49 protein-coding genes, 2 pseudogenes and 1 riboswitch (2 of these 52 cut by a window edge) are annotated in these 57,671 nt (G+C 36.2%); of the genes and pseudogenes, 1 reads left to right on the forward strand and 50 read right to left on the reverse strand.

Annotated features, from left to right (window positions below; all coding sequences use genetic code 11):
• The 5 genes in view from ACUXEY_RS09355 to ACUXEY_RS09375 are tightly spaced (at most 41 nt apart) and all read right to left on the reverse strand, a layout consistent with a single transcriptional unit that may run on beyond the window.
• Positions 1-1,232, reverse strand: the 5' portion of a protein-coding gene (locus ACUXEY_RS09355; RefSeq protein WP_461300557.1) for an ATP-binding protein. The gene continues 130 nt to the left of window position 1, outside the view; the window shows 1,232 of its 1,362 coding nt (coding positions 1-1,232); its start codon is at positions 1,230-1,232; its stop codon lies beyond the left edge, outside the window.
• Positions 1,220-1,882 (reverse strand): response regulator transcription factor, encoded by a 663-nt coding sequence (locus ACUXEY_RS09360; protein ID WP_461300558.1) that lies wholly within the window; start codon positions 1,880-1,882, stop codon positions 1,220-1,222. Before ACUXEY_RS09360 ends, ACUXEY_RS09355 begins: the two co-directional genes overlap by 13 nt.
• A 41-nt stretch (positions 1,883-1,923) precedes the next feature.
• Positions 1,924-2,682 carry a lantibiotic immunity ABC transporter MutG family permease subunit gene (locus ACUXEY_RS09365; protein WP_461300559.1) on the reverse strand — a complete coding sequence of 253 codons (759 nt, stop codon included), beginning with the start codon at positions 2,680-2,682 and terminating at the stop codon, positions 1,924-1,926.
• A 1-nt stretch (position 2,683) separates the two neighbouring features.
• Positions 2,684-3,436 (reverse strand): lantibiotic immunity ABC transporter MutE/EpiE family permease subunit, encoded by a 753-nt coding sequence (locus ACUXEY_RS09370; RefSeq protein ID WP_166702060.1) that lies wholly within the window; start codon positions 3,434-3,436, stop codon positions 2,684-2,686.
• A 3-nt stretch (positions 3,437-3,439) separates the two neighbouring features.
• Positions 3,440-4,144 (reverse strand): lantibiotic protection ABC transporter ATP-binding protein, encoded by a 705-nt coding sequence (locus ACUXEY_RS09375; protein WP_461300560.1) that lies wholly within the window; start codon positions 4,142-4,144, stop codon positions 3,440-3,442.
• Between the two features lie 887 nt (positions 4,145-5,031).
• Here ACUXEY_RS09375 and ACUXEY_RS09380 point away from each other — a divergent pair.
• A complete protein-coding gene (locus tag ACUXEY_RS09380) occupies positions 5,032-5,997 on the forward strand; it encodes an SHOCT domain-containing protein (protein WP_461300561.1) in 966 nt (321 codons plus the stop codon).
• 59 nt (positions 5,998-6,056) lie between these two features.
• On the opposite strand, the gene mutL is transcribed toward ACUXEY_RS09380, so the two are convergent.
• The 45 genes and pseudogenes from mutL to infB all read right to left on the reverse strand — a co-directional run.
• Positions 6,057-8,000 (reverse strand): DNA mismatch repair endonuclease MutL, encoded by a 1,944-nt coding sequence (gene mutL, locus ACUXEY_RS09385; protein WP_144614457.1) that lies wholly within the window; start codon positions 7,998-8,000, stop codon positions 6,057-6,059.
• 8 nt (positions 8,001-8,008) lie between these two features.
• Positions 8,009-10,687 carry a DNA mismatch repair protein MutS gene (gene mutS, locus ACUXEY_RS09390; protein ID WP_429599375.1) on the reverse strand — a complete coding sequence of 893 codons (2,679 nt, stop codon included), beginning with the start codon at positions 10,685-10,687 and terminating at the stop codon, positions 8,009-8,011.
• Positions 10,688-10,868: 181 nt separating this feature from the next.
• Positions 10,869-11,411 (reverse strand): outer spore coat protein CotE, encoded by a 543-nt coding sequence (gene cotE / locus ACUXEY_RS09395; RefSeq protein ID WP_001288800.1) that lies wholly within the window; start codon positions 11,409-11,411, stop codon positions 10,869-10,871.
• 125 nt (positions 11,412-11,536) lie between these two features.
• The gene (locus tag ACUXEY_RS09400) at positions 11,537-11,968 is read right to left on the reverse strand and encodes a YlbF/YmcA family competence regulator (protein ID WP_060631942.1); all 432 of its coding nucleotides are present in this window, start codon (positions 11,966-11,968) and stop codon (positions 11,537-11,539) included.
• 3 nt (positions 11,969-11,971) lie between these two features.
• Entirely contained in the window at positions 11,972-13,501 is a 1,530-nt protein-coding gene (miaB, locus tag ACUXEY_RS09405) for a tRNA (N6-isopentenyl adenosine(37)-C2)-methylthiotransferase MiaB (protein WP_166702056.1), read from the reverse strand.
• Positions 13,502-13,920: 419 nt separating this feature from the next.
• Positions 13,921-14,787: a 2-oxoacid:ferredoxin oxidoreductase subunit beta gene (locus ACUXEY_RS09410; protein WP_000190154.1), complete on the reverse strand. Its 867-nt coding sequence runs from the start codon at positions 14,785-14,787 to the stop codon at positions 13,921-13,923.
• The gene (locus ACUXEY_RS09415) at positions 14,774-16,531 is read right to left on the reverse strand and encodes a 2-oxoacid:acceptor oxidoreductase subunit alpha (protein WP_000625421.1); all 1,758 of its coding nucleotides are present in this window, start codon (positions 16,529-16,531) and stop codon (positions 14,774-14,776) included. Before ACUXEY_RS09415 ends, ACUXEY_RS09410 begins: the two co-directional genes overlap by 14 nt.
• 227 nt (positions 16,532-16,758) lie before the next feature.
• Positions 16,759-17,682, reverse strand: coding sequence for a dipeptidase (locus ACUXEY_RS09420; protein WP_461300562.1), 924 nt, complete (start codon positions 17,680-17,682; stop codon positions 16,759-16,761).
• Positions 17,683-17,740: 58 nt separating this feature from the next.
• On the reverse strand, positions 17,741-18,001 hold the full coding sequence (gene spoVS, locus ACUXEY_RS09425) for a stage V sporulation protein SpoVS (protein WP_000404341.1): 261 nt from the start codon (positions 17,999-18,001) through the stop codon (positions 17,741-17,743).
• A 149-nt stretch (positions 18,002-18,150) separates the two neighbouring features.
• Positions 18,151-18,945, reverse strand: coding sequence for a TIGR00282 family metallophosphoesterase (locus ACUXEY_RS09430; RefSeq protein ID WP_048530450.1), 795 nt, complete (start codon positions 18,943-18,945; stop codon positions 18,151-18,153).
• A gap of 164 nt (positions 18,946-19,109) precedes the next feature.
• Positions 19,110-20,675: a ribonuclease Y gene (rny, locus tag ACUXEY_RS09435; RefSeq protein ID WP_000099355.1), complete on the reverse strand. Its 1,566-nt coding sequence runs from the start codon at positions 20,673-20,675 to the stop codon at positions 19,110-19,112.
• Between the two features lie 480 nt (positions 20,676-21,155).
• Positions 21,156-21,578: pseudogene (locus ACUXEY_RS09440) on the reverse strand (recombinase RecA family protein); the annotation flags it as partial.
• 327 nt (positions 21,579-21,905) lie between these two features.
• Positions 21,906-22,514: pseudogene (gene recA / locus ACUXEY_RS09445) on the reverse strand (recombinase RecA); the annotation flags it as partial.
• 145 nt (positions 22,515-22,659) lie between these two features.
• Complete coding sequence (gene cinA / locus ACUXEY_RS09450; RefSeq protein WP_429599390.1) at positions 22,660-23,898, reverse strand: competence/damage-inducible protein CinA; 1,239 nt, start codon at positions 23,896-23,898, stop codon at positions 22,660-22,662.
• A 20-nt stretch (positions 23,899-23,918) separates the two neighbouring features.
• Entirely contained in the window at positions 23,919-24,497 is a 579-nt protein-coding gene (pgsA, locus tag ACUXEY_RS09455) for a CDP-diacylglycerol--glycerol-3-phosphate 3-phosphatidyltransferase (protein WP_001052973.1), read from the reverse strand.
• Between the two features lie 63 nt (positions 24,498-24,560).
• Complete coding sequence (locus tag ACUXEY_RS09460) at positions 24,561-25,472, reverse strand: helix-turn-helix domain-containing protein (RefSeq protein ID WP_461300563.1); 912 nt, start codon at positions 25,470-25,472, stop codon at positions 24,561-24,563.
• 21 nt (positions 25,473-25,493) lie between these two features.
• Positions 25,494-26,279, reverse strand: coding sequence for a DUF3388 domain-containing protein (locus ACUXEY_RS09465; protein ID WP_000574107.1), 786 nt, complete (start codon positions 26,277-26,279; stop codon positions 25,494-25,496).
• 139 nt (positions 26,280-26,418) lie between these two features.
• Entirely contained in the window at positions 26,419-26,667 is a 249-nt protein-coding gene (locus ACUXEY_RS09470; RefSeq protein WP_048530457.1) for a DUF3243 domain-containing protein, read from the reverse strand.
• Positions 26,668-26,742: 75 nt separating this feature from the next.
• Positions 26,743-27,456, reverse strand: a complete 714-nt coding sequence (gene ymfI, locus ACUXEY_RS09475; protein WP_098345292.1) for an elongation factor P 5-aminopentanone reductase — start codon at positions 27,454-27,456, stop codon at positions 26,743-26,745.
• A gap of 103 nt (positions 27,457-27,559) precedes the next feature.
• Positions 27,560-28,846 (reverse strand): EF-P 5-aminopentanol modification-associated protein YfmH, encoded by a 1,287-nt coding sequence (yfmH, locus tag ACUXEY_RS09480; protein WP_048530459.1) that lies wholly within the window; start codon positions 28,844-28,846, stop codon positions 27,560-27,562.
• Complete coding sequence (gene yfmF / locus ACUXEY_RS09485) at positions 28,847-30,121, reverse strand: EF-P 5-aminopentanol modification-associated protein YfmF (protein ID WP_071758851.1); 1,275 nt, start codon at positions 30,119-30,121, stop codon at positions 28,847-28,849. It abuts the gene before it with no gap.
• Positions 30,122-30,319: 198 nt separating this feature from the next.
• The gene (locus ACUXEY_RS09490) at positions 30,320-31,279 is read right to left on the reverse strand and encodes an ABC transporter permease (protein ID WP_166702048.1); all 960 of its coding nucleotides are present in this window, start codon (positions 31,277-31,279) and stop codon (positions 30,320-30,322) included.
• On the reverse strand, positions 31,280-32,338 hold the full coding sequence (locus tag ACUXEY_RS09495; RefSeq protein ID WP_210625266.1) for an ABC transporter permease: 1,059 nt from the start codon (positions 32,336-32,338) through the stop codon (positions 31,280-31,282).
• On the reverse strand, positions 32,331-33,863 hold the full coding sequence (locus tag ACUXEY_RS09500; RefSeq protein ID WP_429599407.1) for an ABC transporter ATP-binding protein: 1,533 nt from the start codon (positions 33,861-33,863) through the stop codon (positions 32,331-32,333). Before ACUXEY_RS09500 ends, ACUXEY_RS09495 begins: the two co-directional genes overlap by 8 nt.
• 108 nt (positions 33,864-33,971) lie before the next feature.
• Positions 33,972-35,039 carry a BMP family lipoprotein gene (locus ACUXEY_RS09505; RefSeq protein ID WP_461300564.1) on the reverse strand — a complete coding sequence of 356 codons (1,068 nt, stop codon included), beginning with the start codon at positions 35,037-35,039 and terminating at the stop codon, positions 33,972-33,974.
• 90 nt (positions 35,040-35,129) lie between these two features.
• The gene (locus tag ACUXEY_RS09510) at positions 35,130-35,855 is read right to left on the reverse strand and encodes a GntR family transcriptional regulator (RefSeq protein ID WP_000114176.1); all 726 of its coding nucleotides are present in this window, start codon (positions 35,853-35,855) and stop codon (positions 35,130-35,132) included.
• Positions 35,856-36,088: 233 nt separating this feature from the next.
• A riboswitch (purine riboswitch) is annotated at positions 36,089-36,190 on the reverse strand.
• A gap of 203 nt (positions 36,191-36,393) precedes the next feature.
• The gene (locus tag ACUXEY_RS09515) at positions 36,394-38,775 is read right to left on the reverse strand and encodes a DNA translocase FtsK (RefSeq protein WP_166702044.1); all 2,382 of its coding nucleotides are present in this window, start codon (positions 38,773-38,775) and stop codon (positions 36,394-36,396) included.
• A 210-nt stretch (positions 38,776-38,985) separates the two neighbouring features.
• Positions 38,986-39,189, reverse strand: coding sequence for a YlzJ-like family protein (locus tag ACUXEY_RS09520; protein WP_461300565.1), 204 nt, complete (start codon positions 39,187-39,189; stop codon positions 38,986-38,988).
• On the reverse strand, positions 39,186-39,935 hold the full coding sequence (gene tepA, locus ACUXEY_RS09525) for a translocation-enhancing protein TepA (protein WP_166702043.1): 750 nt from the start codon (positions 39,933-39,935) through the stop codon (positions 39,186-39,188). The genes ACUXEY_RS09520 and tepA overlap by 4 nt, the downstream gene beginning before the upstream one ends.
• A gap of 104 nt (positions 39,936-40,039) precedes the next feature.
• Positions 40,040-41,710 carry a ribonuclease J gene (locus ACUXEY_RS09530; protein WP_000823086.1) on the reverse strand — a complete coding sequence of 557 codons (1,671 nt, stop codon included), beginning with the start codon at positions 41,708-41,710 and terminating at the stop codon, positions 40,040-40,042.
• A gap of 763 nt (positions 41,711-42,473) precedes the next feature.
• Positions 42,474-43,352 (reverse strand): 4-hydroxy-tetrahydrodipicolinate synthase, encoded by an 879-nt coding sequence (gene dapA, locus ACUXEY_RS09535; RefSeq protein ID WP_210625270.1) that lies wholly within the window; start codon positions 43,350-43,352, stop codon positions 42,474-42,476.
• Positions 43,353-43,363: 11 nt separating this feature from the next.
• Entirely contained in the window at positions 43,364-44,596 is a 1,233-nt protein-coding gene (dapG, locus tag ACUXEY_RS09540; protein ID WP_166702041.1) for an aspartate kinase, read from the reverse strand.
• A 23-nt stretch (positions 44,597-44,619) separates the two neighbouring features.
• Entirely contained in the window at positions 44,620-45,666 is a 1,047-nt protein-coding gene (gene asd, locus ACUXEY_RS09545) for an aspartate-semialdehyde dehydrogenase (RefSeq protein ID WP_210625271.1), read from the reverse strand.
• A 150-nt stretch (positions 45,667-45,816) separates the two neighbouring features.
• Positions 45,817-46,416: a dipicolinate synthase subunit B gene (gene dpaB, locus ACUXEY_RS09550; protein WP_076539667.1), complete on the reverse strand. Its 600-nt coding sequence runs from the start codon at positions 46,414-46,416 to the stop codon at positions 45,817-45,819.
• Positions 46,413-47,315 (reverse strand): dipicolinic acid synthetase subunit A, encoded by a 903-nt coding sequence (gene dpaA / locus ACUXEY_RS09555; protein ID WP_048530477.1) that lies wholly within the window; start codon positions 47,313-47,315, stop codon positions 46,413-46,415. Before dpaA ends, dpaB begins: the two co-directional genes overlap by 4 nt.
• Positions 47,316-47,541: 226 nt before the next feature.
• Positions 47,542-47,793 carry a YlmC/YmxH family sporulation protein gene (locus tag ACUXEY_RS09560; protein ID WP_166702039.1) on the reverse strand — a complete coding sequence of 84 codons (252 nt, stop codon included), beginning with the start codon at positions 47,791-47,793 and terminating at the stop codon, positions 47,542-47,544.
• Positions 47,794-47,923: 130 nt separating this feature from the next.
• Positions 47,924-49,165, reverse strand: a complete 1,242-nt coding sequence (locus tag ACUXEY_RS09565; RefSeq protein WP_000592989.1) for a M16 family metallopeptidase — start codon at positions 49,163-49,165, stop codon at positions 47,924-47,926.
• 86 nt (positions 49,166-49,251) lie between these two features.
• A complete protein-coding gene (locus ACUXEY_RS09570) occupies positions 49,252-50,151 on the reverse strand; it encodes a polysaccharide deacetylase family protein (RefSeq protein ID WP_166702038.1) in 900 nt (299 codons plus the stop codon).
• A gap of 151 nt (positions 50,152-50,302) precedes the next feature.
• Positions 50,303-52,441 carry a polyribonucleotide nucleotidyltransferase gene (pnp, locus tag ACUXEY_RS09575; protein ID WP_048530482.1) on the reverse strand — a complete coding sequence of 713 codons (2,139 nt, stop codon included), beginning with the start codon at positions 52,439-52,441 and terminating at the stop codon, positions 50,303-50,305.
• A 160-nt stretch (positions 52,442-52,601) separates the two neighbouring features.
• Positions 52,602-52,871, reverse strand: a complete 270-nt coding sequence (gene rpsO / locus ACUXEY_RS09580) for a 30S ribosomal protein S15 (RefSeq protein ID WP_001229392.1) — start codon at positions 52,869-52,871, stop codon at positions 52,602-52,604.
• Positions 52,872-52,971: 100 nt separating this feature from the next.
• On the reverse strand, positions 52,972-53,943 hold the full coding sequence (gene ribF, locus ACUXEY_RS09585) for a bifunctional riboflavin kinase/FAD synthetase (RefSeq protein WP_429599426.1): 972 nt from the start codon (positions 53,941-53,943) through the stop codon (positions 52,972-52,974).
• Between the two features lie 43 nt (positions 53,944-53,986).
• Positions 53,987-54,910, reverse strand: a complete 924-nt coding sequence (gene truB, locus ACUXEY_RS09590) for a tRNA pseudouridine(55) synthase TruB (RefSeq protein WP_166702035.1) — start codon at positions 54,908-54,910, stop codon at positions 53,987-53,989.
• A gap of 86 nt (positions 54,911-54,996) precedes the next feature.
• A complete protein-coding gene (rbfA, locus tag ACUXEY_RS09595; RefSeq protein WP_000776445.1) occupies positions 54,997-55,353 on the reverse strand; it encodes a 30S ribosome-binding factor RbfA in 357 nt (118 codons plus the stop codon).
• A 15-nt stretch (positions 55,354-55,368) separates the two neighbouring features.
• A complete protein-coding gene (locus ACUXEY_RS09600; RefSeq protein ID WP_166702034.1) occupies positions 55,369-55,650 on the reverse strand; it encodes a DUF503 domain-containing protein in 282 nt (93 codons plus the stop codon).
• Positions 55,647-57,671, reverse strand: the 3' portion of a protein-coding gene (infB, locus tag ACUXEY_RS09605) for a translation initiation factor IF-2 (RefSeq protein WP_048530488.1). It continues 36 nt past the right edge of the window; only the last 2,025 of its 2,061 coding nucleotides appear in the window; the start codon falls outside the window, past its right edge — the gene reads right to left on this strand; the stop codon is at positions 55,647-55,649. Before infB ends, ACUXEY_RS09600 begins: the two co-directional genes overlap by 4 nt.

The following is a 57,671-nucleotide window of genomic DNA, read 5'->3' on the forward strand; positions in this document are numbered from 1 at the left end:
TTTCTACTTTTATCTCCTCTATAAAACTGCTCTGTAGCTGAATTTATTTCCTCTTCTGTAAACCCTCTTCCCGAGTCCTCGACAATAAATTGTAGTTTTTCACTAAGCATTTCCACTGAAAACATCAAGTCACCATTTGTTGGAGAATATTCAATTGCATTCATCATTATATTCATAATGGCTCTTTTCAAAGCAGTCTCATCACCATGAATCAAATTTGGTATATCCTGAACATTTTTAATTAAATTTAACTGTTTGCCCAAAACACAAATTGTACTTTCTTCTATAATATTACGAATAAATTTATGTAGATCTATTTGCTTAAATTGAAGTGAAGTGCCTTCCTCACATTTCGTAATATCGAGTAAAGTTTTCATATACATTTCCATCTCATCAACACTTTTCAAAATATGCTCATTACATTTCTTCTGATTTAAATCTAGCGTTGATTCATTTAATAGCTCTGCATTCCCTCTCAATATCGTTAATGGCGTCTTAATGTCATGTGCCAAAGCAGCAATCTGCTCTCTTCTATTCGTTTCCATATCCCATTGTGTACGTAAGGAACTATTCAACTCATCTTTCATTTTCACTAAAGAATTTAATACTTCATTCACTTCTATTATTTTAGATTGTTCTACTTGAAAATCTAAATCTTCTTTTTGAATTTTATCCGTTATATTTTTTAAAATCAGCATTTCCTTTGACAATGTTTTGCCAAAATAGCGAGATAGAATTATCACTTCTGCAACAAATAATAGAATAAAAAGGACAATTTCACAAACTTCCGGATTCGGTAAATACTTCTGCAAAAAAAGATTTTTAAAATTAGCATGTAAAGTATATAGAATGACACAAACATCTTTATCGCGTTCTATAATTGCATAATAATACTTACTATCGCCTTTTTCATCATTCTGCATGTTATTCCATATTTGCCCCGCGTATTCTTTATTAATACTCCCTTGAATAACGTTCCCTGAAAAATCATACACAGCATATTTATATTGTTTTAAAATTTGATCATCGTCCTGTTCGGCTTTAACTATGGCGTCTCTTTGTGATTCAATCTGCTTTTCATAATAATTCGCTGGAAGGATTATCTCTGCGTTAACTCCAATTTGGAATAGAACCATAAAAAAAGTAACTAATGCAATCGTCCCTATTGAAAATGCAAAGATATACTGGATTAATATTTTGCTAAGGTTGACTTGTTTTTTTACTTTCTCCATTTATAACCAATTCCCCATACTGTTTCTATTGGATTGATGTCATGCTTACATAATTTTTGACGGATATTTTTAATATGTTCTACAATTACTTGGTTATCACTTTCTCCCTCATATCCGAAAACATTTTCGTAAATCTTTTCTCTTGAAAATACTTGTCCATGATTCAAAGCTAAATATTCACAAATTCCGTACTCACTTTTCGTAAATGCGATAGATGTATCGTCATGCCATATTTCTTTACATGATAGATGAAATGTAAGACCTGACAAAAAAAATGCATTTTGCTTTTCTCTATGCTCACGCCTTACATGTGCAGACACCCTCGCACGCAGTTCTCCAATTCCAAAAGGTTTTGTAATATAGTCATCTCCGCCGAGGCTAAGCCCTGTAATCAGATCCTTCTCCATTGTTTTGGCAGTTAGAAACACAATTGGACTATCGACCAAATCTCGTATTTCCTTACACAGTGTAAATCCATCTATTTCTGGCATCATGACATCCAATAGAATTAAATCATAATGACAAAATTTATCCTTTGATATTGCAAGAGGATTACTAACGGCTGTTACCTCATGACCTTCTTTCTCTAAAGCACTTTTAATAATATAAAGGATACCGTCCTCATCATCAATTGCTAATATTCTTGCCATATAGAATCTCCCCCCTCGTTTCCATTATAATACAAATACATTTACATTTCTTTGCGCCCTTCATAAAAGGAAAACCACATAAGGGAAATAACAAATGCAATGATCGTGAAACAAACGCAAATCACTGCTCCTATTTTTGCCTCTACTTGTAAGACATGAATAGAATCGGGACTCAATTTGTGTTCCAAAAAATAATTGCATAATCTCACACTCCACGCACATGGTGTGTATTTCCAAATCACATCTCCCATCCCTGTAAGCATTAAAGCTGCCAGCAAGATTTCTATAATTCCAATCCCAATGGAAGTACCTTTACTAAAACGAAGATTTAAGAACAGATGCCATATATACATAAAGATTTGACAACCAAAAAGAATGAAGGAAATTTCAACATACAAAGCAAATGGAAAGTCACTTTGCCCTAACAGAAAATGAAACCCTGCCGCAAACCCAACGACTGCCAACATAGTTGAACAAAACCCACATATTAAAAGTAAACATACTTTACTAATAAATACTTTACGCCTTCCGTATTCCGTTGATAAAAGTTCTTTAAAATTCCCTGCCACAGCCTCTTGTTCCACAACAGAAGAACACACAATGCTAATTAGCAACGGAAAAGATATCGATAATACTTGGATATATCCTGAAACCTTATTTATAGAATCAACTTTTGAAATGGAATAATAACTTAAAAAAAGAGCAATACCGATGATTGGCATCGCTATATGTATCCAGAAAAAAATCGTATGTTTCATTTTTATAAAATCAGCTCTTAATATCCTCGACAAAACCGCCATATTATTTTGCCTCCTGCTTTTCAAACCATTTTGCCGTCATATAAGTGAACAAAAGGAACAACACGACAGAAATTGCCACGCCTGGCAGAATTGCATCGTAGGAAAGGAGTTCTGGTTTGAACGTTACACTTCCGGTTTCTGCATATAGACCATTTGGTAGTATTTTTAAAATAGGAATCATAAGTCTACTTGGATATGTGTATGGACTAATCATCCAAATATTTTCTGTTGCTAATATAACCCCAAAAAGTCCATTTGCCCCTATATTCAATAGAATTGTCGGAAATAGACCTATTTTATTACCTAAAAACAAGCATATCGGAATTTGCCACATAAAAGTAACGATTAAAAGAACACTTCCTAATAGCGCATTTACGGTAGGAATGATTCGGAAATTCTCCTTATTTAATAGTAAACTAGATAACTGGATTCCACAGAAAAAAAGTATGCATGAAAAGCTCAAAATCCCTACAATTAGTAATACTTTAGAAATCCATACTCGTTTTAATGAAACTGGTAACGATAAGATAGATCGATTATTCATTTTCTTATCTTTCTCCGCAAGAAGTACACAACTTAAAGAAATCATTCCTGGAAGCATCGTAATGTACCACCAATTGTAACTAGATAATTGAAAATAATCCGCCGATAATAAAAAAGCAATTAGTATTGTAGCAAAGGGAACTAGCCATATAAGTTTGTTCAAAAAAGTATGTTTAATTTTAATTTTTTCAGATGCAATATATAAATTCATTTCTTATACCTCCCTTCTATACTTTCCAGCCACTTGTACAAATAAATCTTCCAAGTCATCATTCTTATTCAATTTCCCCTGATACCCCAATACACCACCTGATATAATCCCAACATGATCTGCAATTTGACTTACTTCGCTTAAAATATGACTCGATAAAATGACCGTAATTCCTTTTCCCGGAAAGGATAGAATGAGTTTTCTTAATTCCTGAATTCCAAAAGGATCCAGTCCATTCATTGGCTCGTCTAATATTAAAAACTTCGGATGGTTTAGCAATGCAATCGCAATTCCCAATCGTTGCTTCATCCCCATAGAAAAATCCTTCGCTTTTTTCTTATCTGTATTCTCTAGCTCCACAACATGCAATACTTCATCTATCCTTGATTTAGGCAAACCTAAAACAGTCGTACGAACCAACAGATTTTCTCTTGCTGTTAAATTTTCATAAAGCGGAGGAGACTCAATTAAAGCACCAATAGAATGTAAATCATGCCGCGTCCATTTATGACCATCAAAATAAATCTCACCAGAAGTAGGTATAAGCATACCTGTTATCATTTTTAAAGTTGTCGATTTCCCTGCCCCATTAGGACCTAACAATCCATAAATTGCATATTTCGGTACAGAGAGCGAAATATTTTGTACTACACTTTGCTTTCTAAATGTTTTGCAAAGATTTTTTGTTTCTAACATCATCTCAGTCATTCTAAACTTCCTCCTCGTATATTGTAATTCTAGAGTAAACGACAATTATAAGGATTCTATAAGGAAAATGAAAAAACATATGGTCAAAGAAAAAGTTCTTTTCTCACGGAACTTTAATCTTTTCCCCATATGTTTTTCGTATTCTATTTCTAAAACATTTAAAGTTCATACAATTTTTGAATATAACATGTGTGAAACTGTGGATTCACATGATTTTTCGACACTTGCTATTACTGGCGCCTTGTTCGGACTTAAAATTGCGATTACTCCAAATGAAATCGTTGTTACCTAATTTAAAATCGAACTATTTATCGATTTAGTTATATAGAGAAGATGAGAAAACACATAAGTTTTTGTAAATATCGAATAAATTTTGATTAAATTGATACTAATAATGAACTGAAATAAAGAGCACAATTCTTGTTGTAGAATTGTGCTCTTTTGAGGAATAACTTCTCTATATAAATTATGATCAATTCCTTTACTCGGTGCTTAATATCGTCTATTTTTGGTAGATGCTTGTCCATATGGTTCCTCCCATTATAAATTCTTATGAATAGGAACATAAATATAATCAATTTCCCTTTTATATTCACAAATCACATCATCCAAAGTATCAACGCTAGTCTGAAGAGTAACTGATTTTAATTTTTTTCTTTTATAAGCATTGTGGTAATTTGTCTAAACTAGTAGTCTATTTACAAAAATGGGAATCCCCTAATACCAAATATTCTTATAATGAATTAGTTCACCCTATCTGATCCATTAATAATCAAATAACATTTTAACACTATTTTACTAATATATTCTAAATATTACTAATTACTCTTATTATTATGATATACTACCTTTAAAAATACACAATTTGAACAGGGGAATGATTAACTTTGATTGAAAATCAATTACTAGACTTTTATAAAAATAAACTAACTAGCTGGAATTTAATATATAAACCTATTTCTTTAAAATATAAAATTTTTAAATCTATTTTCGCCATTATTTCTTTAATTTTTATAGGATTATATCTTTACGCTGTATTTTCGACAAATAATAATAAAACTATTTTATATAACCCTTTTGTACACCTTACTATATATTGTTTAATTGTCTTGACATTTTTTCAACTTTTCAAAAAAACAGTGATGATACCTGCCCAAAATCAGGCTTATAAAAAATATAAGATAGAAGTTAAAAGCCCTTATTGGAATGAATCCATTAGTTTAATAATCAAATCTTTTTTAGCTCAAAACAACATATTAACTGGTAAACCAGAAACAGATGAAAAAACATTAGACTTTTTAATAGACATTTTTCATAATCGTATTGACCAACTCGAGAAAAAAGGATGGGCATCCATCCTTTCAACCTATGGTGGATTAGCTTTACTATTTATCATTCCTGCTTGGACAGCCTTCAACCAATGGATGAATAATCCTACTAATAAAACATTGATTACTAGTTCTCAAGCAATAGGCTATTTTTTAGGAATTAGTTCTCTTATACTAATAATTATATTTTTCATTTGGGCGCCTATCCGTCAAGGGGTTTTAGAAGAAATGTTTTCTTCCCAATTAAAGGACACCCGACACCTTACACAGGCTCTAGAAAATATAAAGCTTGCAATACACACTCCAGCATATTATCAAAAAATCGAATCCAAAATTATGCAACCACAGATAATAGATTCAATCATCCAAGAATATATGAATGACAGTCAGGAACAGACAAATATTTCCCCTCTTCCTAACAACATGTTTGTCGCAGATGAAATTGAAAAATTAGCGATTTTAAAAGATAAAAAAATCATTACAGATGCAGAATTTATTAAACAAAAAGAAAAACTTTTAGACTAAATCCAAACAAAAAAGAAGCGATTTATTTCATCGCTTCTTTTTATTTGATCACATTATCCCTACATAACCCTCTTAAACATCTTCTCCAGCTCATAAGTAGAATGATGCACAAGAATCGGTCTTCCGTGTGGGCATGTGTATGGATTTGTTGTTGTACGTAGTTCTTCCAGTAAAGCAAATATTTGATCGTTCGTTAAATATTGATTCGCTTTAATGGACGCTTTACAGCTCATCATGATGGCTGCTTCTTCACGTAATTTTTTAATATCAACTTTTTTTAGTTTGACGACTTGTTCCATCATTTCGTCGATAATTTCTGTTTCTTGTCCTTTTGGGAACCACGTTGGATGTGAGCGGACGATAAAGGATTGATGACCGAATTGTTCTAAGAACAGTCCAACTTTTTTCAGTTCTTCTAGTTGCTCTTCGACACGCAAAAATTCAGTAAGAGATAAGTCAATACGGTACGGTACAAGTAGTTCTTGTACTTCTTGCGTTACCCTTCCTACTTTATCACGGAAGTATTCATAATTAATACGTTCCTGCGCGGCATGCTGGTCAATCATATATAAGCCTTTATCATTTTGAGCGAAAATATATGTTCCATGCATTTGTCCAATTGGATAAAGTGGTGGTAAGTCATTACCGTTCATTTCAATCTCTTCTATTTCCTGAACTTCTTCTTCCAATTCCTCTAATTCAAAGTCTTCATCGTTACTGTTCCACGATTTCTCTTTTTGAATTGGTTCTTCTATTATCGGTTTAGTAGAGGGTTGCCAACTTTGTTCTTCTCTTACAAGCGACTGAGGTGGTTGCCATTCTTGCTTTGGCGGTTGCCACAGTTGTGCTGGCTGTTTCACAGCCAGTGGTTCTTCTCGTTTTTCATCCATGCCCGTCGGTAAAACGATTTCCGGCATAGATGGCTCTTTCGGCTTCGCATGCTCAAACTGGAACTGTTCTTGCACACTTTCATCTTTTTCTTTTTTCTTCGTTGTTACACCTGCATCTGGGATGAGCTGTATTTTTTTAAATGCTGCTTGCAATGTTTCTTCGATAAGCTTTAGCAATTCTTGTTCTTTACTAAAACGAACTTCCAATTTCGCAGGATGTACGTTAACGTCAACAAGCATTGGATCCATTTCAATCGATAAGAAGCCGATTGGGTATCGTCCGACTGGCAATAATGTATGATACCCTTGCTGAATAGCTTTCATTAATACGAAATTTCGAACGTAACGACCATTTACAATCGTTGACATATAATTTCGAGATGCTCTCGTTACTTCTGGTAATGTTACATAACCTTTAATTGTGAAATCTAAAGATTCAGCTTCAATCGGAATAAGCTTCTTCGCAACTTGAATGCTGTAAATTGATGCAAGTACTTGTCTTACATCACCATTTCCTGATGTATGAAGCAATTTCTTTTCATTATGAAACAGCTTTAACGATACTTCTGGATGTGACATTGCGATACGATACACGATATCTGTAATATTCCCAAGTTCTGTATGAATGGTTTTCATATATTTAAGACGCGCTGGTGTATTAAAGAATAAGTTTTGTACTGTAATATCTGTTCCTTTTCGGCTCGCTGTTTTTTCCTGCTTTATAATGTCTCCACCTTTAATCATAAGGTGTGTACCAGGTGCATCACCTGTGCTAGTGATTAATTCTAATTCACTAACTGAGGCAATACTCGGCAATGCTTCACCGCGGAAACCGAGTGTTCTAATGCGAAACAGATCGTTTTCATCTTTAATTTTACTCGTCGCATGTCGTTCAAAAGCGACAATACAATCTTCTTCTGCAATGCCGTCCCCATTATCAATGATTCGAATTTTCGATAAACCAGCTTCTTCTAAGTGGATTTCAATAGATGTACTATTCGCATCGATAGAATTTTCCACAAGTTCTTTTACGACTGAGGCAGGGCGCTCTACTACTTCCCCTGCCGCAATTAAGTTAGAGAGTTGATCATCGAGTTTGCGAATTTTCCCCATCTACTTACTCATCCTTTCTTTAACTTTTTTTGTAAGCGATACAGTTCGTTCATCGCTTCTAAAGGTGTCATATCAAGTAAATCAATTTTTTTAATTTGCGTCAGCACTGCCGTTTCTTTTGCATCTAAAACTGGCTTGTCTTGTTTTTTCGAAGACTGTTCTCCACCAAAGAATGATAGTTGTGACTCTTCTTCAGTCTCTACTTTCGTCTCTTCGATTTCTACTGGTTCTTCTTTTACAACTACAGGCTCTGGAATAACTTCTTGCGCCTGTGCTTTCATTTCTACACGCTTTGGAATAATAATTTCTTCCTGTCCTTCAAGTTGTGCTAACACTTCTTTCGCACGAGCGATTAAGCTATCTGGAAGCTCTGCAAGTTGCGCAACGTGAATTCCGTAACTTTTATCCGCTGCACCGTCTTGAATTTTATGAAGGAATACTACTTTTCCGTTCTCTTCAATAGCTGAAACGTGTACATTCTTCAGTTGATCTAAACTTTCTTCTAGCACCGTCAATTCATGATAATGCGTAGAGAATAACGTTTTTGCCCCAATTTGGTCGTGAATATGTTCAATGATTGCTTGTGCAAGTGCCATACCATCATACGTAGATGTACCACGTCCAATTTCATCGAATAAAATTAAACTTCTTTCTGATGCATTTGCAATGGCATTTTTTGCTTCTAACATTTCAACCATAAATGTACTTTGACCTGAAATTAAATCATCAGCTGCACCAATTCTCGTAAAGATTTGATCAAATACAGGTAATGCTGCTTCTGTTGCTGGTACGAAACAACCGATTTGCGACATAACAGTTACAAGTGCTAATTGTCTCATATACGTACTTTTACCAGACATGTTCGGTCCTGTAATTAAAAAGACATCCATCTTCTCTGGCATAATACAGTCATTCGGTACATACAATTTCCCGTTCAATACTTTTTCAACGACAGGATGACGACCATCTTTAATAAAGATTTCACGCTTCGTTGTTAGTACAGGTTTTACGAACTGTTCTTCTTCACTAACTGTCGCAAAACTTTGCAGTACGTCTAATTCACTAATTACTTTCGCTAATTGCTGTAATTTCGGAATAAATACTTTTACTTCTTCACGAAGCGCTGTAAATAAATCGTATTCTAGTTGTACAATTTTTTCTTCTGCTTCTAAGATTAATGTTTCTTTTTCTTTTAGTTCATCTGTAATGAAACGTTCCGCATTAGCAAGCGTTTGTTTACGCTCATAACGGCCTTCTGGTAATGCTGCAAGGTTCGCTTTCGTTACTTCAATGTAGTAACCGAAAATACGATTGTATCCGATTTTTAACGATTTAACTCCTGTAATATCACGCTCTCGTTTTTCAAGCTCAGCGATCCACGTTTTTCCGTTTTTACTAACGTAACGATATTGATCAAGCTTGTCATTATAACCGTCTTTAATAATATCTCCATCTTTAATAGAAAGCGGTGGGTTTTCTTGAATACTTCTTCCTAGTAATTCTGTTAAGCTCTCACACGGGTCTGCACCTTGAATCAATCTCGCTGCATACGCGTTATCTAACAAACTAATCGCTTCTAAAATAGCTGGTACTTGAAGTAAAGATCGTCTTAACTGTAATAAGTCACGTGCATTCACATTACCAAATGCAACTTTCCCTGCTAAACGTTCTAAATCATATACTTCTTTTAACTTTTCTTTTAAATCTTCACGTAAGAAGTAATCATTTACAAACGTTTCAACCATTTCTAAACGCTCTTCAATTCGTTCTTTTTGTATAAGCGGACGTTCCATCCACTGTTTTAACATACGACCACCCATAGCCGTTTTCGTCTTATCTAATAGCCATAATAAAGATCCTGTTTTTTCTTTCGTTCGAAGTGTTTCTGTCAGCTCTAAATTTCGCTTTGAATGCACATCAATTTTCATAAACTGGTTCGTATAATAAATTTCCACTGGCTGTAAATGATCTAATGAACGTTTTTGCGTTCTTATTACATAGTTAAATAAGCGTCCAACTGCTTTAATTAACTTTGCTTGTGAAACATTTTTCACAAGGTGTTCCAATCCTTCAGGAATTGCCGTTGCATCTTCATATGAAATTGTCATTTTTAACGTTTCAGTTAACTTGTTTAGTTCATCTTTAGAGAATGAAGAATCTACAACAATTTCTTTCGAACCAGTTGCATACACTTCTAATAAAATATCTTCTACTGAACCAGTCAATAACGTTACTGTATTTTGTCCAGTCGTTAAATCATTACAAGCTAACGCATACGATCCATCTTCAAAATGTGTTAATGCTGCTAAGAAATTATTTTCTTTCTCATCAATCGTACGCCCTTCCATCATCGTTCCTGGCGTAATTAGTTGTACGACTTCACGGCGTACTACACCTTTAGCTGTTTTCGGATCTTCTACTTGCTCACAAACCGCTACTTTATATCCTTTTTCAACAAGTTGTTCAATATAGTTTTTAGCCGCATGATGCGGTACACCGCACATCGGTATACGATCACTACTACCACCATCTCGGCTCGTTAATGTAATTTCAAGTTCATGAGCTGCTTTAACTGCATCTTCAAAGAACATTTCATAAAAGTCGCCTAAGCGAAAAAATAAAAAGGCATCTTGATAGTCTGCCTTAACCTTTAAATATTGCTGTATCATAGGCGTATATTGCTTCATACTTATCCTCCATAACTCTTACATAATAATCTATATTCATATATGTCACATTTCACGGACATCCATATCTCCTGCTTCAGGAGTCTTTCTTCATTATAGCACATTTCATAAGGAATCATGTTCATTCAAGTACCACTTATGTAAAGTAAAAAGCTAGGAAGAACTTCTCCCTAGCTTTCTATTACTCTTCTTCTGCATCAACGATAAAGTTCGGATCTAATTCTTCAAACTCATCATCATCGATTTGGAAATCTTCGTCTGATTCTACACAACCTTCAGGGTTTACACTTACACAAATTTTCGTTTCGCCAACTACTTCTGTTACAAATTCACGTTCTACAGTTACAACAATTTTATTACCATTTGGTGATACAAGAGCTTCTAAACAATTCGGTGGCTGAATGACACGAGCAATAATTTCTAAATCATCACCAGAAAAGTTTTTATCACGATACCCAATGCTTACTTCATCCGTGTAGTTCACACGTTCTGTTACAACTTCTGTCTTTGTATTGCCATCAAATGAATACCAAGTGTTCACATCATAGAAACCTTCAATTTCCACATGCTTCCCATTCTTTCTTGCTTCGTACGAGTGGTTAATTACCCAGCACCCTAAAATACTTGTTGGTTCATTATTCGATTCACATGTATGCGTTGACTTTGTATACTTACGTCCTTTTCCAACCACTGCTTTTGTAATAATCTCTCTAAATTCGGACATTCGTAACCCTCCTCAATCACTATTCACTTAATCATATGCGTGACAATAGCGGAATGTGTCATTCTTTTTTTGAGAAGAACTTACGTTTAATTCACTAAAAAAAGAGATGTCAATTCGACATCTCTTTAACAACCACAATTTCCTTTTTTACTTTCTACCGCTGCGCCCGTTTCGCCCTTCAATACATCGCCATTCGTTGAAATTAATATTTCATCTGTTACGTTGTTAGAAATCGTACTTGCAACTAGCTGTAGTAAGTCATTTACATATGTTTGTGAAGATTTAAATTCTTGTACGACCGGGATACTATCTAATTTATCTTGCAAAGCATCAATTTCAGCTTCTACTTTTTTCAAAGCTTCCCATTTTCCGTAATGCTGCAAGTTTACTGCTTGTTTTTGCAATGCTTTAATTTCATCAATTGCGCGCTTTACATTTTCATTTTTATGAATTTGCGCCTCTGCTTTTTTAAAGAAATCAACTTCTTCTGTTTCAGAGATCATTTTTGCTAATTCTTTTGCTTGCTCAACAATTTCATCTTTCGTATATGCTTTCATCTATTATTCCACCTCAATCGGCTCTTCAACTAGTTCTCCATTAAGAGACCAAGTTTTTGCGTCCGTTACTTTTACTTTCACAAGCTGACCAATTAAAGATTTTGGAGCAACGAAGTTTACAAGTTTATTCGTACGAGTATAACCTGCAAGTACTTCCGCGTTATTTTTACTTTCCCCATCAACTAACACTTCTACAATTTGACCTTTATAACGATCATTCTTTTCAATTGCCAATTTATTTACTAATGCATTTAAGCGTTGAAGACGTTCTTTCTTTACTTCCATCGGTACATTATCTTTCATTTTTGCAGCTGGTGTACCTTCGCGCGGAGAATAAATAAAGGTAAAGGCAGTATCAAATCCTACTGCACGATATAACGACATCGTTTCTTCAAATTGCTCATCTGTTTCATTTGGGAAACCGACGATAATATCAGTTGTTAATACCGCGTTTGGAATTGCTTCTTTAATTTTTCTTACAAGCTCTAAATAATGCTCGCGCGAATATTTCCGCGCCATAATTTTTAACATCTCTGTGCTTCCAGATTGAACTGGTAAGTGAATATGTTCTACTAAGTTCCCACCTTTTCCAAGCACTTCAATTAAGTGATCATCGAAATCGCGTGGATGACTCGTTGTAAAACGAATACGAGCTATATCAACTTTACGGAGTTCGTCCATTAAATCGCCAAGACCGTATTCTATATCTTCAAAGTCTTTACCATATGCATTTACGTTCTGTCCAAGTAACGTAATTTCTTTATAACCATTCGCAGCTAAATGGCGAATCTCTTGGATAATATCTTCTGGACGTCTGCTTCGCTCTTTTCCGCGTGTATACGGTACGATACAATATGTACAGAACTTATCACAGCCATACATAATATTTACCCAAGCTTTAATATCACCACGGCGTACTTTCGGAAGGTTTTCAATTACGTCTCCTTCTTTTGACCAAACTTCAACTACCGTCTCCTTCGAGAACATTGCATCTTTTAGAATGTACGGTAATCTATGAATATTATGCGTTCCAAACACCATATCTACATGCTGATTTTTTTGCATAATTTTATTTACAACAGATTCCTCTTGAGACATACAACCACATACACCAATTAAAAGGTCCGGATTTCTTCGTTTTAGTGACTTTAAATGACCTAGTTCACCGAACACTTTATTTTCAGCATTTTCACGAATGGCACAAGTATTTAATAGTACTACATCTGCATCTTCAGTTGAAAAGGTTGGTTCATATCCAAGTGCAGTGAAAATACCAGCCATTACTTCTGTATCATGCTCATTCATTTGACAACCATATGTACGAATATAGAACTTTCTTCCTGTACCAAAATTGCGAAACTCTTCAGGTAAGCCAAAATCCCGTTCAATTTTAACTTCTTCTTTCCCGCGTTTTTTCGCGTCTTTTAAGGAAGGTGGTTGGTATACACTTTCAAAGTATTTGCTATAATCTTTCTCTTCTTTTTTCGTAGAGGAATTTGCTTGCTGACTTGCTAATCGTTGTTGCTCGTTCATCGGTAATCTCCTTTCACCCTTAACTATACACACTCTATAGTCCATTTTAATGCGCTTAGACTCACCTCAAAAATGGTTAGATAGCTTGAGAGATAACTTGTCCTTTGAAACTTGAGTAACCAATCTAATCATTCATAAGAATGAAGTCTTCCCCACGCAAATAGACATTCCCTTTTATTTGTCCTACCCAAAAGCATATTGCTTTATCTCTATAAACATTACCATAGTATGAAGCGTTTCGCCAATTTAAACAAGAAAGAGGCTCTGTCTGATTTTACATTTCATATGCAATGAACTCACCATTTTCATACAACGATTTATATATTATTTTATCATTCTGAATTTTCTAAGTAAATAAGACTACCTTATATTTTTACTCATTAAAAAAGGTTGCCAAATGGCAACCTCCTCTTCTTACATTACATAAATTCAGCAACAAGCTCATCAAACATTTTCTGATCCATATTTAAATCAGATTGCACTAAAGGCTTCTCACTATAGCCTTTTACTAGTTCTTGGTATGAAGGCTGCGCTGTATTTTGATAAATTAAACCTGTTACTAATCCGTTATTTTCCATTAACGTTTGCATAGCCATCATGCGATTAGACGGATCATATCCCTCTACTGTACTTAGTTTTGTTAAATTCTCTTTAAACCAATCGTAAGTATTTACTTTATTGTAAGTAACACATGGGCTGAACACGTTAATTAATGAAAATCCTTTATGATTAATACCAGCTTCAATAATTTGTGTTAATTCTTTTAAATCACTTGAAAAGCTTTGCGCCACAAATGTTGCACCAGCTGTTAAAGCCATTTCCATAACATTTAGTGACGGTTCAATTGAACCTTGTGGTGTACTTTTCGTTTTAAATCCTGCTTCACTACGTGGTGAAGTTTGCCCTTTTGTTAATCCGTAAATTTGGTTATCCATTACGATGTACGTAATGTCGATATTACGACGAATAGAATGGATTGTATGTCCCATACCAATCGCAAATCCATCACCGTCACCGCCTGATGCGATAACTGTTAAATCACGGTTTGCCATTTTCACACCTTGTGCAATTGGAAGGGCACGACCATGAATACTATGCACACCATATGAATTAATATAACCTGAAATACGACCTGAACAGCCGATACCAGAAATAACAGCAAGTTCATCTGGATTTAAGCCAACGTTAGCTGCCGCACGTTGAATTGCAGCTTGCACCGAGAAGTCTCCGCAACCTGGGCACCAGTTTGGTTTTACACTGTTACGAAAGTCCTTAAATGTTGCCATTTAATACAACCCCTTTTTTGCATTCGTTGTAAATCTCTTTCGGCAAGAATGGGTTTCCATCATATTTTAAAAGACTAGAAATTTTCTCACCGTTACCAAGATTCATTTTCATAATGTTAGCAAGCTGACCTGTTGCATTGTTTTCTACCACTACAACACGCTTCGCATTTTTCACAAGTGGATCGATTTCAGCTGTTGGGAACGGGTGAATTAAACGCACATGAGCATGGTTTACTTTCATACCCTCTTGTTCTAATCGCTCCATTGCTTCTTCGATCGCACCGCGAGTTGAGTTAAATCCAACAAGCAATACGTCTGCTTCCTCATGCTTAACATTTTTATAAACAGGGGTATTAAACTTCAAGTTCTCCATTTTACGGAAACGTTTGTCCATTTGATCTTTACGGTTTATTGCTGATTCAGATGGTTTACCAGTTTCATCATGTTCTACACCTGTCACATGATGAACACCATTTTTCATACCAGGTAAAACACGTGGTGAAACGCCATCTTCTGTTACTTCATAACGCTTGAAATATGCTTTATTTTCACGTTCTGGTAATTCTGCTTCTAAATCAAGCTTACCACGACGAATTTCCACTTTATCTAACTTAAGTGGTTCTACCGTTTGTTTTCCTAAAGAAAGCTGTAAATCTGTTAAGAAAATAACAGGTACTTGATATTCTTCAGATAAGTTAAACGCTTCTACAATATCATAGAAAGCTTCTTCAACAGTACTTGGTGCCATTACGATTTTTGGAATTTCACCGTGCGTACCGTAAATCATCGCCATTAAATCAGACTGTTCTTGTTTCGTTGGTAATCCTGTACTTGGACCACCACGTTGTGTATCGACAATTACTAATGGCGTTTCTGTAATACCCGCTAAACCGATCGCTTCCATCATTAAAGAGAGACCCGGACCAGCAGATGCAGTTAATGTACGAACACCAGCATAGTTTGCACCGATTGCCATTGTACAAGCTGCAATTTCATCCTCAGTTTGGATTACTGTCCCGCCAACTTTTGGTAATTTTTTAATTAAGTATTCCATAATTTCAGATGCAGGTGTAATTGGATATGCAGACATAAAGCGAGCACCACCAGCTACCGCACCAAATGCAATTGCATCGTTCCCAATCATAAACATGCGTTTCTGACCATCAGCTTTTTCAAGCTGCATCATGTTCACTTTCTCACCTAGTAACTCTTTCATATATTGAGAGCCGCGCTTAATTGCGTCCATGTTCTTTTGAACAACTTGCTCTCCTTTACGACCAAAGATCTCTTCAACAACATCTAAATAAGCTGTCTCATCTAATCCTAATACCGCACTTGATGCTCCAACAGCAACCATGTTTTTCATTAATGATGTGCCTAATTCTGAAGCAATATCTGTAAACGGTATCACATATAGATTTACATCTGTATTATCAGGTATTGTTGGATTAAATTTCGCATCTGCAACTACAATTCCACCTGGACGTAGTTCGTGGAAGTTAAAATCAATTGTTTCTTGATCAAAAGCAATTAAAATATCTAAATCATCTGAGATCGCGCGTACTTCTGTTGTACTTACACGAATTTTATTATTTGTATGGCCGCCTTTAATACGTGATGAGAAGTGGCGGTAACCGTATAGGTAATATCCTAATCGGTTTAATGCAATACAGAAGATTTCTCCTGTACTTTCAATTCCTTCACCTTGTTGGCCTCCAACTTTCCATGAAAGTTGACTAATCATCTCCTACACCCCTTTTGGCTGCATTCATTGTAGTGTATTTTTTTACAGTAATAGTTTAGCATTTTTTATACAAATAAACTACAACGGACGCAAATTATGCCTCTTCTGATTTCCCTGAATCTTTAGTATAAAGCTATTTTGTTTTTCATTCTAGTATTAGGTCTTAAAAAAAGCAATAATATCAAATGGATTAATTCTAATTTTTCTGTATTTTTAAAACGAAAATCTTAAAAACTTATACGTTCAACAAAGTTATCATATAAAAATCGCTCTACAGTAGATGCAGCATAGTGTTTACAAAGCTCATTAATTACATTTTCATACTCTCCATACGCTGATACATTTACAACCGTTTCTACTATCCCATCAAAATCCGAACCAAATCCTATATTGTTCTCTCCGCCCAATGAACAAATATATTCAATATGTCTTACTATATCTGCTATATTCGATTGTTTTTCACTTGTTAGAAACTGTGGTACGAAAGTGACACCAATTATACTATTTTGCTTTATAAGAGCTTTAAGTTGTTCATCGTTTAAATTACGTGGGTGTTGACAAAGTTTCATGCAATTTGAGTGGGAGGCAATCGGATTTGTTGCAACTTCTATCACATCCCAAAAGCTTCTTTCATTCAGATGAGACACATCAGTCCATGCATGCAACGTATTAAGTTCTTGTACAACATAGTTACCAAAAGTCGTTAAACCCGCCCCACGTGTCTCTAGCGCACCATCAGCTAATAGATTGGCATAATTCCATGTTAATCCAAAAGAACGTACTCCTAGGCGATAAAACAACCGTAATTTCATTGCGTCTTTCCCAATTGGTTCGCATCCTTCTAGTGTTAATATCGCTCCAATCTCGTCCTGTTTTAACATGTTAATATCATCTTTTGTCTGAATTAACTTCATACCCGGTAGTGACAAAATTTCATTGTAAAAAATATCTACCATTTGTAATGCCGCTTCAAACCGTTTTTCATACGCTACCGTTTCTGGCACATATATAGCAAAACATTGTATACTTCCTTTTCTTCTCTTTAACTGTTCAAATGTAATATGTAATTGCGGATCATTTTTAAAATCCTTTTTCCCCTGTGCACTCCATAACTGAAGGAGTACGTCACAATGAGCATCAAAAATTTTCATTTCCATTCCTCCATTATAAAAACAACCTGTTTGCATACTGCAAACAGGTTGGTTAAACTTAACGAGGTTCTACAATTAATTTTATTGCTGTACGTTCTTCCCCATCAATCATAATATCTGTAAACGCTGGGATACAAATCAGGTCCAAACCACTAGGCGCTACAAATCCTCTTGCAATTGCTACTGCCTTTACCGCTTGGTTCAATGCACCTGCACCAATGGCTTGAATTTCTGCTGTTCCGCGTTCGCGAATAACACCTGCAAGTGCACCAGCTACAGAATTAGGGACCGACGTTGCTTTAACTTTTAATATTTCCATTCCGCGTTTCCTCCTCGTTTCTCTAAAAAGTATTAGCAATTATTTCACTTTAACTTATATTCACGAGGAATGACGCGTATTCCTGCTAAATTTCTGTAATTTTTCTAAAAAATTAAAAAATAATAACTTATCTAAATTTTATTCAAAAATTACTCAAAAAATGGTTGATCATCATTAATTAAGATACGCTGAATTTTCTTAGCTTTTCCTGTATTAGGATCCACATCAATTAGCACCGCACTTAATTGTGTTCTACCATTAGTTACTTCAAATCGTACTGGTAAGTTTGTTAAAAACTTCTTCAATACCGCTTCTCGGTCCATACCTAAAATTCCATCGTACGGTCCTGTCATACCAACATCTGTAATATATGCCGTTCCGCTTGGTAAAATACGATTATCTGCTGTAGGAACATGCGTATGTGTACCTACTACCGCTGTAGCACGACCATCTACATACCAACCTAACGCTTGTTTTTCACTTGTAGTTTCCGCATGAAAATCAACAAAGATAATATTCGTACGTTTTTTTGCAATGTCAATTAATTCATCCACTTTACGGAATGGACAATCGATTGGAGGAAGGAATGTACGTCCTTGTAAGTTAATAACTGCAACTTCTGTTCCATTACAGTTCACAAAGATAAGCCCTTTTCCTGGAGTTCCTTCTGGGAAGTTAGCTGGTCTTGCAAGATATTTTGCATCATCAATAAATTCAAATACTTCACGGTTATCCCAAGCATGGTTTCCAAGTGTAACCGCTTGTGCCCCGCATTCTAAAAAGTTTCGGTATATTTTCTCTGTAATTCCACGTCCACCTGCTGCATTTTCTCCATTAATAATGGTTACTGTAGGTGTATATTTCTTCTTTAATGCCGGTACGTATTGTTGAATCATACCTCTACCAGGAGATCCTACTACATCCCCAACAAATAATATTCTCATATGTCTTACCCTTCCTATGTACTACATTTTTTATTACTATAGCTTCAAGTGATTCCCTTACAATATATTTATTATAAGTTTGGTTCACCTTTATGCTAGGTATTACTACTTCCCTTTATTTTAACCAATTCCAACACAAAAAAATAAAGTGGTGTTTCACCACTTTATTTTGCGTATTCCACTGCACGTGTTTCACGAATAACAGTTACTTTAATATGTCCTGGGTAATCCAGTTCATTTTCAATACGTTTTCGAATATCACGAGCTAAACGATGAGCTTCTAAATCATCAATTGTATCTGGTTTTACCAGAATACGAACTTCTCGTCCTGCTTGAATTGCGAATGATTTTTCTACGCCTTCATAAGACTCTGAAATCTCTTCTAACTTTTCAAGACGACGAATATAGTTCTCAAGTGTTTCACTACGAGCTCCAGGTCTTGCAGCTGATAATGCATCTGCTGCTGCAACTAAAACTGCAATGATAGAAGTTGGTTCTGTGTCCCCATGGTGAGATGCAATACTGTTTATAACTACAGGATGCTCTTTATATTTCGTTGCGAGTTCAACACCAATTTCAACGTGGCTACCTTCTACTTCATGGTCAATCGCTTTACCGATATCATGTAATAGGCCAGCACGTCTTGCTAGTTTTTCATCCTCACCAAGCTCTGCTGCCATAAGTCCAGTTAAATATGCAACTTCCATAGAGTGTTTTAAGACGTTTTGCCCGTAACTTGTACGGTATTTCAAACGACCTAAAATCTTAATTAAATCTGGATGTAATCCGTGAACACCCACTTCAAACGTTGTTTGCTCTCCGACTTCGCGAATATACTCGTCCACTTCACGTCTTGATTTTTCGACCATCTCTTCAATACGCGCTGGGTGAATACGTCCGTCCTGTACTAATTTATCAAGAGCGATACGAGCTGTTTCACGACGAATTGGGTCAAATCCAGAAAGGATAACCGCTTCTGGTGTATCATCAATAATTAGGTCAATACCTGTTAACGTTTCTAACGTACGAATATTTCGACCTTCACGTCCGATAATACGTCCCTTCATTTCGTCGTTTGGAAGATTTACAACCGAAACGGTTGTTTCAGCAACATGATCAGCTGCACATCTCTGCATTGCAAGAGATAAAATCTCTTTTGCTTTCTTATCCGCTTCTTCTTTCGCACGAACTTCACTTTCTTTTACCATTACGGCAATTTCATGAGAAACTTCACTTTCTACTTTACCAAGAATAATTGCTTTCGCTTGTTCGCGTGTCAGATTGGAAATGCGCTCTAATTCTGTTTGTTGCTTTTGAACTAACTCTCCCACTTTGCTTTCCAACTCTTCAATCTGTTGTTGTCTCGCTACAAGAGAATCCTCTTTCTTTTCTAACTGTTGCTCGCGTTTATCGAGCGTTTCGTCTTTACGATCAAGGTTCTCTTCTTTTTGCATTAAACGATTTTCTTGTTTTTGTAATTCGCTTCTACGGTCACGAATTTCTAATTCAGCTTCTGTACGAAGTGTATGAATTTCATCCTTTGCTTCTAAAAGCGCTTCTTTCTTAAGTGCTTCAGCCTCACGATTCGCTTCGTCTATAATACGTTTCGCTTCATTAGCTGCACCATTAATCTTCGCTTCAGCAATAGACTTTCGAACAAAAAAGCCAACAACTGCACCGACTGTTGCAAGCAAAATGGAGATGAGTATCCAAACTGCAGTACTACTCATGATTTCACCTCCCCTTGCTATGAATGAAAAAAGACTGTCGGCATGTACATTGAATACCAACATACAGCAAAGACCGTCGTCCCGCTTTTTTAAGGGACTTTCTTCATTTCACAATTAAAATGTCATATTATTATTTCGGCAAGATTTAAGTCTTACTCCGAATATTACTTCTCTTCTTGAGAAGAGTGTTTCGTATATAAGAAAAAATATACATTCTCATTGTATCTATCGCAATTTTCATTGTCAAGCGTTGTCTACTTTTACTTTCTTTACCTTCAGCCCTAATTCATATATGAATTTAAAAAGCAGAGAGCATATTATCCTGGAAAACCTTAGTAAATTCCAGTTTATGCATACAAAACATGCATATATCCCTCTTTATACATAGCCTTTTAGGCTGATTAAATATTTTATCTGCAACGATATACAACGCTTTCATAATAATTAAAAATAAAAGACACGAAGCCGTGTCTTTTATTTTTAATCTTGAAGATTTGAATCTTCCGTGTCTTCCACACCAGAGTCTTCACCAATTCCGTGATGGTCACGAACAAAGAAGGCAATTTCCTCTCTTAAATCCGTATTCTCTTTTAGGAACTGCTTAGAATTTTCACGACCTTGCCCTAAACGCTCTTCATTATAAGAGTACCAAGCACCACTCTTTTGAACGATATCAAGTTCGGAAGCCATATCTAAGATTTCACCTTCTCTTGAAATACCTTCTCCGTACATAATATCAACTTCAGCAACACGGAATGGTGGTGCTACTTTATTTTTAACTACTTTTACTTTTGTTTTATTACCAACGATGTCGTTACCTTGCTTTAATTGCTCAGCACGACGCACTTCAAGACGAACAGTTGAATAGAATTTCAACGCACGACCACCTGGAGTTGTTTCTGGCACTATCTATAGATTTTCCATCTCTATAGTCCGGACTATCTCTTCATCTCTTTACAGAGAGCCTTGCACTTCCAGCAGTAGCCTATCATCTGCCGTACCCTACTCAGTTAACTAAAAGTCCTTTTCGGTAGTCTCTACACCTTCCCCATATAAATATGGAGCTTGGCACGGTATTACCCTCAATAATGGTGGGCTTCACCGTTAGCAACTATATGAATAGTTACACCCTTAGGCAATAAGGTTCACAAGGTTTTTTAACATGCTATCACTAGCAAGGGAAACCCATGGTAAACTCCTTAATCTTTACGATTAAGCAACTTGTAGTTGATTTCCGAACATAACCCCAACTTTTTCACGAATTTGGTTAATAAAGATTGCGATTGTTTTTGATTTATTAATTGCACCTGACAGCTTACGAAGTGCTTGAGACATTAAACGAGCTTGTAGACCTACGTGTGAGTCACCCATGTCTCCTTCAATCTCAGCTTTCGGTACAAGAGCTGCTACAGAGTCAATTACGATAATATCAACCGCGCCACTTCGTACAAGTGCTTCTGCGATTTCTAAACCTTGCTCCCCTGTATCAGGTTGTGATAATAGTAATTCATCTATGTTAACACCTAATTTTTGTGCATATACAGGATCCATCGCATGCTCCGCATCAATGAACGCTGCTTGTCCACCTTGACGTTGTACTTCAGCGATTGCGTGTAATGAAACTGTTGTTTTACCTGAACTTTCTGGTCCATAAATTTCGATAATACGGCCACGTGGGTATCCGCCTACCCCTAGTGCCACATCAAGTGCTAAAGAACCACTTGAAATTGTAGAAACTCTACGCTCCGCTTGTTCTCCTAATTTCATAATTGAACCTTTACCGAATTGCTTCTCTATTTGTTTTAACGCCATATCTAACGCTGCTTGACGATCACTCATTCAAAATTCCTCCTTAACTGAATTGCTAATCTTATTATACCTATTTTCAATTCAATTTGCCAACAAAAATCGAACATTTATTCGTTTTTTTTATTTTCCATTAAATAAAACTGCATTTAACCATTAAAAAAAAGCTAGAAGAGACTCATATCTCTTCTAGCTTTTTATACAAATGATAAAATCCGTACTTCACCGAGCGTTCCCTAATTTGTTGACGACTTCCGCTTAGATGAAGAGGAAAGACTACAGTTGGTTCATCTTTAATCGCCAGTCCAACAAATACTATTCCCGGCTCTTTATGTTCTGAAGCATCTGGTCCTGCTACCCCAGTGAAACTAACTCCGATATCTGCTTTTAATAATCCTCTAACATTTTCAGCAAGATAACGAGCACATTCTTGACTAACTGCACCGTCAGTAGCCAACACTTCCTCAGGTACATGTAGAACATGTTGCTTCACATCATTATGATAACAAATGACACCGCCTTTAAATATGGAAGACACACCAGCACTTTCTGTTACTTGATTCCCAAAGAGACCACCTGTTAAACTTTCTGCACACGCTAAAGTTAATCCTTTTTTCTTCAATAACTCTATCGCCTTATCATGCAGAAACTCTTGGTCATATCCATAGAAAAATTCTCCTACTCTTTCTAAAATCAAATCTTCCGTATGCTGGATGAGTTTCTGCGCTTCATAAGCACTTTGATGCTTAGCAGTTAAACGTAATGTCACTTCTCCATCATTCGCAAGCGGAGCGATTGTCGGGTTCGTTTGTCCATCAATTAAATCTTGAACTTTCACTTCTAATTGAGATTCCCCAATCCCGAAGAAGCGAAGCACACGAGAATAAATGTTTTCTCCTGTTGTAAAGTTACGTAAAAAGGGCTCTACATAACTTACATACATCGGCTTCATTTCTTTCGGTGGTCCTGGTAATAAAATATAAACTTTTCCGTTCTTATTTAACCCCATACCAGGCGCCATGCCGTGATCATTCGCAAATACAGTTGCTCCATTCAAAACGAGCGCCTGCTTTTTGTTATTCTCCGTGAATTCGCGACCTGTACGCTTAAAGTAATCGCTTATTGATGCTAATGCCTTTTCATCATATACAAGCTCTTCCCCTAAGCTAGATGCTATTGTTTCCTTCGTCAAATCATCTTTTGTCGGTCCTAATCCACCTGTAAAAATAAGCATGTCCGCGCGCTCTTCTGCAACTTCAATCGCCTGCTGTAATCGATTGTTATTATCCCCAACTACAGTATGGTAGTACACATTAATTCCGATTGAAGCTAACTTTTCAGATAAAAACTGGGCGTTTGTATTTGCAATTTGTCCAAGTAATAATTCTGTTCCAACCGCAATAATTTCAGCATTCATCCCAATTCCCCCATAAACTTCTATTTTGAGTTTACAAAAGCAGCTCTATTTTTCCAGAAATAATCCCATCCTGAAATAACAGTAAAAATTAATGCAATCCATATAAAGATATCAGCAACTGGAATATGGATTAAATTTAAAGGTACATCGTGTAATAAGTATGCCGCAATCGCGATAATTTGTGTCCATGTCTTAATTTTCCCTAGCTGATTTGCCGCAACTACTTCTCCTGTTCCAGCAAGTACAAGACGTAAACCAGTTACTGCAAACTCACGGCTTATAATGATAATAACGATCCAAGCAGGTACGTATTGCATCTCAACTAATGTGATAAGTGCTGCTGAAACAAGTAATTTATCAGCTAACGGATCAAGAAACTTCCCTAAATTTGTTACAAGATTATACTTTCTTGCGTAATGTCCATCAATCCAATCTGTAGCCGAAGCAACAATAAAGATAAGTGCCCCTACTAAATGTTGAATTGGTAAATCAACATCACCAATTGTGTATGAGCCCCAATCAAATGGTGCTAACATAATTACCATAAAAATTGGAATTAAGAAGATTCTAGATATTGTAATTTTATTTGGTAAATTCACAGCTATTCCTCCATCATATCAAAAACATTTGTTCATTGAAAAAAGTCATCGAAGCGATGACTGTTATTGTGCAGGTTGCTCTATCCCTTGGTTTTTTATCACCAATCTTTGGTGAAGTTCTTTTCCTGTATCCAATGGGTAAGCGACCACTTGGCCATTCAGTTTAACTTCAACATTCGTTGCATTCCCAATATTAAGTCGTACTTCTTTTACTGTTGATACATCATGTTTTTCTACTTGACCCTCTTGTACTGTAGTGTTTAGAATCACATTCCCCGCATCATCTTTAACATCTACATAACTCGCACCTTTACTCGATATTTCCAGTTCTAATGTTTTATTATTATGAATTTCCAAAGTAGATACTATACCAGTTGTTCCAACTACTTTCACTTCTTCTTTTCCAGTTGGCGGTGCTGGTTGTTCCTCTTTCTTTGGCTCTTCTTTCTTTGGTTCCTCTTTTTTCGGCTCTTCCGCTTTAACTTCATCTTTCTTCGTATCTAACGGAGAGTTTTCTGCTTTTTTAACTTCAATTTTCTCGCTTTGGGCATTCGGAACTTTCGCATCATCTTTTCCAGTTAACGCTTGGAAAACAAACCAAATTACCACTCCAAATGCAATTACTAACAGCGCAACTAAAATTTTCGGCATGTGATCTGCAATTGGCCATGATGAAGATTTTTGCATGGTTTCTTGCGTTTTTTGTCCTGTTGATACTTGTGGAACGTCGCGTTTTTCAGATTGTGGTATCGTACTCTGATATTCTACAAGCAATTCCTCTCCATTTAATCCAACCGCATCTGCGTATTGTTTAATGAATGCACGCGCATAAAAAGCTCCTGGCAATACATCATAATTGCCTTCCTCAATCGCTACTAAATGGCGTTTTTGAATTTTTGTAACCTCATGCAGCTGATCAATAGACAAGCCTTTCGTTCCTCTTGCTTCTTTCAGCTTTTGTCCTAATTCTGTCACTACTAACACCTCAATATTTCTTTAAAAGTCAAACATAGAGAAATTATTTTGCGTACCTTGCTCAATTTCATCTACTAAATTATATTGAATTTCTTCATCATAATCGTTACGTAACTCGATAATATAATCAAAATCATCTAATGTGTATTCTGACTGGCTCACAAATACATCAGGATGTTCCACAACTTTCGTTGCAGGCAATCTCATAATTTCACGAACGAGCTGCCAATGCCTTTCGTTAGCACGCTTTGTTGACACGATTCCATCTAAGATGAAAATATTGTCGTCGCTATACTCGTCTTCAATCAATTGACTACGAACCGTTTGCTTAATAAGAGTAGATGATACAAATAACCATCTTTTATTTGCGCAAACACTTGCGGCAACAATGGATTCTGTTTTTCCGACACGAGGCATTCCTCGTATTCCGATTAGTTTATGACCTTCTTTTTTCATTATTTCAGCCATAAAGTCTACAAGTAATCCTAACTCATCACGTACAAATCGAAATGTCTTCTTATCATCTGCATCTCGTTGTATGTACCTACCATGTCTAACCGCTAGCTTATCTCTTAGCTTTGGCGGACGATATTTCGTTACCGTTATGTTATCCATCGTATTTAAAATTGATTCAAGTCTAGAGATTTGCTCTTGATTATCACACATTAGGAGTAATCCACGCCTTGCATTATCTACACCATTAATTGTGACAATATTAATGCCGAGCATACCGATTAACGAAGAAACGTCACCAAGCAAGCCAGGTCGGTTTTTATGTATTTCATATTCAAAATACCATTCAATCATCCAAGATCACTCCCCTTGCTTACTTTACACCTACGTACTATATTATATGATTTCACCTTAATAGGGAAGCTAAATGTATAATCTATCCTGCGTTATTATTATACAAAAAAAATAGAGAGGAGATTCTCCTCTCTATTTTTTACTTATGTTGTACAAACTTCACCATTAAGTTTGCGATTGTATGTTGCTCTTGTTCGTCAGCAACTTTCCAAAGCTCAGATAATAATTTCTCTTGATCGTTGCGCGCTTCTACTTCATTTGCTAAATAGTCTCCAACACGAAATGCCATATCTGATACAGCACCACCATCAAGACCTTTTCCTTGCGCCTGTTCTAAACGTTCTCCTAAAAAGCTCTTCCATTGATCAAAATTATCTAAAACTGACATGTGTAAGCACCTCACTACTTAGTAATAGAATCATGCTTAATTTGTACAGTTTTTCATTTTTTATGTAAGAAATTTTTAGCAATGCCAACCGCCATTTACTCCGATAATTTGTCCCGTTATGTAAGATGCACCTGGTGATGCGAGAAATGATACTGTTTTCGCCACTTCTTCCGGTAATCCTAATCGTCCTAACGGTATCTCTTCAGCAATTTCATTTTTATCCTCTTCTGAAAATACGTTTAACATTTCCGTTTCAATTGCACCTGGCGCCACCGCATTCACTCTTACTCCACTTAATGAAACTTCTTTCGCTAAAGCTTTCACATATGAATTTTGTGCACCTTTCACCATCGAGTAAAGCACTTCACATGATGCGCCAATTTGTCCCCATATAGAAGAAACAAGTACAATATTGCCGCTTCTCCGCTGAATCATAGATGGCAATGCCATTGATAATAATTTATAGATACTCTTCACTTGAAGTTCTACCATAGAATTCAATTCGTCGTTCGTTACATCTGTTACGAGTCCAAATATACTCTTCCCAGCTGCATATACGATAACATCAAGAGGATGTTCAATTTGTTCCCACAATTGCTCTGCTCCATCAGCAGAAGCTAAATTCGCTTGAACGGGAATCACTTCACCGCATTCTTTCTGCAACTCATTCACTTTCTCTTCACCGTTATTATAATGAACATATACTGTATATCCATCTTGAATTAATTGTTTTGAAATAGCAGAGCCAATCCCTCCGCTCCCTCCAGTTACTAATGCATACTTTTTCATAAATTCCCTCTCTTATCTCTACAAACTCATTTTCATACAACTAAATAATACCCTCATCTTATCATTTCTTTATGACAAGATGAGGGTATTTTTATAAAACCTTTTATTTCTTCGGTAAAACCTGACAAACGCTCATTCTTTCTTCTGATAATAATGTTTTCGCTACTTCTTGTAAATCTTGAACAGTTACCCCTTCTAATACCGTTAATGCTTCAAACAGACTCGATTCATTAAATGCATATCGTGTAAACTGATTCGCAATATATTCCGGTGAATTCAATGAGCGTAAAAATCCACCTATTTTCTTTTTCTTCACTCGTTCTAATGCTGCCTCATCTAATTGATCATAATTTGTCTTTAATAATATACCTTTCAAACGCTCTTCTAGCTCATCAGGTTGCTTCGTATCGCCGCCTACCATTGCAAAACCGAAGTTATTCTCTTCCGTATAATCATACGAGAACGAATCATCAATTAGTCCTTCATTATATAAAGATTCGTAATGAACGGAGCTTTTTCCAAATAAATAATCTAAAAGTAACGTAAGCGCAATTTCTTGTTTTAAAAGGGCTTTTCCTTTTTCTTTTAAATTTGTCGCTTTAATACCCACTAAACATTTCGGTGTTTGTACAGGCATTGAAATAATTTTCTTTTTTTCATTTACCGCATCTGGTTCTTCTTCAAATGAACGTACAATTTCCGGCTGATTTTTATAGTCTTTTTTCGCTTGATTTTCACGCACTAAATCCATTGTTTTCTCTGGATCAATTGCGCCCACAACAAATAGTAACATATTGCTCGGATGATAAAACGTTTCATAACACTCGTATAATAGGTCTTTCGTAATTTTACTAATAGACTCGATTGTCCCTGCAATATCAATTTTAATTGGATGTTTTACAAATAAGCTATCAATTAACCCAAAGTATAAGCGCCAATCCGGATTATCTTGATACATTTGAATTTCTTGCCCAATAATCCCCTTCTCTTTCTCAACTGTTTTTTCAGAGAAGTACGGTTCTTGTACGAAGTTTAACAATGTATTTAAATTTTGTTCTACATTTGATGTACATGAAAAAAGGTAAGCTGTTCTTGTGAAAGATGTGAAAGCATTTGCTGATGCTCCTTGTTTACTAAACAATTGGAAAGCATCGTGATCTTCTTTTTCAAATAATTTATGCTCAAGAAAATGAGCAATTCCATCTGGCACACGAATCATTTCTTCTTTACCTAGTGGTACGAATGTATTATCCATAGAACCATATTTTGTCGTAAACGTTGCAAATGTTTTATTAAATCCTTGCTTCGGTAAAATATATACATCTAATCCATTAGGAAGTTTTTCATAATAGAGTGTCTCTTTTAATTGCTCATAAACAATTTTCTCCATTTATTCTCCCTCCGTTCCTTGTAAAAAGTAAATTGTATCTAGTTCAATATTTTTAGCAACTTTCACAATTTCTTCTTTCGTCACACTTTCAATACCTGTAAGCCATTCTTCAACTGGACGCGTACGGTCTGAAATAATGCCATGATACAGCATTTCCACAAATCCGCGCGGTGTATCAATCGCCTCTAATATTTGATTTTGAATGACACTTTTCGTTTGATGCATCTCTTCTTCAGAAAAATCACCATTTTGCATCGCTAACATTTGTTCTTTAATAATCTCAACAGCTTTTTCATAATTTTTCGCTTCGATCCCTGACATGACAAACAATAAGCCTTTATGACTTTCAAAGCGGGATGCTGCATAGTACGCTAAACTATTTTTTTCACGAACGTTAACGAATAACTTCGAATGAGAAAACCCTCCAAACAATCCATTGAACAATTGCAGTGCAAAATAATCTTCATCTTTATACGTAATAAACGTACGATAACCGATGTGTAATTTACTTTGTTTTAATTCTTGTTGTTCAACTACTTCTTTTTCTTCATTATTTCTCTTATGAAGAAGTACATTTCTTTCTCTGACAGGACGCGTTGAAATAGAAAAATACTTACTTACAAGATCCACTGCGTTTTCTGAAATATCACCAATAATGTATAGATCCATTTCATCCTCTGCTAACACTTTTTGATAATATTGATACAAACTTTCATTTGTAATAGAAGAAACACTCTCTTTTTTCCCATTTGCACTTAAACGATACGGTTCTACTTTGCACATTTCTTCAATTAAACGCTCGTTTGCATAGCGCATTTTATCATCGTACGTAGCTTCAATTCGTTGCAAGAGTGCTCTCTTTTCACTTTCTACGATAGAAGGTAGAAAACCATTTCCCTCTGTCGCTGGATGCAAAACGATATCCGATAACATAGAAAGTGCTTTTTCAAATAACGGTGGTGCATCATGTAAATAAACTTCATTTGCAATGTCTACATAAATAGAGATAATATGGTCTTCTCCTTTTTTACTTACATCTACTGCCAAAGAAGATCCATATAATTCTTCTAAATATTGACGAAGACGAATTACAGAAGGAAGCTTTTCTGTCGCACTTTGCAATACGTATGGCAATAGGGCACGCTCTGTCACCGTCTCCTCATTTAAAGGTGCCTTAAAACGAAATACAAAAGTATTTGTTTTATATTTATCAGTTGGAATAATATGTACTCGCAAACCACCTAACTCATGTAACTGTTGTTCCATTAGTTTCATTTATAGCCCTCCTTTACGTATGTAGGAATATTCCTCTTCAATATACAGTTTTTAGAAATAAAAAATCAACTTTTCTTCCTCACTATACTTACATTAACCTCTTTCTAAAAACTTTCATTTGTAAGGAACATCGTAAAATTCCGTATTAAATATAGTCTATGTAAAAAAGCCCGCACTAATGTGCGAGCTTTTTTATACTTATCGTTTTCCTTTTTCATAAGGAGTTCCTAACGCTTTCGGAGCTTCAGAACGACCTACAAAACCAACAAGTGCTAATATTGTGAATACATACGGTAATATCGTTAAGAATACACTTGGAATTTCTTTTAATACCGGAATTGTACCACCAGTTATTCCTAATGATTGAGCAAATCCGAAGAACAGAGCCGCTCCAAGAGCACCGAGTGGATTCCATTTACCGAAAATCATAGCTGCTAGCGCTAAGAAACCTTGTCCCGTAATTGTAGCACCTGAGAAGTTACCAGAAATCGACATAGCGAAGACCGCTCCACCTACTCCTGCAAACATACCAGATATAGCTACTGCAATATAACGCATTTTATATACGTTAATACCCATCGTATCTGCTGCCATTGGATGTTCACCAACCGCACGAAGACGAAGACCGAACGGTGTTTTAAAAATAACATACCAAACGACAAACGCTAAAATAATAGCAATATATGATGTTAACGGTACATTTGAGAAAAAGATTTTTCCAATTACCGGAATATCCGAAAGACCCGGAACATCGATTTTTTCAATGCGGTATTGAATGAAATCAGTTTGTCCTTTGCCAAAGATTTTCTTAATCGCAAATACTGTTAAACCAAGAGCTAAGAAGTTAATCGCTACCCCGCTCACCACTTGATCTGCACGGAATGTAATAGATGCTACTGCGTGAAGAAGTGCAAATAAGCCACTACCAATCGCTGCAAATAATAGTGCGATCCAAGGTGTCATCGATCCCCACGTATCACCCATTAATAACGTTGTAACAATACCGATAAATGCACCAAATAACATTAAACCTTCTAACGCTATATTTACAACTCCAGAACGTTCACTGAACACTCCACCTAACGCCGTAAAAATAAGTGGCGCTGCCGTATATAACGTACCCGTCACAAGAATGGCTAAAATATCTAAAAAGCTCATTTATTTTCCCTCCTTGCTCATGCGTGTAAGTGCCCAGCGTAAAACATAACTGCACGCAACAAAGAAAATAATACATGCAATAATAACGTTAATTAACTCAGAAGGTACATCTGCTTCAAAATTCATCTGTGGAGCTGCACTTTTCAAACCACCGAACAGTAAAGCTGCTAATAATATACCAAATGGATTATTTCCTCCTAGAAGCGCTACCGCAATCCCATCAAATCCGATACCAGTAAACGACGACATCGCCGTCATACTTTGGAATGTCCCTAATCCTTCCATAGCTCCACCAATTCCGGCAAAAGCACCCGCAATTGTCATTGATAATACAACATTACGCGATACTTTCATCCCTGCATATTGAGAAGCATTTTGGTTAAAACCAACCGATTTTAATTCATATCCTAACGTTGTTCTATCTAATAAGAACCACATTACAATTGCAACGATAATAGCTACAACAATTCCCCAGTGTAAACGAGATCCATCTGTCAATGAAGATAACCAATCAGAAGCTAACGAAGCACTTGCTTGTACATCATAAGATTTCTCATTACCTTCATGAATAAAACGTTTAATAAGGTCGTACGTAACATAAAGTGCAATGTAGTTCATCATAATTGTAACAATTACTTCATTTACTTTAAGCTTCCCTTTTAAATATCCAGGTATAAACCCCCATAAACCGCCGGCGATTGCTGCCACTAAAATAGATAACGGAATATGCAAAATTGCTGGTAACGACACTGCATATCCAAACCAAACAGCAGCAAGCCACCCAACTAATAACTGTCCTTCCACCCCAATATTGAAAAGACCTGTACGAAATGCAAATGCTACTGAAAGACCAGCTAGTACAAGCGGAATCATTGTACGCAATGTCTCACCGATAGCTTGTGGATTACCAACCATTCCTTCCCAAAGTGCGGCATATCCAACAATTGGATCATATCCACTAACTAACATTACAATGGCACCAACAAGTAAACCGAAAACTACGGATAACACAGGTACTAAAATATTAATTGTTCGTTCTGTTAAAAATTTTTTAGCCATTTGTGTTCACCTTCTCTTTCCCTGTCCCGCCGGCCATCAATAACCCAAGCTGTTGTTCATTTGTTTCTTTCGCATCAACAATTGCCACGATTTTCCCTTCATATATAACAGCAACTCGATCACTTACATTTAAAATTTCATCCAGCTCTAAAGATAAAAGTAATACTGCCTTCCCATTATCTCTCTGCTCGATTAATTTTTTATGAATAAATTCAATCGCACCTACATCTAAACCACGTGTTGGCTGCGCTGCAATTAATAAGTCTGGATTACGATCTACTTCACGTGCGATAATTGCCTTTTGTTGGTTTCCACCAGATAGAGCACGAGCTAACGTGTGTTCACCAGGTGTACGTACATCAAACTGTTCAATAAGCGCTTTTGCTTTTTCTGTAATCTTACTAAAATTTAAAATCCCTTTCTTTGAAAATGGATTTTTATAGTATGTTTGTAAAACAATATTGTCCCGAACAGAAAAATCGAGAACAAGTCCGTGTTTATGACGGTCTTCAGGAATGTGACCAATCCCCTCTTCTGTTATTCTTCGAACAGGCCAATTCGTTATTTCTTTTCCTTTAATTGCAATAGAACCTGACTCAACTTTTCGTAAACCAGTAATCGCCTCTATTAATTCACTTTGACCATTTCCATCAATCCCTGCAATCCCAACGATTTCTCCTGCACGAACAGTTAAGTCAAGGCCTTTTACAGCAGGTAACTTACGCGTATCATGAACAATTAGGTTTGCAATAGATAGTACTTCTTCCATTGGTTTAGCTTCTATTTTTTCTGTTTTAAAATTCACTTGACGTCCGACCATTAACTCTGCAAGTTTATGCTCATCCGTTTCCGCTACATCAACAGTACCAATCCCCTTACCTTTACGAATAATTGTACAACGATCGCAAACTTCCATAATTTCTTTTAACTTATGTGTAATCAGAATGATAGATTTCCCCTCTTGCACAAGCTTTTTCATAATTTGAATCAACTCATGAATTTCTTGAGGAGTTAACACCGCAGTTGGCTCATCAAATATTAAAATCTCAGCACCACGATAAAGAGTCTTTAATATTTCAACCCTTTGCTGCATCCCAACAGAAATATCTTCAATTTTCGCATGTGGATCAACAGCTAAACCGTACTGTTCAGATAATTGCTTAATTTCTTTTGCGGCTTCTTCAACAGCAATTTTTCCATTTTTCTTTGGTTCATTTCCGAGAATAATATTCTCTGTAACTGTAAAATTATGAACAAGCATAAAATGCTGATGGACCATCCCAATACCAAGGTCATTTGCTATATTCGGATTCGTAATTTCAACAGGTTTCCCTTTAATTTTGATTTCTCCCTGTTCTGGTTGATACAAACCGAACAGCACATTCATCAGCGTTGATTTCCCTGCACCATTTTCTCCAAGTAAAGCATGTATTTCTCCCTGTTTTACTTGCAGCGTAATATCATCATTCGCTACAATGCCTGGGAATACTTTTGTAATATTGTTCATCTCAATTACGTATTCCATTTTGTTCCTCCTTTTAGCAGGGAACACTCCCTAATTACACTCTATTAAAAGTATTTTTATATATGCAAAGGTTAGTTCTACGAACTAACCTTTGCTATTTCTCTATTATTATTTCTTTAGAGAAGCTTCATATGTTTTATATTCTTCGTCAGTTGCAGGTACTTTAATTTCACCAGCAGTAATTTTCTTCTCAAAATCTTCTATTTTAGTTAAAATTTCTGGGTTTACTTTTTTCACATTATCAGTTGTTTTCGCAATACCAACGCCATCATCTTTTAAACCAAACTCTTCTACTTTACCGCCTTTTAACTTACCATCTTTCGCTTCTTGTGCTACTTTTGCTACTGCAACATCAACACGTTTTACCATCGAAGTTAAAGTTACGTTTTCAGGCATACCTTCTTGATTTTGGTCACGGTCAACACCGATTACCCAAACGTTTTCACCTTTTTTCTTACGGTTTTTCGCTTCTGTGAATACACCGTTACCAGTTGCACCTGAAGCATGATAAATTACGTCAACTCCACCACCGTACATTGCTGAAGCTAATACAGATCCTTTTTCTGGCTTATCAAATGCATCAGCATATTGTGATACGATTTCGATATTTGGATTTACTGCTTTTGCACCAGCTTTGAAACCTGATTCAAATTTTGTAATTAATGGGCTTTTCACACCACCAACAAATCCAACTTTATTTGATTTTGTCGTCATTGCTGCTACAGCACCAACTAAGAATGAACCTTCGTGGTCTTTAAATGTAATACTTGTTACGTTTGGCTTTTCTACAACTGTATCTACAATCGCAAATTGCTCTTTTGGATACTGCTCGGCCACTTTTTCGATTGATTTTTCCATTAAGTAACCAATACCAAATGTTGTGTTATAATGATCTTTCGCAAACTTCGTTAAGTTCGGGATATAATCAGCATCTTTACTTGATTGAAGATAACGATATCCTTCATTTTTCTTTAAATTATTGTCTTTACCGAATTTCGTTAAACCTTCCCAAGCTGATTGGTTAAATGATTTGTCATCAACGCCCCCAACATCTGTAACCATACCAACTTTAAACTCTTTTTTGTCGCTACTCGCTTTATCCGAGTTACCACACGCACCTAAAACCGCACTTGCTGCTAATGTTAATGATAATAAAAGACCTGTTTTTTTCTTCATACTAGAAACCCCTCCTGAAATGAATTGTCTATTTTTTTATACGCTGCTGTCCCTAACTTCTTGCTGTCACCTCCCTAAAAAGGAACTTACCTACATACGTTTTCTTAATACGTGGAAGCTAAACTTATCAGCTCTAAAGTAATTAATAGAATATAAGATTGGCTCATCATTTTGATCATAGTGCATTTGTTTTAATACTAGCAGTGCTGTCTCTGGTTCACATTCTAAAATCGGTGAGATTTTCGGATGATAGCCAATTGGCTCAATATGAGCAACCGCATATGTTATGCGCTTATGCGTGTTATTATGTATCACCGTTAGTAACGATTCTTCATTGTATCCCGATAAATCCGGCAAGATTTCTTTTGCAAGTTTATCGATACAATATACAACAGGTTCCCCATCTGCTGTACGCACACGCTCGATCATCACTGCATTAAAACCATCTTCACTATTAAACTTCTCTTTTTCTTCTTCTGTTAAACTTGTTGTAGATGATGATAGAAAGATAGTTCCTGGTGTTTTCCCCACACTAGAAATCATATCTGTAATACTAGAAAGTTGTTCAATCCCAGAAGAAAATAACGGCTTAGCATTTACAAATGTTCCTACACCATGTCTACGAATGACAACATTTTCTTCTTCTAAAATACGCAGTGCTTCCCTTAAAGTCGCTCTACTTACGCCAAGTTCTTTCGCTAAATCAAACTCTGATGGTAACTTTTGTCTTTCTTTGTAAGCTCCATCTTTAATTTTTTCTTTGATGTGATCAATCACCCGTAAATATAGGTGACGACTATCGGATTTTACTGACATAAGACTCCCCCGCATTTCAATTATTCGACCTCTGATGTAAGACTTCTTTTCTCTTTTTTCAACTTACAACATAATAAAAATTACTAAACAGTAAAAATAAGCACAATTGTCGAATAAATATCAATAATTTTTTAAGATGAAATTTTCACTCTTTACTGCATAAAAAAAACTTTGCACCATAAACATTCCTCATTTCGAGAAAAAGTTCGGCACAAAGATCTCTTACATCCTTTGTTACACACTTTTCCCCTCATAGTCCAGCAATTCATGGTTGCCAGGTAGAAACTTATGGACCTTATCTCCAAGATTATATGAGGCAGTGATTCTTTTCGAAGTAATCTTACCACTTGCTCCCATACGTGTCAACAAAATTTAACATTTTTCCACATTAAATATCGAACGTTCACAAAAAACAACACCAAAGTATTCGTATTCTAAAGAATCACTCCAAATGTAAGCCCTTTCTTTATCTCTGAACATAGTATATAACAAAACCAGCATATAAAAAAGCCTAATTGTAAAAACAATTAGGCTTTTTTTATGAACTTTTTTCTTGTACATCATTAATGAGCACTTCTCGTGGTTTACTACCTTCATACGGACCTACTACACCATTCATTTCCATTGCATCAATTAAACGAGCAGCTCGCGTATAACCAACTCTAAACCTACGTTGCAACATAGAAACAGATGCCGTTTGCATTTCCACTACGAGCTGAACTGCTTCATCATATAATTCATCTTCTACTTCCTGCTTCGTATCAGGAACATCTTGCGGAATCATATCTTCTTGATATTGCGCTTTTTGCTGACCAATAACATATTCTACAACTCTCTCAACTTCATCATCTGATAAAAACGCACCTTGTACACGTACAGGCTTCGATGCACCAATTGGTATAAACAGCATATCTCCACGACCTAGTAGTTTCTCTGCACCACCGCCGTCAAGAATTGTACGAGAATCTGTTTGAGAAGATACAGCGAATGCAATACGTGATGGAATATTCGCTTTAATAACTCCCGTAATGACATCAACTGATGGACGCTGCGTTGCGATAATTAAATGAATACCAGCTGCACGAGCCATTTGCGCTAGACGCATAATCGCATCCTCTACATCCGATGAAGCAACCATCATTAAATCTGCTAACTCGTCCACAATTACGACAATATAAGGTAATTCCGGTTGTTTCGCTTCTGATTGATTATTATGTTCTTTTATATAATCATTATATCCTTCAATATTTCGCGTGCCACTATGAGCAAACAACTCATAACGACGTTCCATTTCACTCACAACTTTTTTCAATGCTTGTGAGGCCTTTTTCGGATCAGTTACAACTGGTGTTAATAAATGAGGCACACCATTATATACATTTAACTCTACCATTTTCGGATCGATCATCATTAATTTTACTTCATGTGGTTTTGCACGCATTAAAATACTAACAATAATACCGTTAATACATACACTTTTCCCGCTACCTGTCGCACCGGCCACTAGTAAATGGGGCATTTTATTTAAACGGGCTAATACAGCTTCACCTGTAATATCTCGTCCAAGACCAATTAATAACTTCTCTTCAGGGTGATTATTAGCTTTAGAATCAAGAACTTCTCTAAGCGTTACCATAGACACTTCTGAGTTTGGAACTTCAATTCCTACAGCTGATTTCCCGGGAATAGGTGCTTCAATACGAATGTCTTTCGCAGCTAAAGCAAGTGCTAAATCATCACTTAAACTAACGATTTTGCTTACCTTTACTCCCATATCAGGATACACTTCATATTTTGTAACTGCAGGACCTCTATGTACTTTTGTTACTTTCGCTTTCACTCCAAAGCTTTGGAAAGTACGTTCCAATTTACGAGCATTCTCATAAATTTCCGCATTTTCATTTGTAACTTGCTTATTCTTTGGAAATTTCAATATATCAAGTGCGGGAAGCTTGTAATCTTTATTTTCTACATTTGAAAATTGCATAGGAGGCGCTTGTGTTTCTCCTTCTAGCGATTCAACGATTTTTTCTCCACGCTTTTTCTTCGGCTCTTCAATTGGCGGAGCCTCTTCGATAAATGGTGAAGTGATTAACTCTTCTTCCTCTACTTCAATTCGTTTATCCTCTTCTTCATTTACTGGATAATTTTCAGTGAAATTTGAAATAATCGGAGGATCAATTGAGATTTCTTCCATCGGCTCAACAATTTCTTCTTGTTCTGCAGCACGTTTGCTCCTTGTGCTTCTTGTTGTTTTTTTCTTTTCTGTTTGTTCAGCCGTTCTTTTCGCTCTCCAATCTTTATAGTCCCCTTGCATCACTTGAAATTGACTTCTAAGGATTCTACCAACTGGAGCTAACACTTCTCCAATATGCTTATTTGTTATACAAAGTATACCGAGAATAACTAAAATAATACCAATAATATAAGCTCCTACTTCGTCAAACAAGAAATAACAAGTCGCGAACATAAGCGCACCAAACATGCCACCACCTAAATGAACACTATCTGGCCCTTTTTTCATTTCAAGAAAGAAATTATCTTTCGTACTCACAATAACAGAAGTATTTTGCACTGCTCCATCTTTCGTAAGAAGGTTAAATAATGTAATATGACTAAACATTAATATCGCCAATACTATTAAATAAAAACCGATTAACCGTTTATTTAAAAGGTTCGGCCATCCACGTTTTATAACGAATGAAACGGATAAAGCTATTACACCTAACACACCAATTATGTACCACTCACCAAAGAAGAAGCGAAAAAATAACACAAACGATTTTCCTACAACACCTAGCTGTAAAATCGTAATGATTGAAAGTGCAAAAAGAGTTAAACCGACGATTTCATAATACAAAGTTGGCTTTATCGTACGTCTTGCCTTTGCCTTTGTCCCTCTTTGCTTTTGTTTTGCCATTTCTTCACCTCGTGTTCTACATATACGTAAAGCCTCCTAAAAACTCTACTCATATGTCTGTTTTCTCTATTTTTTCAGGTCTCTATATCTTCTATTTTTACACTTCTTGTAAAATGTTAAATAAACAGAAGAAAGCAGCCCTCTCATGGCTGCTCAACCGTCTTGTTTTTTATATTATACCATAGCTTCTAAACAAAATCCTTCTTTTTACTAAAAGGTTATTTTCTGACCAGGCTCAAACTCTAAGTAGTGAAACGGATCCGTACTTAATACACGTACAATCGAATAATACCCATGTTCTTCTTCTGAAACCATTAATTCAACACCATTTATATTTACGATTTTTTGACTTTCACATTGCGAATAATCGGGTGGATACACTTGTTGCTCTGGCATAATTGTATATAAAATCATTGTAACATTGTCCCTTCTGTACTATCATCTCCGCGAGCATCTATTAATTCATTCAGTTTTCGAATCGCATTTCCGATACCACCGACATCATCTATAAGACCATACTTCACTGCATCTCCACCAATTACATTCGTACCAATATCTCGCGTTAAATTTCCTTTCGCAAACATAAGCTCTTTAAAACGATCTTCCGTTACTTTCGAATGCTTCGTCACAAATCGAATGACTCTTTCTTGCATTTTATCTAAATACTCAAATGTTTGCGGCACACCTATAACAAGCCCTGTTAGGCGAATAGGATGGATTGTCATCGTCGCAGTTTCCGCAATAAATGAATAATCCGTAGAAACAGCAATTGGTACACCAATAGAATGTCCTCCGCCCAGAACAAGTGATACAGTCGGCTTTGAAAGTGAAGCGACCATTTCAGAAATTGCTAGCCCGGCTTCAACGTCACCTCCGACCGTGTTTAATATTAAAAGTAAACCTTCTATTTTCGGATTTTGTTCAATCGCAACAATTTGCGGAATGATATGCTCATATTTTGTTGTTTTATTTTGCGGCGGCAATTGGACATGACCTTCCACCTGTCCAATAATTGTTAAACAATGAATACGCGATTCATTCATTTGTGGTACATTCGTTTGTCCAAGCTGTTGAATTTTTTCCACTATTGAAGCTTCTTTTCCAGTTTCTTTCGGCTCAGCCTCTTTCTCTTCATTTGTATAATGATCACGTTCTGTCATATCGCATCCCCTTTCACTCGTATATCACTATTATTTCTTAAGTTATAAATTTCATTCGATAGAGTTTAAAAAGAAAAAAAGATCACCCGTAAAGGTGACCTTTTTTAAACTTCCATAATAATCGGTAAAATCATAGGTTTTCTCTTTGTCTCTTCGTACAAGAACTGTCCTAATAATTCACGAATATTTTGTTTTAGCATAGACCATTCAATTGAATATTCTTTAATTGATTGCTCAACAATCATACGTACAATCTCTGTAGAGCGGTCAATTAACGCTTCTGATTCACGTACATACACAAAACCACGTGAAATGATTTCTGGACCAGAAACAATTTTCTTTTCATCCTTACCAAGTGTTACAACAACTACTAATATTCCATCTTGAGATAACATTTTTCTATCGCGAAGAACGATATTACCAACGTCACCTACACCTAATCCATCAATTAATACATTGCCAGCTTGCACTTTACCAACTAAGTTCGCTTCATCGTCACCAAAACCAATTACATCGCCTTTTTCTACGATAAAGATATTTTCTCTTGCAATACCTACATCTTCAGCTAAGTATGCATGTGCTTTTTGCATACGGAACTCACCATGTACGGGTACAAAATATTTCGGTTTCATTAAATTTAACATTAATTTTAATTCTTCTTGGCTACCGTGACCTGAAACGTGAACTTTTCTTTCACCGTAATAAACAACTTCAGCTCCCGCTCTAAATAACAAGTCGATAATTTTTGATACAGATATTTCATTACCCGGAATTGGAGAAGCCGCAATAATAACCGTATCACCTTTACGAATTGAAATTTGTTTATGAGCTTGCTTCGCCATTCTAGAAAGGGCCGCCATTGGTTCACCTTGGCTACCTGTCGTTAAAATAGCTACCTTTTTCTCTGGGAAATTGTCTACTTCTTGTAGTGAAATAACCATACCTTCTGGAACATCTAAATAACCAAGACGTCTTGCGATATCTACTACTTTCACCATACTACGTCCTACAACCGCTACTTTTCGTCCTGTTTCAGCAGCTGCATCAAATACTTGTTGAATACGATGTACATTCGATGCAAATGAAGCAACGATAATACGTCCTTCTGCGCCGTAGAACACTTTAGAAATTTCTACACCAACTTCTTTTTCAGAACCTGTATAGCCTGGACGCTCAGCATTTGTACTATCAGATAATAAGCATAGTACGCCTTCATTTCCGATTTGAGCCATTTTTCCAAGATCTGCTCCACTATTTCCAATTGGAGTTTGATCGAATTTAAAGTCTCCTGTATATACAATCGCACCTTTTGATGTATGGAAACAAACACCAACAGAATCTGGAATACTATGTGTCGTTCCAAAGAATGACACCGTTGTAGTATTAAACTCTACTGTTGAATTTGAATCGATTGTTTTTAAGTCTACACGGCCTAACATACCCGCTTCGCCAAGTTTTTCTTGTATAAGTCCTACTGTTAATTTTGTTGCATACACTGGAATAGATAATTTACGAAGTACGTAAACAATACCACCAATATGATCTTCATGACCATGAGTAATAAATAAACCTTTTACTCGCTCTTGATTTTCCACTAAATATGTAATATCAGGAATAACGATATCAATTCCAAACATTTCATCTCCCGGGAACATTAACCCTGCATCTACAATAAAGATTTCAGAATCAATTTCAACACAGTACATGTTTTTCCCGATTTCACCTACTCCACCAAGAGCAAATACTTTAACAGACTCATTCTCTTTTCTCTTCATGTTGTTGCCTGGTTTAAAAATCTTTCAAACACTGATTTCACTAAAATTGCAGAGACACCAGGGGAAACTCTACAACCACCATATATTCACCGTCCAAGACGAATGTCCTTACCGTTATGCGATATCATGTCCTTGTTTATTTTTTAAACCAGGTTTCACCTCTCTTTCATTATATAAATCAAATATCTTATTCGATATGATATGAAAATGTAATCAAATTATAATTTTTACCAATTTTGCTAAGCATACCCGTACTAAGCTACTTAGCCATATTATACCTGATACAAGAAATAGAACACAAGTTAAATCGTGCGAAAGAATAGGTAAAAGAACGGAATTATAACAAAAGTATCGAACGTATTTCCTTTATATTCACTTCGATTTTACACTCCATATTATTTTGAAGAAATAGCCATAAATACGCTAAATTTATTTCATAATATGGAGTTTCAAGACTTTTTTTCTAGAATTGAACAAAAACACTTACAAAATGGAGTTTTTTTATGAATCACGTCACAATTGAAGGGAAATTCTCTAAAAAACAGAAGCGGTAGTTTATTACGTTTATACTACTGTTTATTCTATAATCACTATAATTTTTTGATTCATTTCACGGGGTACGATTATTTTCTTATATATGTTGTAATTCATAATGAAAAAAAACGGTTAATGATCTTATAAGAAGAAATATAAATGAGAAAAGAGAAGAAAAGATTTTCATACAATAAAAAAATGACCTAGTTCTACACTAGGTCATTTTTTATTAACGAGGGATAGATTGCATAACAGATTGTAACGTTGCTCTTTCTTCTTCTGTTAATGGAAGAAGTGGTAAACGTACAGAACCTACATCTAATCCAACCATTTGTAACGCTGTTTTTACTGGTGTTGGGCTTGGCGCCATAAATAATGAATCCGTTACTCTTACAAGTAATTGATGTAATTTTTGCGCCTTCTTAAATTCACCAGCTTGGAATGCTGCAATCATTTCTTGCATCTCATTTCCGATAACATGAGATGCTACAGAAACGATACCTTTCGCTCCAACTGCCATAGCTGGTAACGTTAAACCGTCATCACCGCTGTATACTGCAAAGTCGTCCGCTGTTTTTTCAATGATTTCTGTCATTGTTAACACATCGCCGCCTGCATCTTTAATCGCAACAATGTTTTCTATTTCTGATAAACGAACAACTGTATCAACGGAGATTTGTACAATAGATCGTCCTGGAACGTTATATAGCATAACCGGAAGTGGCGTGCTTTCAGCAATTGCTTTAAAGTGCTGATACATTCCTTCTTGACTCGGTTTGTTATAATACGGTGCTACTAGCATTACTGCGTCCACACCAACTTCTGTTGCCTTTTTAGTTAAATCAATAGAAGCATGCGTATTATTGCTACCTGTTCCAGCGATTACGGGCACCCTTTTATCGACAACAGATACGACATGGCGATATAACGCTACTTTTTCTTCTGAAGTTAATGTAGGAGATTCTCCTGTCGTTCCTCCTACCACGATTGCTGTTGTACCGTTATCTATTAAATAATTTACCAATTTCGTTGTCTTTGCAAAATCGATATTTCCGTTTTTATCAAACGGAGTTACCATCGCGGTTGCAATTGTCCCAAAATCTATCATGGTCTCACTCCTTATTGTTCCAGTTGCTTTTCTTTTGAAAGCTCAAACGCACTATGTAATGCATTTACAGCCTCCACTAAATCAGTTTCTTTTACAAGAACCCAAATTGTCGTATGGCTATCTGCCGATTGCAGAATTTGAATACCTTTTTCAGCTAAAGCTGTAACGATTTTCGCAGTAACCCCAGGGTATCCTGCCATTCCAGCTCCTACAATAGATACTTTCGCACAATGCTCTGTCACAATTGGCTCGTATCCAAGGTTTTGTAATAATTCAACTGCACGTTTTGATACATTATCACTCACCGTATAAGCTACCCCAGTAGGTGAAATGTTAATTAAATCGACACTGATTCCTTCATTCGCCATTTCTTTAAACACATGCTGCTGCAAATCATATGCTGTTTCTTTTGCAAGCACTTTAATTTGCGTCACATTTGATACATGTGCGATACCTGTAACAGGACGTTCTTCTACATCACGGCCTTTTGTCGCACCGTCAGATGCCGAAATAAGTGTACCTTCACTATCAGAATACGTAGAACGTACACGAAGAGGTACTTTCGCATGCATCGCAATTTCAACTGCACGTGGATGAACGACTTTTGCACCTTGGTAAGCCATGTTACAAATTTCGTTATACGTTACAGTTTGAAGGTGACGTGCATCTTTTACAATGCGAGGATCCGCAGTCATAACACCTTCTACATCTGTGAAGATATCGATAAATTCAGCATGAAGCGCAACACCTAACGCTGAAGCTGAAGTATCGCTACCTCCGCGTCCAAGTGTTGTCGTATCACCTTTTTTTGTTTGTCCTTGGAATCCTGTAACGACGATTACATCTACATTTTCTAGCTCTTCATGTATACGATCGCAATTCATTTCAATAATCTTAGCATTTGTAAAATCATCATTTGTTACAAAACCAGCTTGTGCACCATTTAATGCCGCTGCTTTTATACCGCTCTCATTTAACATGTTAGAGAAAACGATTGCTGAGATTAATTCTCCGCATGATAATAATAAATCTTGCTCACGATTAGAAATGTGAGATTCCTCTTGATTTACAAGACTTAACAAAGTATCAGTTGCATATGGTTCACCTTTACGGCCCATAGCAGATACGACAGTAACTACTTTATAACCCGCATCTAGCGATTTTTTTATATGATGAAGCGCATGTTTACGTCCATTTTCATCACGTACAGATGTACCACCAAATTTTTGAACAATAATTTTCATATTTTGCACCTTCTCTTAGCCGTTTACACTAATTGTAATTTTACTAAGCGCTCTGCAATTTGAACAGAATTCCATGCAGCGCCTTTTAATAAGTTATCAGATACGACCCAAAGATGGAATCCTTTATCGTTATTTAAATCTTTACGGATTCTTCCAACAAATACTTCGTTTTTACCTACTGCAGTAGCTGGCATTGGATATAACTGCTCTTCTGGGTTATCTTGCAGAACGATACCTTCCGCACTTGCAAGTAAGTTCTTTAACTCTTCTACTGTTACGCCTTCTTTTTCTACTTCGATGTAAACAGACTCAGAGTGACCTGATACAACTGGTAAACGTACACATGTTGCCGCTACTTCTAATTCAGGCATATGCATAATTTTTTTCGTTTCATTAATCATTTTCATTTCTTCAAATGTAAATCCATTATCTTGGAACTTATCAATCTGTGGAATCGCGTTGAAAGCGATCGGGAAATGTTTCTTATCACCTGATACAGGTAAAACATTTGCCTTCACTTCTTCACCATTTAAGATTGCTTGTGATTGTTCATGAAGTTCTTCAATCGCTGCCGCACCAGCACCTGATACAGCTTGATATGTGGAAACGATTACTCGTTTTAAACCATATTGCTGACGAACTGGCTCAAGAGCTACTACCATTTGAATTGTAGAACAGTTTGGATTTGCAATAATACCATTATGTTCTTTTAAGTCGTTTTCATTTACTTCAGGTACAACAAGTGGCACGTTTTCTGTCATACGGAATGCACTTGTATTATCAACAACAATCGCACCGCGCTTTGCTGCTTCTGGCGCTAATTGTTTTGATACAGATCCACCAGCACTAAATAGTGCGATATCTACTCCTTCAAAACTTTCAGGAGTTGCCTCTTGAACTGTAAATTCTTCGCCTTTAAATACAAGTTTCTTACCTGCAGATCGTTTAGATGAAAGTAACGTTAATTTCCCGATTGGAAATTCTCGTTTCTCTAAAGTATTTAACATTTGTTCACCAACTGCGCCGGTTGCTCCAACTACAGCGACATGAAAAGTTTTTTGCTTTTCCATCACTATGCCCCTTTCTAGATACCAATCCTTCTATAACTTAGAATCAGAAGGAGTATACAATACCCCTTCTAATCTTAATAACGTTAATTTTATCATATTCTACAGTAAGAATGATGGTTTCATCAAAAATTGTCCGTTTTTTTTCGTTTTTTAATTCATATATCTGAATTTTTCTACGACAACCGGTTGCAATTGCTTCCCTTGCAGCGCTTCTAATACTGTATCTTCAAGCAGCTCCATGCGAGCTACCATTGAGTTCGGTTTTTTCTCTGGTGCATCTTGACCGAATGGGACGAAATAGATGTTTTTTGTTGCCATTAGGCGCATTAAGTTAATCCCATTAAGCCCTAAAGCATCATTCGTCGAAACAGCTAATACGACAGGCTTGCCATTTCTTAGCGTCGCTTTCGCTGCCATTAATACTGGAGAGTCTGTCATTGCATTTGCAAATTTACTCATAGAATTTCCGGTTAGTGGTGCAATTACCATGCAATCTAGTGGAATTTTAGGTCCTAGTGGTTCTGCACCAACAATTGAATTAATTGCTTTAAAGCCTGTTACTTCTTCAATCTTTTTAATCCACTCTGCTCCTTCTCCAAATCTCGTATTTGTTGATTGAACAGTGTAAGAAACAACGGGGCGTACTTCTGCTCCCTCAGCAATTAACTTTTCTAAATGAGGCATTACTTCTTCGTACGTACAATGTGAGCCAGTAAAACCAAACCCTATTCTTTTCCCCTTTAAATTCATTCCCCATTCTCCTTTCTTGCGATTACGTCTTCTGCCAGTAACTGAGAAAGAACATTCGCTAAAATTTGTCCTGCTGTTTTTGGAGCAACAATACCTGGTAGTCCAGGTGCTAATAACGCTTTGACTCCTCTTTTTTCCGCATATCTAAAGTCGGTACCACCTGGTTTAGAAGCTAAATCAATTACTAACGTATGAGCCGGCATTTTTGAAATGACATTCGCTGTCACAACGAGATGCGGAATTGTATTAATGACAATATCGATATCCCCTACTTCTTTCTCAATGTTCTGCATATGAAAAGGAGTAAACATCATTTCTGTAATACGTGCAATATGTTCCGATCGTCTTGCTCCAACTTTGACATGGGCTCCTAATGATTGAAATGCTCTGGCAACACTCATCCCTGTTCTACCAAATCCTAAAACCATTACATTAGAACCATGAATCGTATAGTCGGTATGTTGAATTACCATCATTAATGTACCTTCTACAGTTGGAATAGAATTGTAGATTGCCACATCATCACGATCAAATAATTTAATAAGTTTGCGGTTTGTAGTAGATACGAGATTTTCCAAGTAAGGCGTACCAATACCTGAATATATAGTAAAATGTTCTGGTGTCTTTTCAATTTGTTCTTTCGTTATAGAAACTTTTTCGTTTGAAAAAATAGTATCTACTTCTCCCTTGGCATTTGTACCTGCAACTGGCAAAATGATTGCATCTACAGAAGTGAAATCTAAATTTTGTATACTTTCTTTTGCTGCCCCTGTGAAGCCATGATCTAACTGATCAAACCCTATCAATGAAAGCTTCGCATCCAATTCAACTAGCTTGCGAATTACTTCTAGCTGTCTTGCATCTCCTCCTATGACAGCAATATGCATCTCAGTCAACATTCCCTAATTCACCTTCTTTTTCTGTCATTTATAAGAAAAGTGCCTACTTTTTCTTTTTCCTCCACATCATATGTAATGTACGAGTTTTAGGTGATTGAAAAACAAAAAGCACGTATGATTTATCCAGCTCTTTGTATGCGGTAATACCCCAAAGTCAAATCTCAATTAAAATAAACTAATACTCAAAAGGGAATGAACAAAAAAAGATGACCAAAATGGCCATCTTTCACTTCGAATTTGAACGATCCGTAATATCACAAAGGATCATATCATGCCCCACTTTTTTAATTTGGCTCCACGTGACTCTTATTTCTTGTGGCTCCTTTTTAAAACCTCCCCATTTCCCAGCAGGTATGATAAGAGCCTGTATTTGGCCATCCTTCTCATCAATTTCTAAATCCACATAACCTAGAACCCCCATCTTTTCTGCTCTTTCTAAATTTACAATCTCTTTTCCACTTAATTCACTTAATCGCATATACTCTCCCCCTACCGAATTTATGAATGTAAGTTATCTATAATTAGTACCTATTCTGTATATCCAAAAAAAATAACCGTATCTCACTTAAAAGAGATACGGTTATTTTTACATACTTCATATAAAGTAATTATAGTTTTATTCCTTTTGGAAGTTTTCCATCTGGACTAATTAATGCTGCAGAGAATTCATCTGTAAACATGTTACGAATTAACCCATCTACATTTTCTTTTGTTACAGTGTTTACACTTTCGATAATCTCATCAAGTGAACGATGCTTACGAAGTAGCAATTCATTTTTACCATTACGGCTCATACGACTATTCGTACTTTCTAAACTTAGCATTAAGTTTCCTTTTAATTGCTCTTTACTATTAATAAGCTCTTTTTCTGTAATACCTGTATTTTTCAATGTTTCTAATGTTTCTTGCATTGTTTCATACAGTGTATCTAATTGTTGGCTACCTGTTCCACCATACAGTGTTAACATACCTGTGTCTTCATAAGAAGAATGGTAAGAAAATACTGAGTAAGCTAACCCGCGTTGCTCACGTACTTCTTGGAATAAACGGCTACTCATACTACCGCCTAAAACGTTATTTAATACGATTAAGTTATAAATATCTTCGTGTCCCATTTGTAAGCCTTTATATCCTAAACATAAATGAGCTTGTTCTGTTTCCTTTTTACGTGCTACCTTATTAAAATGGAAAATTGGGCTATGTACTTGTTCACGGTTTGTTGTTCCTTCATAACTACCGAAATATTGCTCTACCGTTTGTAAGAAGGCTTCATCAATATTTCCTGCAACTGAAACAACTACATTTTCAGGTGTGTAATGATCCTTAATATATTGGCGTAGCGTATCACCTGTAAACGTATCAAGTGTTTCTTCTGTTCCTAAAATAGGATATCCAAGCGGATGCGTTTCATATGTTGCTTTCGTTAACATATCATGCACAATATCATCTGGAGCATCTTCGTACATTTTAATTTCTTCACATACAACATTCTTCTCTTTTTTCAATTCTTCTTCATCAAATGTTGAATTAAAGAACATGTCTGCTAATACATCTAAAGCATATTTAGCATGCTCATCTAGCACTTTTGCATAGTAACAAGTGTATTCTTTTGAAGTAAAAGCATTCACTTGCCCACCAATGCTATCAAATGATTCTGCAATTTCGCGTGCACTACGTGTTTCTGTCCCCTTAAAGAACATATGCTCTAAAAAGTGAGAAATCCCGTTATTTTTTTCATTTTCATTTCTTGATCCCGCATGGATCCAAATACCAATCGCAACCGATCTTACAGTTGGTATATTCTCCATAACTATTCTTACACCATTTTTACAAGTATATTTTTTAATCAAAAACTTTCCTCCTACTGCCAGTTTCTCTAAATAAGTGCTATTATTTAATGATAACAAGTTTAAGGATGAATGTCATGCAAATGTATTTAATCCACACGTTTTTCATCCAGTAATTCTGTTATATTCCCTACTTTATATCCTAGTTCCTTCAATTTTGTAATCATTGTATCTAATGCTTCTGCCGTTGACGAAGTAGGATGCATTAATACGATAGCACCTGGGTGTATTTTTCTCATTACTCTCTGCAATAGTACATCTGGCTCAGGTCGCTTCCAATCGATTGTATCGACAGTCCACATAATCGTTCCCATTTGGAAATCATCAGCGATTTTCACGACTTCATCCCGAAAACTTCCACTCGGCGGGGCAAACCATCTCACCTTTTGATTCGTAGCAGCTTCAATCATTCGATTTGTTTTTTGTAACTGCTCTCGTATTTCATCAGACGATAGCGTTTTCATATTAGGGTGCGTATAAGAATGATTTCCGACTTCTTGATTTGCATCGACAATCATTTTTGCAAACCGCAAATTTTCTTTCACCCAACGCCCTTCTAAAAAGAAAGTCGCCTTCACATCATGCTTTTTCAATATTTCTAATATACGAGGCAAATACTCGTTTCCCCATGCCACATTTATTGTTAATCCCACCATCTTTTTATTCGGATGCCCCCTATAAATTGGAGCGGGTGATAAATCTTCTAAGTGGACACTCGGTGATACTTCCTTGAATTCAAGATGTTTTTGATCAAATTCCTTTAGCTTCTTCATATTGTTATAGGATGCTTCAATATCAACTTGTCTTCCATTATATCCTGGTGTTGCTTTCCATATCTTATCAATCATCGCATTTTGAGGTGCAATCTCATATTGTTTTGCATGCTTTTGAATTTCTTCATATAAGTTATCCTGTGCAAAAACGGAATAAGAGCCTGCACTGACATATAATAAGAATATGCATATGTATGCCAATATACGAGCTTTCATATAAACCCTCCCATTAACTATATAAAAACCATTTTTCTTCTTATCTTTGTTAATTTGAGCGTTATAATGAAAACTATACCTATGCTGACATAAAAATATATATAAATCATATTTTTACATAACAAAAAAAGCCAGTTAAACTGGCTTTTGCTTATTGCTGCTCTTGTTTGTTTTCTTCTTTAGCAGCTTCTTTTTCTTGCTCTTCTTTTAGCAATACTTTTCTAGATAGATTCACACGACCTTGCTTGTCAATCTCGATAACTTTAACCGTAATTACGTCACCGATTTTTACAACGTCTTCTACTTTACCTACACGCTCAAGTGCAAGTTCAGAAATGTGAACTAATCCATCTTTACCGCTGAATAATTCAACGAAAGCACCGAATTTCTCAACACGTTTCACTTTTCCTTCGTAGATTTCACCTACTTGTACTTCGCGAACGATATCTTCGATAATTTTCTTAGCTTTGTCGTTCATTTCTTGGTTTATTGAAGAAATGAATACTGTGCCATCTTGCTCGATGTCAATTTTAACGCCAGTTTCTTCAATAATTTTATTGATTTGTTTACCGCTCGGTCCGATAACGTCACGGATTTTATCTGGGTTAATTGTCATTGTAATAATCTTTGGAGCGTACGCTGATAATTCAGTGCGTGGCTCTGCAATAACAGATAACATATGATTTAGAATGTGCACACGACCAACTTTCGCTTGTTGTAATGCCTCTTCTAAAATTTCACGAGATAGACCATCGATTTTAATGTCCATTTGTAATGCAGTTACACCTTGTGCTGTACCTGCTACTTTAAAGTCCATATCACCTAAATGATCTTCCATACCTTGAATATCAGATAAAATTGTGTAATGCTCACCAGTTTTAACTAGACCCATTGCAATACCTGCAACTGGAGCTTTAAGTGGAACACCAGCATCCATCATTGCTAAAGTACTACCACAAATACTTGCTTGTGAAGTAGAACCATTTGATTCTAAAACTTCAGATACAAGACGTACTGTGTATGGGAAATCTTTTTCAGATGGAATTACAGGCTCAAGAGCACGTTCTCCTAGTGCACCGTGACCGATTTCACGACGACCTGGTCCACGCATTGGTCTAGTTTCACCAACACTAAATGATGGGAAATTGTAATGGTGCATAAAGCGTTTTGATTCCTCTACACCAAGACCATCTAAAATTTGCACATCGCCTAATGCACCTAATGTACAAATACTTAATGCTTGTGTTTGTCCACGTGTGAATAAACCAGAACCGTGTGTACGAGATAAAATGCCAACCTCTGATGCTAATGGACGGATTTCGTCACCTTTACGGCCATCTGGGCGGATTTTTTCAACTGTAATAAGACGACGTACTTCTTCTTTTACAATTTTATATAAAATCTCATTTACTTGTCCTAATGTATCAGCGTCAGCTTCCTCAGCTTCGTAATGCTCAATTACACGCTTTTTCACTTCGTTAATTGCATCTTCACGTGCATGTTTCTCATGTACTTGAATTGCAGAATGCATATCCTTCTCAGCCATTTCACGTACAGCTTGATTAAGATCAGCGTCAACTTCATAAAGTTTCACTTCTGATTTTTCTTTACCTACAGCTTGTACAATCTCTTCTTGGAATGCAATTAGACGTTTAATTTCGTCATGACCAAACATAATTGCTTCTAACATTGTTTCCTCAGGCACTTGATCTGCTCCTGCTTCAACCATGTTAATTGCGTCTTTCGTACCAGCTACAACAAGGTGAATATCACTTTGTTCTTGCTGTTCTACTGTTGGGTTGATAACGAATTCGCCGTTAATACGCCCAACTGTTGCACCCGCGATTGGACCTTCAAATGGAATATCTGAAATCGATAACGCTAATGAAGAACCAAGCATAGCTGCCATTTCAGAAGAACAATCTTGATCAACACTCATTACGATGCTGACAACTTGTACTTCGTTACGGAAACCATCTGCGAAAAGTGGACGAATTGGACGGTCGATTAAACGACTTGCCAAAATTGCTTTTTCACTTGGACGACCTTCACGTTTAATGAAACCGCCAGGAATTTTTCCGACTGCATATAAACGCTCTTCATAGTTTACTGTAAGTGGGAAGAAATCTACATTTTTTGCTTCTTTTGATGCAGTTGCTGTAGATAGAACCGCTGTATCGCCATATCTTACTAATACTGCTCCGTTCGCTTGCTTTGCAAGCTGACCTGTTTCAACTGTTAGCTGGCGACCAGCTAAATCTATCGAGAAGACTTGCTTTTCTTGACTCATTTAAGTACCCCTCTCAATTTAAAGTATTCAATTCTTCTATGTAAATGGATAGTATATCACAATATTCTACCTCTAGTATTACCGAAAATTCAGTAAGATATAAAGAGTAGAAGATATATTTTTACCTAACAAAAAAGCGGGAATATTCCCGCTTCTTTGACTATCGACGTAAGCCAAGCTTTGTGATTAATTCACGGTAACGTGTGATATCGCTATTACGAAGGTAAGTTAGTAAGTTACGACGTTTACCAACCATCTTTAATAGACCACGACGTGAATGATGATCTTTCTTGTGAGTACGTAAGTGCTCGTTTAGAGTGTTAATTTGCTCCGTTAGGACAGCAATTTGAACCTCTGGAGAACCAGTATCAGTCTCATGAGTTCTAAATTGTGCAATGATTTCATTTTTACGCTCTTGTGTTAAAGCCATCCTATTTCACCTCCTATTAATTAAACCCCCGATTACCTAGCAAGCGTCGGTGAGTCGCAATGCCAAGCAATGGTTGTCATAAAGTACATAACATAGAATACTACTTTTCATTTGAAAAAGCAAGTATATTCTTTTCGTTTGCAAAATATTCTTGTGCTGTTTTCCTATCTTTTGCAATTTGTTCAACTAACTCATCGATGCCATTGAATTTCTTCTCTTCTCTTATACGCATATGCCACTCTACTGTAACATTTTGATCATATATGTCTTTGTTAAATTCAAATAAGTGCACTTCAATAGAAAGTTGACGCTCATCTTCTTTAAAGGTTGGTTTATATCCAATATTACATACACCATCGTACCATTCATCGTGAACTTTTAATCTCACTGCATAAACACCTACAGGTGGTAATAGATACTCATCACTTAAACCTACATTCGCTGTCGGGAAACCAATTTGACGTCCACGTTTATCACCGTGTACAACCGTTCCCCCTACTGTATATGCTCTACCTAAAATAGATGGAATTTGTTCCATTTCGCCATTTCGAATTAACTTTCTTAATGCTGTAGAACTTACTTTCTCTTCTTGAAATTCAACTTTTTCAATCACAGTCTGTGTAAACTCCCCTCTTGCATGAAATGGTAAAGTCTCCATCTTTCCTTTTCCTAAACGTCCATATGAATAATCAAACCCTGCTACTACATGCTTTACATTTAAACCAATAATATAATCATCAACAAATTGTTGTGGTAATAAACCTGCAAATGATTCATCAAATTTAACAACATATAATATATCGATTCCTAAGTCCTCGACTATTTTTTCTTTATCACACATCGGTGTAATATACTCGGCATGCGCTTCTTTTTTACCTAAAACAACAGATGGATGTGGATAAAATGTCATCACTGCACTTTTATATCCTCGTTCATCCGCTATTTGTTTCGCAGTTCGAATCACACATTGATGTCCTAAATGAATGCCATCAAAAAATCCTAATGCCATTACAGTAGGTGGTAATTCTAATTTATTTTGTTCATGTGGATGAGTTAAATGAATAAGTTTCACGCTTGAATTCACCTTTTTCTGTAATAATCCTTCCAATAATTCATTATAGCTTTAGTTCTTGATTATTCACAAGTACTTTCATCGGCTTTAGCATGCCAGGATGTTTTGGATGGTGCTCATAAATTGCAAGGCAGCGATTGTTTTTATCAAATACTGTTATAAATGGCGCCGTTATTTGCAATTCATTTTTTAAGAACATACCATTCTTTATTTTTTCTGCCTGCTTTTCATCTACAACCATTTTCGGGAACTTACTTAATGCTTCATCAATTGAAATGAAGATAGACTCTACTGTTCCATTTTGCACGTTTTCTTCAATTTCTTCAAATGATATGCAATCTTCTAATAAAAATTCACCAGAAGCCGTTCTTACAAGGTGAGACATATGTGATGGAAAACCAAGTTTTTCACCGATCATTACTGCTAATGTTCTTACATATGTTCCTTTACTACACGTTACACGGAAACGGAATGAAATATTTTCGCCTTCAAACACTTCACGGTCATCTAGTAATACAAATTCATGAATTGTAATTGTACGCACTGGACGTTCAACCTCTTGTCCAGCTCTTGCGTATTCATATAATTTTTTCCCGTTAACTTTTACTGCCGAAAACATCGGAGGCATTTGCTCAATCGTACCTGTTAATGCCGCAAGAACCTCTTCCACTTCCTTACGAGTAATAACACGATCTACATGTTTCGTCTCCACAACTTCACCAGAAGCATCTTCAGTTGTTGTTGAAAACCCTAATGTTACTTCACCTTCATATGTTTTCGTTTCACTTGTTAAAAATTGTGCAATCTTCGTTGCTCGTCCAACACAAATAGGTAATACACCTGTTACATCTGGATCTAATGTTCCTGTATGACCAATTCGTTTCTCACGCAATATCTTTCTTAATTTAAATACACAATCGTGTGATGTCATGCCTTTTGGCTTATGTAATAATACTACACCTTCCATATATGTTCACCTCATCATAATTCTTTCATAGTAATTATCCAAAATTTATTTTGCATTGAAAAAATGGATAGACAAATGTCTATCCATTATTCTTCACGTTTACCGTCTTTATTAATTTGATGTAAAAGTGTATCAATTCGATGACCATATCCGATAGACTCATCAAACTCAAAGGAAATTTCCGGCGTTTTACGAAGACGAATACGTTGGCCAATTTCTGAACGAATGAAACCTTTTGCCTTCGCTAAACCTTTTAATGTACTTTCTTTCTGTTCTTCATCACCTAAAACAGAAATATACACTGTAGCAATTTGTAAATCTCCACTCACTTGTACATCTGTTACAGTAACAAATCCGACACGTGGATCTTTAATTTTACGACTGATGATGTCGCCTAATTCTTTTTTCATTTGCTCGCCTACACGGTTTGCACGTAATTTCATAACTCTTCACCTCATTCAATACCATTCCAATTGTGTTACCGTACGTTCAATTTCAGGAAATGAATCGATGTACTCAAGTACACGATTCATTTCTTTTTCACAAATAACACGACTGGAGGATACAGAAACAATTGCAATTTCTGTACGTTGCCATACATCTTGATGCCCTACTTCTGAAACAGCTACGTTATAACGCTGTTTCACACGAGTTAGCACCCGTTGCAAAATTGCTCGTTTCTCTTTTAAAGAATGCACATCGTAAATCATACACTCGAATGAGAGTGAAGCGATAATCATCGCTTCACTTCTTCCATAATGTACGCTTCAATGATGTCCCCTTCTTTAAGATCATTATATCGCTCAATTGTAATACCACACTCATAGTTTTGTGCAACTTCTTTTACGTCGTCTTTGAAACGTTTTAACGTATCAAGTTGTCCTTCGAAGATTACTACGCCATCACGGATAATACGCACGCCACTATCACGTGTAATTTTACCGTCTGTTACGTAACAACCTGCGATTGTTCCAACTTTTGTTACTTTAAACGTTTGACGTACTTCTGCTTGACCGATTACTTTTTCTTCGAATTCTGGATCCAGCATACCTTGCATTGCTGATTCAATTTCTTCGATTACTTTATAAATAATACGGTGTAAACGAACATCAACGTTCTCTAATTCAGCTGTACGCTTCGCATTCACATCTGGGCGTACGTTAAATCCAATTACAATTGCATTAGATGCAGAAGCTAAAATGATATCAGATTCTGTGATTGCACCTACGCCTGTATGGATAATTTTAACTTTAACACCTTCAACATCAATTTTACGAAGTGATGCTGCCATTGCTTCTACAGAACCTTGTACGTCTGCTTTCACGATTAAGTTAATTTCTTTTACATCGCCCTCTTGGATTTGTTGGAATAAATCTTCAAGGCTTAATTTAGATTTCTCACCACGTTGAGCAAGTAACGCTTCTTGTGCACGTGATTCACCGATTTGACGAGCTTTCTTCTCATCAGCGAATGCCATGAAACGATCTCCCGCTTGTGGTACTTCGTTTAAACCTGTAATTTCAACAGGAGTTGATGGACCAGCAACTTTTACACGACGACCAATATCACTTACCATTGCACGAACACGTCCGAATGAAGTACCAACAACGATTGGATCTCCAACTCGAAGTGTACCGTTTTGAACAAGTAATGTCGCGATAGTTCCTTTACCTTTATCAAGCTGTGCTTCAATTACAGTACCAGTTGCATAGCGGTTTGGATTTGCTTTATATTCTTCTACTTCACTTACAAGAAGAATCATTTCTAGTAAGTTGTCAATACCTTCGCCTTGAATCGCAGAGATTGGTACGAAGATAGTATCTCCACCCCATGCTTCCGGAACTAATTCATATTCTGTTAGTTCTTGCATTACGCGATCAGGATTCGCAGCTGGTTTATCCATTTTATTCACAGCAACAATAATTGGTACTCCTGCTGCTTTCGCATGGCTAATTGCTTCAACTGTTTGTGGCATAACACCGTCATCAGCTGCAACAACAAGGATTGTAATATCTGTTACTTGCGCACCACGAGCACGCATCGTTGTAAATGCCGCGTGACCAGGTGTATCTAAGAATGTAATCTTCTTGTCATTTACTTCAACTTGGTATGCACCAATATGTTGAGTAATTCCACCTGCTTCGCCAGCAGTTACTTTTGAATTACGGATAGAGTCAAGTAAAGTTGTTTTACCATGGTCAACGTGTCCCATGATTGTAACTACAGCTGGACGCTCTTTTAAGTTCTCTTCATCATCTTGCTCATCGATGAATGTTTCAAACTCAGTCTCGCTCACAACTACTTCTTCTTCTACTTCAATACCATAATCAGTAGCAATTAATTCAATTGTATCTTTATCTAAGTCTTGGTTAATTGTTGCCATAATTCCAAGCATAAAGAGTTTCTTAATAATTTCAGAAGGCTCTTTGCTTAATTTTTTAGCAAGCTCACCTACTGTAAGACTTCCAGAGAAAGTAATTTTATCTGGTGTTTCTACAGTTTGTGTTTGTTGTCTTCCAGCAAAGTTATCTTGACGTTTGTCTTCGTTTCCTTTGCCTTTTTTCTTTTTCTTATTGCTGTTCTTTTTACTACGAACAACTTTTTCTTCTACTTCAAACTCATCTGCAACAGAAGGTTTTTCAGCTTGATACTCATTATCTAATTTGTTTACTACTTCATCGTCTAACATTGTCATATGATTCGAAACCTCGATATTCATTTCTTTTAGTTTTGTCATAAGATCTTTACTTGAGATATTATG

It is taken from the genome of Bacillus sp. F9_6S_D1_P_5 (assembly GCF_054823925.1).

Bases quoted from the DNA above. Each gene is read 5' to 3' on its own strand.
- ACUXEY_RS09490 (WP_166702048.1), bottom strand. From the start codon at position 31,279: ATGAGCTTTTTAGATATTTTAGCCATTCTTGTGACGGGTACGTTATAT.
- ACUXEY_RS09560 (WP_166702039.1), bottom strand. From the start codon at position 47,793: ATGCGATTAAGTGAATTAAGTGGAAAAGAGATTGTAAATTTAGAAAGA.
- ACUXEY_RS09420 (WP_461300562.1), bottom strand. From the start codon at position 17,682: ATGAAAATTTTTGATGCTCATTGTGACGTACTCCTTCAGTTATGGAGT.
- ACUXEY_RS09360 (WP_461300558.1), bottom strand. From the start codon at position 1,882: ATGGCAAGAATATTAGCAATTGATGATGAGGACGGTATCCTTTATATT.
- ymfI (WP_098345292.1), bottom strand. From the start codon at position 27,456: ATGAAAAAGTATGCATTAGTAACTGGAGGGAGCGGAGGGATTGGCTCT.
- tepA (WP_166702043.1), bottom strand. From the start codon at position 39,935: ATGACAGAACGTGATCATTATACAAATGAAGAGAAAGAGGCTGAGCCG.
- ACUXEY_RS09495 (WP_210625266.1), bottom strand. From the start codon at position 32,338: ATGGCTAAAAAATTTTTAACAGAACGAACAATTAATATTTTAGTACCT.
- rpsO (WP_001229392.1), bottom strand. From the start codon at position 52,871: ATGGCTTTAACACAAGAGCGTAAAAATGAAATCATTGCACAATTTAGA.
- ACUXEY_RS09375 (WP_461300560.1), bottom strand. From the start codon at position 4,144: ATGACTGAGATGATGTTAGAAACAAAAAATCTTTGCAAAACATTTAGA.
- ACUXEY_RS09365 (WP_461300559.1), bottom strand. From the start codon at position 2,682: ATGGCGGTTTTGTCGAGGATATTAAGAGCTGATTTTATAAAAATGAAA.
- ACUXEY_RS09570 (WP_166702038.1), bottom strand. From the start codon at position 50,151: ATGAAAGCTCGTATATTGGCATACATATGCATATTCTTATTATATGTC.
- cotE (WP_001288800.1), bottom strand. From the start codon at position 11,411: ATGTCCGAATTTAGAGAGATTATTACAAAAGCAGTGGTTGGAAAAGGA.
- ACUXEY_RS09510 (WP_000114176.1), bottom strand. From the start codon at position 35,855: ATGTCAGTAAAATCCGATAGTCGTCACCTATATTTACGGGTGATTGAT.
- ACUXEY_RS09370 (WP_166702060.1), bottom strand. From the start codon at position 3,436: ATGAATTTATATATTGCATCTGAAAAAATTAAAATTAAACATACTTTT.
- ACUXEY_RS09465 (WP_000574107.1), bottom strand. From the start codon at position 26,279: ATGATTGAATGGTATTTTGAATATGAAATACATAAAAACCGACCTGGC.
- ACUXEY_RS09410 (WP_000190154.1), bottom strand. From the start codon at position 14,787: ATGGCAACATTTAAGGACTTTCGTAACAGTGTAAAACCAAACTGGTGC.
- pnp (WP_048530482.1), bottom strand. From the start codon at position 52,441: ATGAGTCAAGAAAAGCAAGTCTTCTCGATAGATTTAGCTGGTCGCCAG.
- ACUXEY_RS09415 (WP_000625421.1), bottom strand. From the start codon at position 16,531: ATGATTAGTCAACTTTCATGGAAAGTTGGAGGCCAACAAGGTGAAGGA.
- truB (WP_166702035.1), bottom strand. From the start codon at position 54,910: ATGGAAGGTGTAGTATTATTACATAAGCCAAAAGGCATGACATCACAC.
- yfmF (WP_071758851.1), bottom strand. From the start codon at position 30,121: ATGAAACTAATGGAACAACAGTTACATGAGTTAGGTGGTTTGCGAGTA.
- ACUXEY_RS09470 (WP_048530457.1), bottom strand. From the start codon at position 26,667: ATGTCAGTTTTAGATAATTTTGATCAATGGAAGAGCTTTTTAGGAGAA.
- ACUXEY_RS09400 (WP_060631942.1), bottom strand. From the start codon at position 11,968: ATGAAAGCATATACGAAAGATGAAATTGTTGAGCAAGCAAAAGAATTA.
- yfmH (WP_048530459.1), bottom strand. From the start codon at position 28,846: ATGGAGAAAATTGTTTATGAGCAATTAAAAGAGACACTCTATTATGAA.
- ACUXEY_RS09600 (WP_166702034.1), bottom strand. From the start codon at position 55,650: ATGATTATCGCTTCACTCTCATTCGAGTGTATGATTTACGATGTGCAT.
- ACUXEY_RS09430 (WP_048530450.1), bottom strand. From the start codon at position 18,945: ATGAGAATATTATTTGTTGGGGATGTAGTAGGATCTCCTGGTAGAGGT.
- mutS (WP_429599375.1), bottom strand. From the start codon at position 10,687: ATGAAGCAATATACGCCTATGATACAGCAATATTTAAAGGTTAAGGCA.
- dpaA (WP_048530477.1), bottom strand. From the start codon at position 47,315: ATGTTGACTGAGATGCATATTGCTGTCATAGGAGGAGATGCAAGACAG.
- rny (WP_000099355.1), bottom strand. From the start codon at position 20,675: ATGAGTAGTACTGCAGTTTGGATACTCATCTCCATTTTGCTTGCAACA.
- dapA (WP_210625270.1), bottom strand. From the start codon at position 43,352: ATGATAGATTTTGGGACAATTGCAACCGCGATGGTAACTCCGTTTGAT.
- miaB (WP_166702056.1), bottom strand. From the start codon at position 13,501: ATGAACGAGCAACAACGATTAGCAAGTCAGCAAGCAAATTCCTCTACG.
- mutL (WP_144614457.1), bottom strand. From the start codon at position 8,000: ATGGGGAAAATTCGCAAACTCGATGATCAACTCTCTAACTTAATTGCG.
- dapG (WP_166702041.1), bottom strand. From the start codon at position 44,596: ATGAAAATTATTGTTCAAAAATTTGGTGGTACATCTGTACGTGATGAA.
- cinA (WP_429599390.1), bottom strand. From the start codon at position 23,898: ATGAATGCTGAAATTATTGCGGTTGGAACAGAATTATTACTTGGACAA.
- ACUXEY_RS09530 (WP_000823086.1), bottom strand. From the start codon at position 41,710: ATGAAGAGAAAAGAGAATGAGTCTGTTAAAGTATTTGCTCTTGGTGGA.
- ACUXEY_RS09500 (WP_429599407.1), bottom strand. From the start codon at position 33,863: ATGGAATACGTAATTGAGATGAACAATATTACAAAAGTATTCCCAGGC.
- dpaB (WP_076539667.1), bottom strand. From the start codon at position 46,416: ATGAATTTAAAGGGGAAAAGAATAGGGTTTGGTTTTACTGGCTCACAT.
- ACUXEY_RS09515 (WP_166702044.1), bottom strand. From the start codon at position 38,775: ATGGCAAAACAAAAGCAAAGAGGGACAAAGGCAAAGGCAAGACGTACG.
- asd (WP_210625271.1), bottom strand. From the start codon at position 45,666: ATGGAAAAGCAAAAAACTTTTCATGTCGCTGTAGTTGGAGCAACCGGC.
- rbfA (WP_000776445.1), bottom strand. From the start codon at position 55,353: ATGAAATTACGTGCAAACCGTGTAGGCGAGCAAATGAAAAAAGAATTA.
- spoVS (WP_000404341.1), bottom strand. From the start codon at position 18,001: ATGGAAATATTAAAAGTTAAAGCAACGTCGGTCCCTAATTCTGTAGCT.
- ACUXEY_RS09520 (WP_461300565.1), bottom strand. From the start codon at position 39,189: ATGATTTTATATACAATTATGCCAGAGCAACAAGTGTATCCACCCGAT.
- ACUXEY_RS09505 (WP_461300564.1), bottom strand. From the start codon at position 35,039: ATGAAGAAAAAAACAGGTCTTTTATTATCATTAACATTAGCAGCAAGT.